Source organism: Anaeromyxobacter oryzae, from assembly GCF_023169945.1.
GTDB lineage: Bacteria > Myxococcota > Myxococcia > Myxococcales > Anaeromyxobacteraceae > Anaeromyxobacter > Anaeromyxobacter oryzae.
The window spans coordinates 3288583-3344149 of sequence record NZ_AP025591.1 but is presented as its reverse complement, the minus strand read 5'-3'; the positions used below and the strand labels follow the sequence as shown (position 1 = coordinate 3344149).

The window sequence follows — 55567 nt, the reverse complement described above, 5'->3', positions numbered from 1 at the left end:
CTCCGGGTCGACCCTGCGGCGGTACAACGCGAGCGCGCTCGGCGGCCTCGCCACCGACCTGCTCCCGGTGCTCCGGCTCGAGCTGCTCGGCGAGGTGGGCGCCGCGAACCTCCGCTCCACCTCGGAGCTCCGGCAGGCCGCGAGCGGCGGCTGGAACCGGTTCTACGGGTTCCGCCCCGGCCTCTCGGTGAAGCTCCCCGTCCTGCCGTTCCGCGTCGGCGCGTGGGGCCTCGCCCGCTGGGGGCTGCCCGGCGCGACCAGGTCCCCCGAGCTCGGGTTGCTCGGCCGGATCGGGTTCGAGTTCTAGGGACGCACCAGCGCTTCCACCGCGCCCGCCGGCAGCACCGCGGGCGCGGTTCCGATCTTCCCGAGCGAGAACCCGGACACGAGCGCGCGCGGCGTCACGCGCGCGCCCGCCGGCGCGAGGCCCGAGAGCGCCGCGAGGAGCCCCGTCACCGCCGCCGGATCCGCGCCCGCGTCGCGCAGCTCGCCGAGTGATCGCGCGCCGTGGCGCTTCGCGAGGCGCGCGCCGTCCTCCCCGACCACGAGCGGCACGTGTCCGAACCGGGGCGGCGCGAGGCCGAGGGCGGCGTAGAGCAGGAGCTGCCGGGCCGTGGACGGGAGGAGATCGTCCCCGCGGACGACCTCGGTCACGCCCATCGCCGCGTCGTCGACCACGACCGCGAGCTGGTAGGCGGGGATCCCGTCGGCGCGGGCCACGACGAAGTCGCCGGTCTCGGCGAGGACTTCGTGGACGCGCCGCCCGTGCACGGCGTCGTCGAAGGCGACCGTCCCCTCGGGGACGCGGAAGCGCCACGCGGGCCGGCGCTCGGCGGACCGGCGCGCCACCTCGGCGGCAGGAAGGTCGCGGCACGTGCCCGGATAGCGCGGCCCCTCGTCCCCGGGGCCGTGCGGCGCCTGCGACGCCGCCGCGATCTCCGCGCGCGAGCAGAAGCAGGGGTACACGGCGCCTGCAGCGCGGAGCGCCTCGAGCGCGGCGGCGTAGCGCGGGAGCCGCTCCGACTGGCGGTAGGGGCCGGCCGGGCCGCCGACGTCCGGCCCCTCGTCCCAGTCGAGACCGAGCCAGCGCAGCTCGTCGAGGATGCGCGCCTCGAGCCCCGGGCGCACCCGGGGCCCGTCGAGATCCTCGACGCGCATGAGGTACGCACCGCCGGCCGACCGCGCGGCGAGCCAGGAGAGGAGCGCCGTCCGCGCGTTGCCGAGGTGGAGCGGACCGGTCGGTGAGGGCGCGAAGCGGCCGCGGATGAGCAAGGGAGGCCCCGGAGGGACGATGCCGGATGGGCGCTCGTCTGATATCCCGGTGCCCCGTCGCGTCACAAGCCGAAAACTTGTAGCTGCGGCGGAACCACCTCACCGTGCGCGCATCCATGTCCCGCCAGGCAGGCGTCCTCCTCCCGCTCTTCTCGCTGCGCTCCGCCTCGGACTGGGGCGTCGGCGAGATCCCGGACCTCGTCCCGTTCACGCGCTGGGCCCGCGACGCCGGGTTCTCGATCGTCCAGATCCTCCCGGTGAACGAGGCCTCGCGCGGCCAGAACAGCCCTTACGGCGCGCTCTCCGCCTTCGCGCTCGACCCGGTGTACATCGCGCCCTCCACCCTCGAGGACTTCGAGGCGGCGGGCGGCGAGGGCGCGCTCCCCGACGAGACGCGCCGCCGGCTCGACGCCGTCCGCGCCGCGCCGAGCGTGCGCTGGGACGAGGTGCGGGCCCTGAAGCGCGTCGCGTTCGACCTCGCGTTCGAGCGCTTCGTGCGCGACGAGTGGAACCGGCGCACCGGGCGGGCGCGCGCCCTCGAGGCGTTCGCGCGAGAGGAGGCGGACTGGCTCGACGAGTACACGCTCTTCGTCGCGCTCCACGATCGGGAGATGGGCGGACGCGGGTGGACGGACTGGCCCGCCCCCCTCGCGAACCGCGACCCCGCCGCCCTCGCCGACGCGCGGGCGCGCCTCTCCCGGGAGATCCTGTTCCACACGTGGCTGCAGTGGCAGGGCGAGGAGCAGTGGCACGCCGCGCGCCACGACGCGAACGCGGGCGGCGTCCTGCTCGGCGGCGACCTGCCGTTCATGGTCGCGACCGACTCCGCCGACGTCTGGTCGCGCCGCGGCGACTTCCGGCTCGACGCCCGCGTCGGCGTCCCGCCGGACGCGTTCAGCGCCACGGGCCAGGACTGGGGCCTCCCGGTGTACCGCTGGGACGTCATGGAGCGCGAGGGTCACGTGTGGCTCCGCGCGCGCGCCCGGCGCATGGCCGACCTGTACGATCTGTACCGCGTCGACCACGTCGTCGGCGTCTACCGCACCTACTTCTTCCCGAACGACGGCGGGAAGGCCGCCTTCGTCCCGGACGTCGAGGCCGCGCAGACGCACAACGGCGAGACCGTCCTCGGGCTGCTCGGCCAGGACGCGCGCGTGATCGCCGAGGACCTCGGCGTGGTGCCGGACTTCGTCCGCGCGTCGCTCCAGCGGCTCGAGATCCCGGGATACCGGGTGCAGCGCTGGGAGAAGGAGTGGAAGGCGCCGGGGGAGCCGTTCCGCGACCCGGCGCGCTGGCCGGCGCTGTCCGTCGCGACGACCGGCACGCACGACACCGAGTCGGTCGCGGACTGGTACGAGGCGATGTCGCCGCAGGAGCGCGCGCAGCTCCTCGAGATCCCGGCCCTCGCGCCGCTCCGGGCCGAGCCGCCGGCGCGGTTCGACGACCGCGTGCGCGACGCGCTGCTCGGGATGATCTACGGCTCGGGCTCGGACCTGCTGCTGCTCCCGTTCCAGGACGTGTTCGGGTTGCGCGAGCGGGTGAACGTGCCGGGCACGGTCACCGACGCGAACTGGACGTACCGGATCCCGATGGACCTCGCCGCCCTCGCGGCGGACCGGGCGGCACGGGAGCGGCTCCGCGGCCTCGCCGTCGCGTCCGGGAGGGCCGCCGGCTAGCGGCCGCGGGGCGCCGCGCGGCCCCTCGAACGTCGCGCGGGGAGCTGTGAGGGAGCGTGGGGGCGTCCGCGAAGGTCGAGCTGGTCGAGGCGCTGGTCCAGGCGCTCGCCACCGCGCTCGCGGGCGGCGAGGGGATCACCCGCCGGCCGGCGTCGACGTATCGGCTGCAGCTCCACGCGAAGTTCGGCTTCGAGGCCGCCGCGGACCTCGTGCCGTACCTCGCGGAGCTCGGCATCTCCGACCTCTACCTGTCGCCGATCCTCGCCGCCGCCCCGGGCTCGACGCACGGCTACGACGTCGTGGACCACGCGCGTCTCAACCCCGAGCTCGGCGGGGACGAGGGCTTCGCCCGGCTCGCCGCGGCGGCGGCCGCGAACGGGATGGGCATCCTCCTCGACTTCGTCCCGAACCACATGGGGATCGGGAAGGAGAACGCGTGGTGGATGGACGTCCTGGAGAACGGGCCGTCTTCGGTGCACGCGCCCGCGTTCGACGTCGACTGGACGCCGCTCAAGGCGGAGCTCGGGCACAAGGTGCTCGTCCCCATCCTCGGCGACCAGTTCGGCCGCGTGCTCGAGCGCGGCGAGCTCACGCTCGTCCGCGAGGGAGGGAGCTTCTTCATCCGCTACTTCGAGCACGTGTTCCCGGTGGCGCCGCGCTCCGTCCCGCAGGTGCTCCGGTTCAGGCTCGACGCCCTCAAGGAGGAGCTCGGCGCGAGCGACCCCGGCGTGCAGGACCTCGAGTCGATCTGCACGGCGCTCGAGAAGCTCGCGCCGCGCACCGAGACGTCGCCGGAGGCCGTGGCGGAGCGCGCCCGCGAGAAGGAGGTCGCGAAGCGGCGCCTCGGCGCGCTCTGCGACTCGAGCGAGCGGGTCCGCGCCTTCGTGGACGAGAACGTCCGGATCTTCAACGGGACGCCGGGCGACGCGCGCAGCTTCGACCTCCTGCACCGGCTCCTGGACGGCCAGGCGTACCGGCTCGCCTTCTGGCGCGTCGCGGGCGAGGAGATCAACTACCGCCGCTTCTTCGACGTGAACGGCCTCGCCGCCATCCGGATGGAGGACCCGCGCGTCTTCACCGAGGCGCACCGGCTCGTGCTCGGCCTCGTCCGCGACGGGAAGGCGTCCGGGCTCCGCATCGACCACCCGGACGGCCTCCACGCGCCCACCGCGTACTTCCGGCGCCTCCAGGCGGCGTACCTCGTCGAGCGGGGGCGGCTCCTGGCGCAGCAGCGCGGGGAGCCGCTCGACGCCGCGACGGAGGCGCTCCTCCTCGAGCGGCTCACCGCCGAGCTCGAGGCGGGCCGACTCCCGCGGCGGCCGCTGTACGTGGTCGTCGAGAAGGTCCTCGTCGCGCCGGAGAAGATGCCGGACGGGTGGGACGTGGACGGCACGACGGGCTACGAGTTCCTCGCCGCCCTGAACGGCGTCTTCGTCGATCCCGCCGCCGAGCGCGCCTTCGACACGCTGTACTCGCGCATCGCCGGCGCGCGCGAGGACTTCCGCGAGGTGATGATCGCGCGGAAGCGGCTCGTCATGGAGTCGTCGATGGCGAGCGAGATCAACATGCTCGCTCACCGCCTCGCGCGGATCAGCGAGATGGACCGGCGCACCCGCGACTTCACGCAGCGCGAGCTCACCCGGACGCTCGTCGAGTACGTGTCGCTCTTCCCGGTCTACCGGACGTACGTGAGCCCGCGCGGCGAGGTGCACGACCGCGATCGGCGCTACGTCGAGGAGACCATCGCGCGCGCCCGGCGGCGGAGCCCGGTGGTGGATCCGTCGATCTACGACTTCCTCCGCGACGTCATCCTCCAGCGGTACGCGGACGGCCTCTCCGACGCGGACCGGCGCGAGTGGCTCGAGCTCGCGCTGAAGCTGCAGCAGGTGACGGGTCCCGTCACCGCGAAGGCCGTGGAGGACACCGCCTTCTACGCCTACGTGCGGCTCGCGTCGCTGAACGAGGTCGGCGGCGAGCCGCGCCGGTTCGGGACGACGCCGGAGGACCTGCACGCGCTCCTCGCCGAGCGGCAGGCCCGCTACCCCGGCTCGCTCTCCGCGACGTCCACGCACGACACGAAGCGAAGCGAGGACGTCCGCGTCCGCATCGACGCGCTCTCGGAGATCCCGGGCGACGCGCGCGCCGCGTGGACGCGCTTCACGCGGATGAACCGGTCGCACCTCACCCGCATCGAGGGGCGGACCGCGCCGGACCGCCGCGACGAGTGGCTCGTCTACCAGACGCTCCTCGGGACCTGGCCCGACGGCGGGCTCGCGCCCGGCTCTCCCGCCCTCGAGGCCTACGAGGCGCGGATCCACGCGTACGTCGAGAAGGCGCTCCGGGAGGCGAAGGTCCACACGAGCTGGACGAACCCCGACGCCGAGTACGAGCAAGGCGTGCACCGGTTCGTGCAGCGCGTCCTCGCGTCGCCGCCCTTCGTCGCCGAGCTCGCCGCGCTCGCCGCGCGGCTGGCGAGGGCGGGCCGGGTGTCGTCGCTCGCGCAGGTGGCGGTGAAGTGCTTCGCGCCGGGCGTGCCGGACGTCTACCAGGGGACGGAGCTCTGGGACCTCTCGCTCGTCGATCCCGACAACCGCCGGCCCGTGGACTACGAGGTGCGGCGGCGCGTGCTGGCCGAGGTCCGCGCGGAGCGCGCGCGGGGCGGCGACGCGGTCCGCGCGCTCGCGCGGCGCCTCTCGACGCCCGACGCGCTCGTCGAGGGCCGGGCGAAGCTCCTCCTGCTGCACGCCGCGCTCGCCTTCAGGCGCGAGCGGCTCGGGTTCTTCCTCCAGGCCGAGCACCGGCCGCTCGCCGCGAACGGCCCGCACGCGGCGCACGTCCTCGCGTTCGCGCGGAGCCACGGTGGGCGCGCGGTCGTGTGCGCCGTTCCCCGCCTCGTGCTCCGCCTCCTCGAGGAGGGCGAGGGGCAGATCCGCTGGGAGGGCGCGCTCCCGCTGCCCGAGGGGCTCCCGCGCCGGTGGCGCGACGTCGTGACGGGCGCGGTCCACGACGCCGACGCCCCCTCGCTCGGCGCCCTCTTCGCCGACTTCCCCGTCGCCCTCCTCGCCTCGGAGTGAACATGCCCGCGACCCGCGTCTACCTGGTGCGTCACGCGAAGGCCGAGCCGCAGGGCGGCGACGACGCGGCCCGGCGGCTCACGCCGGAGGGGCGCGCCCGCTTCGACGCCCACGTGAAGGCCCTCGCCCCGCGCCTCCGCGTCGCGCGGATCGTCACGAGCCCGTTCGCGCGCGCGCGGCAGACCGCCGAGCTCCTCGCGGCGCGGACGGGCGCGACCGTGGAGACGGACGACGCGCTCGCCTCCGGGGCGTCCGACGGCCGCGAGGTCCTCGCGCTCGCGCGGAAGGCGGCGGACGGCACCGCGCTCGTCGGCCACAACCCCGAGCTCGCCCAGGCGGTCGCGACCGCCGCCGGCAAGGACGTCGAGGTGAAGCCCGGCGCCGTCGCCGCGCTGGACGTGGACGGCGGCGACGTCCGGCTCGCCTGGCTCGAGGCGCCCTGAACGACGGAATCGCGCTCCATGGCTCGGGCGCCGGCCGCCGGGCTGATACACTCGCCGGATGGCCGCTCCCGGCGACCCGGCACCCGCCGAGCCCTCCCGCACCCCGCCGCGCTTCGTCCGCGAGCTGGACACGCTCGTCCGCGCCCGCTACCCCCTCGTCTACCTCGTCACCTCCGAGGAGCTGCGCGTCGAGGCGATCCTCGCCGATCTCGCCCAGAGCCACGGCAAGGCGCTCCTCGGCTGGTCGGCGACGAAGGGCTTCCGGCGCCTCGGCGGCGCGAAGGGGCCCGCGCCCGAGGCCCAGGCGCCCCTCGACGCGCTCGCCGCGGTCGAGAAGCTCCCCGAGCCGTCCCTCGTGGTCCTGAAGGACTTCCACCCCTACCTCCAGGATCCGCAGGTCGTCCGCGGGCTGCGCGAGCTCGCCCACGCGCTCAAGTCCACCTACACCACGGTCATCCTGCTCTCGCCGACGCTCGTCATCCCGCCGGAGATCGAGAAGGAGGTCTCCGTCCTCGACGTCCCGCTCCCGACCTACCGCGACCTCCTGGAGCTCCTGAAGGAGATCGTCGGCGTCGTGCGCCGGAGCAACCGCGCCAAGGTGGAGCTCACGAAGGACGACGCGGACCAGCTCATCCAGGCGGCGCTCGGGCTCACGCTCTCGGAGGCGGAGAGCGCCTTCGCGAAGGCGATCGCCACCGACGGCCGGCTCTCCCGCGACGACGTCCCGCTCGTCCTCGAGGAGAAGCGGCAGGTGATCCGCAAGAGCGGGCTCCTCGAGTACTTCGCCCCCGACGCGCGGCTCGCCGACGTGGGCGGGCTCGCCGCGCTCAAGACCTGGCTCGAGCGGCGCGGCGCCGCCTTCTCCGAGGCCGCGCGCCGCTTCGGCCTGCCCGAGCCGAAGGGCCTCCTCCTCCTCGGCGTCCAGGGCTGCGGGAAGAGCCTCACGGCGAAGGCCGTCGCCGCGCAGTGGAACCTCCCGCTCCTCCGCCTCGACATGGGCCGCATCTTCAGCGGCCTCGTCGGCTCGTCGGAGGAGAACCTCCGGAAGGCGATCCGGGTCGCCGAGAGCGTCGCCCCCGTCGTCCTCTGGGTGGACGAGATCGAGAAGGGGCTCTCCGGGTCCCAGTCCTCCGGCACGGTGGACGGTGGCGTGTCCGCCCGCGTCTTCGGATCGCTGCTCACCTGGCTGCAGGAGAAGACCGCGCCGGTGTTCGTCGTCGCGACCGCGAACCGCATCGAGGGGCTCCCGCCCGAGCTGCTGCGGAAGGGACGCTTCGACGAGATCTTCTTCATCGACCTCCCCGCGGCGCCGGAGCGGCGCGAGATCTTCGACATCCACCTCGCCAAGCGCCGGCGCGAGCCGGCGGGCTTCGACACCGGCGCGCTCGCCGAGCGGGCGCACGGGTTCAGCGGCGCCGAGATCGAGCAGGCCGTCGTGGCCGCGCTCTACGACGCGTTCGCCGAGCGGACGGAGCTCTCGCAAGCGCACCTGGAGCGCTCGGTGGCGGAGTCGCTGCCGCTCTCCACGACGATGCGCGAGGACATCGAGCGGCTCCGCGACTGGGCCCGGACCCGCACCCGGCCCGCGTCGACGCCGGCGCCGGCGGACGGGAGCTCCCGGCCATGAACGATCGCCTGGGACGGTTCCGCCACCTCGAGGGGCCGCGCACGGAGCGCGACGATCCGGCCACGCCCGCCCCGACCGCGAGCGCCGAGCGGTTCGAGGGCGTCGAGCGCCCCGCGGGCGGCGCGCCCGTCGCGGCGCCCCGCACCGGGGCGCGGCTCGATCGGTTCGGCCCCGAGCCGGACCCGGTGATCGAGCTCGTGGACACCGAGGGCCAGCGGCCCTTCACGCGCTGCATCCGCTGCGGGATGGATTCGAACGTCTTCGCGACGACGTGCCCCGGCTGCGGCGCGAGCCTCGACACCGAGGAGCAGCGCAGCTTCAACGAGCGGCTCTGGGCCTCGCGGCAGGCCGAGGCCGCGCGGGAGGCGGCCGCGAGCGCCGAGCGCCAGGCGCTCCAGGCGGCGGAGGCGGAGGAGGACGCGCGCACCCGGCGCGCGATGGCGGAGTCGATGGCGCGCGAGGTCGGCGATCTCGAGCGCCGCCGCCTCGACGCGGAGGAGGGGCGCTGGAGCGGCGGTCGGTGGGGCGGAGGCTGGGGCCGCGGCGGCTGGGCGGGCGAGTACGATCCGACGCCGCTCGGCCTGAAGCTCCTGCGCCTGCTCCCCGGTCCCGGATGGCAGCTCGCCGCCGCAGCGGTCGCGGTGCTGGTCGTGGGCGGCCTCGTGATCTCCGGCCTCTCCGGCACGCTCCACGGCCGGCGCGGGCCGCTCGTCGGCCTCGGCATCTTCCTCGCCGTCGTGCTGCTCACGCCGCCGGGCCGGCGGTGGCGGCGGTGGTGGTGGTAGCGGCGGACGCGCGCCGCTTCGGAGCTCCCATGCGCCGCCTCCTCCTCGTCCTCCTCGCCGCCACCGGCGCCGCGTGCTTCTCGCACGATCGCGCCGAGCTGTACCGCGGCGCCGCGCTCTCGCTGTCGCGGCGGCCGACCGCCGCCTCTCCGGCGGCGGTCGCGCCGGGCGACTCGGTCGTCCTCCGGATGCAGCGCGAGGGCGGCTCGCTCCTCGAGGACGCCACGACCGGCCAGGGGCTCTACGTCGAGCTCGATCCCGCCCGCCTCCGCCCGGGCGCGACGCTCGCGCTCCCCGCGGACGCGCGGCGCATGCTCGCGTGGACCGCCGGCGCGGCCGGGGCCCGCGCCGCCGAGGACGCCGACGGCACCCTCGCGCTCGAGGACGTCTCCGCCGGCGAGGTGCGCGGTCGGCTCCGCCTCCGCTCCGCGGCGCTCGGGCTCCTCGTCGACCGCGAGGTCACGTTCCGCGCCGAGCCGCTTCCGCCGTCGCCGGCGGCGGTGGCGGTGCCGGACACGGCGCGCCAGCTCCTCGTCGTCGTCGCCGACGCGTGGGAGACGGCGGACGCCCGGGCCTACCGCTTCGAGCGCGACGCCGGCGGCCCCTGGCGGCTCGCCGGCCGTCCCGTCCGCGCGATGATCGGCCGGGGCGGCCTCGCGTGGGGGCTCGGGCTCCACCCCGACCCGCCGCCGCCCGGCCCGGTGAAGCACGAGGGCGACGGCCGCGCGCCGGCGGGCGCCTTCTCCATCGGCATCGCGTTCGGCGACGGCACGGTGCCCGAGCCGGAGGGCCGCCCGTTCCTGCTCACACGGCCGGAGTCGGTCTGCGTCGACGACCCCGCCTCGCCCCGGTACAACACCATCGGCCGCGAGGACCGCGAGCACCCGCCGCGGAGCGCGGAGCGGATGCTGCGCGACGACGGCCTCTACCGGATCGGCGTCGTCGTCGAGCACAACCACGCGCCCGCCGTCGCCGGCCGGGGCTCCTGCGTCTTCCTCCACGTCTGGCGCCGCCCCGGCGAGCCCACCTCGGGCAGCACCACGTTCGGTCCCGGAGACGCCGAGGTCATCGTCCCGTGGCTCGGCCCGGGCGCGGTCCTCGTGCAGCTCCCGCGCGCCGAGTACGAGGCGCTCGCCGGCGGGTGGCGGCTCCCGCCGTTGCCGTGAGGCGGACGGTCAGCCCCGCGCGTGGTCCCGCAGCCCGCGCGCGCGCACCGAGAGCGCGTCGGCGGGGTGCGCCGCGATCGCCGCCCGGGCGTCGTCGTCGAGCGCCGCGCCCGCGGCGCCCGCCTCGAGCCAGAGCTCCACGGCGCGCCGCCGCCACGCGAGGTCGCCTGCGGCGTCCCCCAGGTCACGGGCGATCTCGGCGCGCTCGAGCATGACGCGCGCGAGCACCGCCATCCGGACGGGCTCGCGCACGAGTCCGGCGAGGGTCGCCGCGTCGACCGACGCCGCCATGTGGAGATCGATGCCCGCGAGCCCGGACGCCGCGCCCGCGAGCTCCTTCACGGCGTCCTCGGTGCGCGCCTGCTTGCGGAGACCGGCCACGCGGGCGAGGGCCTGCGCCAGCTGCTCGACGATTCGGAGGATCCAGTCGCGTTGGAGGGACACGCCGTTATTCTACCGCCCCACGGGGTCGCGGACGCGCCACCGGACGCTCGGTCCGGGTCGCCCCACGCCCTGGCGGACGACGCCTTGCCCCCTTGTCATCCGAGGTCGGCTGGGCGATGTTCCGCATTTCTTCAGCCCTGAGGAGCATTCCTTGCCGAACGCGCGCCCCGAGCTCGTCGAGAAGGCGGTGAACACCATCCGCATGCTGGCCGCCGATGCGGTCCAGCAGGCGAACAGCGGCCACCCCGGCATGCCGATGGGCGCCGCGGACATGGCGTACGTGCTCTGGACGAAGCACCTCCGCTTCGATCCGAAGGAGCCGCGCTGGCTCGGGCGCGACCGGTTCATCCTGTCCGCCGGCCACGGCTCGATGCTGCTGTACTCGCTCCTCCACCTCTCGGGCTTCGACACGACGATCGAGGACCTGAAGAAGTTCCGCCAGCTCCACTCGCGGACCCCGGGCCACCCGGAGTTCGGGATGCTCCCCGGCGTCGAGGTGACGAGCGGCCCGCTCGGCCAGGGCTTCGCGAACGGCGTCGGCTTCGCGCTCGGCCAGGCGATGCTCTCCGCACAGCTCGGCCCGGGGAACCCGGTCGCCGACCACTTCGTCTACGCCATCTGCTCCGACGGCGACCTCATGGAGGGCGTCTCCTCCGAGGCGGCCAGCTTCGCCGGCCACCACAAGCTCGGGCGCCTCGTCTACCTCTACGACGACAACGGCATCACCATCGACGGCAAGACCTCCATCACGTTCGACGAGGACGTGACGAAGCGGTTCGAGGCCTATGGCTGGCAGGTCCAGCAGGTCGACGGGCACGACCGCGACGGCATCGACCGCGCCATCACGGCCGCGAAGGCGGAGCTCTCGCGCCCGAGCCTGATCCGCGTGAAGACGGTCATCGGCTGGGGCTCGCCGAACAAGGCCGGCAAGTCCTCCGCCCACGGCGCGCCGCTCGGGGTCGAGGAGGTCGAGGCCACGAAGAAGGCGCTCGGATGGCCGCTCGAGCCGAAGTTCCTCGTGCCCGACGACGTCCGCGCGCTCTGGGCCGAGGTCCAGGCGGAGAAGGCGACGCAGAAGGCGGCCTGGACGAAGGGCTTCGAGGCGTGGAAGGCCACGAACCCGCAGCAGGCGGCGCTCCTCGACGCGCACGTCGAGCGGTGGGTGCCGGAGCGGATCGTCGACCGGCTCACCGCCGACCTCCCCCTGCCCGACGCGACCCGGAAGCTCTCGCAGGCGATCCTCCAGAAGGCGGCGCCCATCGTCCCCGCGCTCGCCGGCGGGTCCGCCGACCTCGCCGAGTCGAACCTCACCGAGGTGAAGGGCGCGGGCTCCTTCGCGCCCGGAAGCTACGGCGGCCGCAACATCCACTTCGGCATCCGCGAGCACGCGATGGGCGCCATCGTGAACGGGATGGCCTACGACGGCCTCTTCATCCCGTACGCGGCGACGTTCCTCCAGTTCTCGGACTACATGCGGCCGGCGGTGCGCCTCGCGGCGCTCTCGAAGCTCCAGGTCATCTACCTCTGGACGCACGACTCGATCTTCCTCGGCGAGGACGGCCCGACGCACCAGCCCATCGAGCACCTCTCGGCGCTCCGCGCGATCCCGAACCTGCACGTGGTCCGCCCGGCGGACCCCGAGGAGACCGCGCTCGGCTGGGCGCACGCGCTCACGCGCCGCACCGGACCGACCGCGCTCGTCCTCACGCGGCAGAAGCTCGCGCCGGTGAGGCGCGCCGCCGGCGTCGACCGCGAGGCGATCCTGAGGGGCGGCTACGTCGTCGAGGCGCCCGCGAACGCCGGCTTCACGATCGTGGCGACCGGCTCCGAGGTCCCGCTCGCCCAGGCCGCGCTCGAGCTGCTCGCGAAGAAGGGCGTCCCCGGCCGGCTCGTGTCGGTGCCGTGCCTCGACTGCTTCCTCGAGCAGCCGCAGGCGTGGCGCGACCAGGTGCTGCCCCCGGCGCAGAAGGTGGTCGCGCTCGAGGCGGCGCGCGGCATCGAGTGGTGGCGGCTCGCCGGCAAGGACGGCCTCGTGATCGGAATCGATCGCTTCGGCGAGAGCGCGCCGGACAAGGCGCTCGCGGAGGAGTTCGGGTTCACGCCCGTGAAGGTCGCCGACCGCGTCGAGCGCTGGCTCGGCGGCGTGCGTTAGCGGTTCGGGGGAGGGAGCGCGCGCCGCGGCGGACCGACGCTGGGCGCTGCTGCTCGGATCTGTCGACTGCGCCCCCCCGGGCGGCGACCCCACGAGCCGATCGGCGGACCTTTCACGGTCCGTCGATCGGCATCCAGGGAAGTCCGTCGACTACCGGGCGACCACCGCGCTGGCGCTCGTCGCCGGCTGCGGCTGCGCCGGGGTCACCGGGCGCGGCTCGATGCGCTCGCCCTTCGCGAGCATCTTGAGCGAGAGCGACAGGAGGCTCGCGAGGAGCTCGCCGGAGCCCGGGACGTCGAGCTTGCGGTAGATCCGCTTGCGACGGGCGCGGATGGTCTCCGGCGAGACGCCGGCGGCGGCCGCGGAGTCCTTGCACGCGAACCCCTGGGCGATGCGGAGGACCTCGGCGCGCTCGGCCGGCGTGAGGCTCGTGCCCTCCATGAACTTCGCAGCGAACGGCGTCAGGATCTCGATATCGATCTGGGCCATCGTCTTTCCTTCCCCGGAAGGGCCCCGCTGAAGGGGGCTCGGCGCCGGTTCTTTCACGCGAACGCCCAAGCTGAAGCTGCCTTGTCGCACCCCTGCTTGGTCGGCCGTCACCGGCGATGGGGACGATAATAACGGCCCATCCGGTTGCCACCCCCCGCGCTCGAATTTTCGGGAAGCGACGACCATGACAGGAGAATTCCCCCCGTGATCCCAGGTGGGTACACGACTGAAGGACCCTGATGGGGCGTCCCACTCGGATTCAGTCCGACCCGCGAGGGCGACCGCCCCTGGCGCCGCTGGGTCGACCGCTTCCCACGCCCTCTACGGGGTAGAGCCGGACGCCTCGGCGCCCTTTCCAGAGCCTCCCGCGTGGGTTGTCGCGGAAGCGTCGGCGAGCCCCGGCGCGCCCGCATCGAGGGCGGCGAGGAGATCCGACTGTTCCTCCTGCCGTTCCCGGATGCGCACGGCGAGCCGCTCGAGCGTCCCGCGCGCGCCGCCCGCGGGCAGCTGCGCCTCCGCCGCTCGGTACGCGAGCACGAGCGCGAGCTGGGTCCGGAGCGCGGCACGGAGGTCGGCCGCGGCGCCGGTCGCGGCGTCGCCGCGCTCGCCGTCGAGCACGGTGGCGTGGATCCGGCCGGACAGAGGGAAGCCGGGATCGAGCAGCTCGTAGCGGAGCCCGTCGCCGGTCCGCGCGACCCGGACGACGCGCCCACCGAACGGGAACGCGATGGGCCCGGCCGCGAGCGCGGCCCGCAGCGCGGCGGGATCTGCCGCCGGCTCCGGCGCGACGGCGCGGGCCGCGGGCGCGACGCGGAGCTCGTCGAGCATGCGGCGGAGCTGATCCACCGCCACCACGACGTTCAGCCCCTGCGCGCCGCGGTAGCCGGCGTGGTACACGCCGACCAGCTCGGGCTCGCCGTTCTCGCACGACACCGCGAAGACCGGGCTGCCGGAGCTGCCGAGGTTGAGCAGCGCGTCGACCGCGAAGTCCTCGTGATCCCAGCCGCGCTCGAGGTCTCGCTGCCCGACCCCGATGACCTTGCCCGAGTTCGCCGCCGGGAACGCGCCGAGCGGATAGCCGCGGGCGAGGACGGCGTTCCCGACGCGCAGCTCCGCCGAACGCCCGAACGCGTACGGCATGAGGTGGAGCGGCCGCGAGGAGGCGAGCACGGCGAGGTCGAGGCGCTCGTCGGCGACGACGGGCGCGAGCACCGGCTGGTCCGGGCCGTCCGGCTCCGCCTCCGACGACACGATCCGGACCTCCTCCCGGACCTTCCGCGCGCCGGGCGGGACGCCGTCCAGGTCGACCCCCTCGCCGGTCACCTCGGGGAACTCGGTGACGTGGTCGTTCGTCGCGACGAGCCAGCGCGCGCCGTCCTTCCGGTACGCGAAGCCGGTGCCGTGGCGGACCTTGCGGTGGTAGAGGCGGCGGAGGCGGCCGCCCTTCCCGTACGACAGCTGCTCGTAGACCGCGGTGGCGCGGAGGCAGTAGACCCAGTCGGCGGCGGGGCGGGCCTCGCGCGTCCGGGCGTCCGCCCTCATCACCGCGAGCGTGTCGGCGTAGCGCCCCGCGCAGAGCGCCGCGCGCGGCCGATCGCCGGCGCGGGCGGACTGGACGTCGGGCGCGAGGACGAGCAGCGCGAGCAGCGCACGCGCTGCGGAGGCGGGTTGCATCGGCGGTGAAGCTAGGGGCGCGCGGCGGGCGGGGCGACGCCCGGAGCGTCCTCGAACCCCTCCGGCCACCTCTCCAGGGACGACCGGAGCCGCTGCACCTCGTCCGCGAGCGCCTCCCAGTCGAGGGGCAGCGCCACGAGGTTCGTCGCGGGCTCGACCCCCACGGGGACCGGCACGCCGCCCCGCAGCGGCAGGAGCCCCGGCGCGCGCGCCACGAGCACCGCCTCGGCGCGCTCGCTCGCGAGCCACGCGAGGAGCGCCGCCGCGCCGGGGCCGGCGCCCGCGAGCGCCGCCGCGGCGGTCGGGAGCACGACCGCGCCCCGGCCGCCCTGGTCCGGATAGACCACCTGGAGCGCCGCCGCGCTCGCCGCCCCGGCGGCGCCGTCCTGCGACCCGGCCAGCCCGACGCCGGCGCGGCCGGTCGCGACCGCGACGCGCACCTCCGCATCGGAGCCGACCACGAGCGGCTCGTTCCGGGCGAGGAGGCGCAGGAGCCTCCGCGCGCTCGGCTCGCCGTACGTGAGCGCGAGGGCGGCGACCGTCACCGGGCCGGCGCCGCGGCCGGGATGCGCGAGCACGATGCGGCCTCGGAGCCGGCGGTCGGCGAGGTCGCGGTAGCTCCGGGGCTGCTCGGGCAGCGGGCCGCGCGCGAGGAGGAGCACGCGGGCGCGGGCGCCGACCGGGACGAACCGGCGCGCCGGATCCCCGAACCGCGCGTCCACACCGGCGGAGTCGGGCGCGCTCCCCGGCACGAGGCGCGACTCGAGGGCGAGGAGCGCGGCAGGATCCGACGCCCACACGACCTCGGCGTCCTCGGCGCGCGCGACGAGCGTCACGCGGGCGATCCCGAAGCGCGCGGCGGCATCGCGGAGCACGTCGGCCGGGAGGTCCGGGGCGACGTGGACCTTCACCTCCGGAAGCGCGGGCGCGGAGCGGGCGCACCCCGCCGCGAGCGCGCAGGCGAGGGCGGCGGTCTGGAGCCGGCCCATCGTCACCCGAGCACGATCCGGTCGCGGCGGGGCGGCGGCTCGGCGGGGACGGCGCGGTCGCCTCCCTCGGCCCGCGCCCGCGTGAGGGCCTCGGCCGCGCGCTTCACGAGCATGCCGAAGGAGACCGTCCCGCCGCCCTCGTGCCCCGCGACGCCGGCGCTCGCCGTGACCGCGACGTCCGCCTTGCGGTCGCGGATCTTCGCGCAGAGGCGTCTCGACACCTGCAGCGCACCCTCTGCCTTGGTGTGCGGCATGAGCACGACGAAGCGCTCCTCGGCGAACGGCGCGACGAGATCGATGTCCCGCACCGACGCCGTGAGCAGCCCGAGCACGTCGGCGAGGAGCGCGGCGCGCCCCGCCCTGTCGACCTTGGCGAGCACGTCGGGCCACCGGTCCACCGCGACGAGCGCGAGCGCGACGGGGTAGCCGTAGCGCTTCGAGCGCTTCACCTCGAGGAGGAGGAGCTTCTTCAGGAAGTCGAGGCCGGCCTCGCCGCCGCGCGCGCGCTCCGCGGCCGTGGCCTCGAGGGCCTGCGCCCGGCGCGCCTCGGTCCGGAGCTTCTCCGCGAGCCGGCAGGTGCCGGCGACCGACGCGGCCGTGAGCGGCCCGACGAGCACGCCGTCCGCGCCGAACGCCCCGGGGTGCCGGCGGGCCTCGTCCTCGTCGAAGAAGAGCGCGATGACGGGGAGGAGCGGATCGGCGGCGCGGAGCGCGTCCACCACCGCGGGGGCGCCGTCGTTTCCGCGGACGATCGCGGCGAAGTGGCGGTCGGCATCGAGCCGCGCCGCCGCCTCCGCGGGCGCCACCGGATCGACGACGAAGCCGGTCCCCTCGAGATCGCGGCGGAGCGCGGTCACCACGTGCTTCGACTGTTCCGCGACGAGGATGCGGCGCGCCATGCGGGCGCTAATGTAACATCCTCTCCGCATGGCTCCATCGGCCCGCATCGCGCTCGCGCAGGTGAACACGACGGTGGGCGACTTCGCCGGCAACGCCGCGAAGATCCGCGCCGCCACCGAGCGGTCCCGGGCGGCCGGGGCCTCGCTCGTCGTCTTCCCGGAGCTGGCGCTGTCGGGGTATCCGCCGCGCGACTTCCTCGATCTCCCCGAGTTCCTGGACCGCGCCCGCCGGACGCTCGCGGAGCTCGCCGAGCCCGCCGCGTGGTCGCACGGCGTCGCGGTGGTCGTCGGGTTCCCGGAGGCGCCGGAGGGGGCGCCGCCGCCGGGGGTGTACAACGCGGCCGCGCTGATCTCCGGGGGCCGCGTCGCCGCCATCGGGCGGAAGTCGCTCCTCCCCACCTACGACGTCTTCGACGAGACCCGCTACTTCCTGCCGTCGACCTCGACCACGGCCGCCGAGCCGCCCGAGGGGCTCGCGCTGAAGCTCGGGCTCTCGATCTGCGAGGACGTCTGGAACGACAAGCGGTTCTGGGTCCGGCCGCGGTACGCGCGGGACCCCATCGCCGAGCTCGTGACGGCCGGCGCCGGGCTCGTCGTGAACGTCTCCGCGTCCCCCTACAGCATCGGCAAGCCCGCCCTGCGCGAGCGGATGCTCGGCGCGTCGGCGCGGAGCCACGCGGCCCCCATCGCCTACGTGAACCAGGTCGGCGGCAACGACGCGCTCCTCTTCGACGGCGGCTCGATGCTGGTGGGGAAGGACGGCGCGGTCGTCGCCCGGGCGCCCCTGTTCGTCGAGGCGCTCGTCGTCGTCGACCTGCGCACCGGCGCCTCCGAGGTGCTCGGCCTCGACGGCGCGCCGCTCCCGCCCGCCGGCCCGCCGCCGGCCGACGTCGTGGCGGACGAGGTCTTCCAGGCGCTCGTGCTCGGCGTCCGCGACTACGTGCGGAAGTGCGGCTTCCGCACGACCGTCGTCGGGCTCTCCGGCGGCATCGACTCCGCGCTCACCGCCTGCATCGCGGCGGCCGCCGTCGGGCCGGAGAACGTGCTCGGGGTCGCCATGCCCTCGCGCTACAGCTCGGATCACTCCCGCGAGGACGCGGCGGCGCTCGCGGCGAACCTCGGGATCCGCTTCCAGGAGATCTCCATCGAGCCGATGCACGCGGCGTTCATGGGCCAGCTCGAGCGCGCCGAGGGGCGCCCCCTCGGCGACCTCGCGGAGCAGAACGTGCAGGCCCGCATCCGCGGGCAGATCCTGATGGCCCTCTCCAACGACACCGGCGGGCTCGTCCTCTCGACGGGCAACAAGAGCGAGCTCGCGGTCGGGTACTGCACCCTCTACGGCGACATGGCGGGCGGCCTCGCGGTGATCGGCGACGTCCCGAAGACGCTCGTGTACCGCGTCTCGCGCGCGGCGAACGGCCGCGCCGGACGGACGCTCATCCCGGAGCGCACGTTCACGAAGCCGCCCTCGGCGGAGCTGAAGCCCGGCCAGGTGGACCAGGACTCGCTGCCGCCGTACGAGGTCCTCGACGACATCCTGCAGGCGTACGTCGAGGAGCGGCTCCCGCTCACGGCCATCGTCGCGCGCGGCCACGACGAGGCGACGGTCCGGCGCGTGCTCCGGATGGTCGTCGCGAGCGAGTACAAGCGCCGGCAGGCGGCGCCGGTGCTGAAGGTCTCGGAGAAGGCGTTCGGCGAGGGGCGGCGGTTCCCGATCGCCCACGGGTACCGGTACTAGCGACCCCCGCCCTGGAACCGGACCGCGCGGAAGTACGCTGCGGCCTCCTCGGGGGCGACGGTCCCGGGCGGCCCCAGCAGCTGGAGCACCAGCGGCCCCTGGTCGAGGATCACGACACGCATGAACGCGTCGAGGCCGGCGACCTGCGTCCGGAACTCGCGGGCGGGGTGGCCGCCCACCTGCACGTCACGGCCATCGGAGAGCGCGCCCGCCTTCCGCTCGATCCCCGTCACGACGGCGTCGAGCATCGCCTTGCGGTCCTTCAACGTGGTCGCGCGGAACGAGTGGAACGTGGCGATCTCGACGCGGAGGCCACCGTGCGAGCGCGCCGCGACGAGCCGTCCCGCCGGAGCGCCCTCGCCCCCCGCGATCTCCGACCGCTCCGGCTCGCCGTGCATCTCCAGCGTGACGTGGGCCTCCGGAAAGCTCACCCGCTGCGCGGCCGCCGCCCGCGGCGGATCCGGGATGCCGGGGCCGACGAGCCCGAAGCTCTCGAAGAACGGCTCCGCCTCGAGCTCCACCTTCTCGGCGGGCCCCGTGGCGAGCAGCATGTAGAAGCGCGCGTCGCGGAGGAACATGCGGCCTTCCACGACGCGGCCGTCCTGCCGGACGATGTGGAACGCGCGCCCGGGCAGGCCGGCGAAGCGCAGCGGCTCCTGCTTCAGGCCCCGATCGTCCGCCTTCCCCATGCCCCTCAGCTCGTCGTCGAACACCCGGTCCGGCGCGACCTTCGCCTCGGCGAAGTGATCGCACCAGCCCACCACCGCGCCGACCGACTTGTCCGGCGTCGGTGCCGCGGCGAAGTGCAGCCGAACGCCGCTCTTGCCGGCGTCGAGGCTCTCGGACGGCTTGCCGGGGAACCGGACCTCGTACCCGCCGGCGTCGGAGCGGAAGGCCACTCCCGGAGAGCTCGCGGCGCGCGGAGCCCCGCCGGCGTGGCCGGCGGCGCAGTGGACGAGGAACGGCGCGAGCACCAGGAGGGCGCGCACGATCGAGCGGGCGGACATCCCGTGATAGTACCACCCGGCGGTCCCCCGGACGGCCGGGACCGGACATGTCGCATGGTGTGCTGAGGTGCGCCCGCATCGCGACCACCTGAGATCACGCTGGGTGAATCCAGGAACCCGGCTGGATACTCGTCTGGGAGCGGCCTCGCCGCGGGTGCGGTGCTAGGCTCATCGCGTCATGGCCGCCGATCGCGGCGCCCTCGTCCCGGGCGCGCTCACGTTCGAACTCCATCCACCGGGCACGATCTCGCTCGAGGACGTCGATCTGTCCGAGAAGATCGACGAGCAGGAGTACGAGAAGCGCGTCGTGAAGCTGCAGGAGCGCGCCTACGCGCTGCAGGTGAAGAACTTCCTCGACGGCGGGCGCGCGATCGTCGTGTTCGAGGGCTGGGACGCCGCCGGGAAGGGCGGGGCCATCAAGCGGCTCACGACGCTCATGGACCCGCGCGGCTACAAGGTCTGGCCCATCGGCGCGCCGAACGAGGCGGAGCGGGAGCACCACTGGCTGTGGCGCTTCTGGACGCGGCTCCCGGGCACCGGCGAGCTCGCCGTCTTCGATCGGAGCTGGTACGGCCGCGTCCTCGTCGAGCGCGTCGAGAAGATCGCCGCGAAGGCGGCGTGGAGGCGCGCGTACGACGAGATCAACGCCTTCGAGCGCACGCTCACGGCCGACGGCGTGCGGATGGTGAAGTTCTTCCTCCACATCGACCGGAAGACCCAGCTGAAGCGGTTCGAGGAGCGGGAGACCGATCCCGTGAAGCGCTACAAGCTCGGGCCGGAGGACTGGCGGAACCGGAAGAAAGCGCCCGCCTACGAGAAGGCCATCATCGACATGCTGGACCGGACGCACCGCCCCGACGCGCCGTGGGTCGTCGTGCCGTCGAACGACAAGCACGCGTCCCGGCTGCAGGTGCTGCAGACCGTCATCGACCTCCTCGAGGGCAAGCTCCCGTGAGAACTCCGCTCCTGTCGGCGCTCCTGTTCCTGCACGTGCTCTTCGCCGCCGCGTGGCTCGGCGCAGCCCTCTGGATGCCGGGCGACGTCCGCCGGACGCTCGCGCGGGGCCGGCCCTGGGTGGACGCGCTCGCGGCGCGCGCCGCCCCCGCGCTCGGGCTCGACCTCGGCGCCGGCGTCGGCACCATCGTGACGGGGCTCGCGGTCTGGGGCGTCGAGGGCTTCGGCCACCGCACGGGCATCGAGCTCGGGCTCGCGGCGTCCCTCGCCCGCGTGATCCTGACCGTCGTCGCGATCCGCCCCGCGTGGGCGGCGGTGCAGGCCGCCGTCGCGGGGACCGGCGACCTCGTCGCGGCCGATGGGCCGGCGCGGCGCCTCGGCATGCTCGCCGGCATCGCGCACACGCTCTGGCTCGTGGCGCTCGCCGGGATGATCTTCGGGTAGCGTGCGTCGGGGCGCGCCTCCCGCCCCGGTCGCCGGCGCGCGCCTCCCGCCCCGGTCGCCAGCGCGCGCCTCCCGCCCCGGTCGCCAGCGCGCGTCGCCCTCACCGGTCGCCCTGAGCGTAGCGCCCGCGCAGCGGGCGCGGAGTCGAAGGGCGTCTCGGCTCAGCCGATGCGGAGCACGGCCGCGAGCACGAGCCAGAGCGGCACGCCGACGAGGAGCAGCGCGACCCAGGTCGCCTGGAGCGTGCGGCGGCGGCGGTCCGGCAGGTCGGCGCGGTGCGCCACGACGCGGATGGCGCCGGCGGCGTACGCGATGAGGAGGACGGGCCCGTAGATTGCGAGGGCCTTCCCGAGCGGCGGGAGGGAGAACACCGGCAGGTCCTCAGACCTGCATCACGTCCTTCTCCTTCGCGGCGACGATCTCGTCGATCTTCTTCACGCCGTCATCGGTCGCCTTCTGCATCTTCTCGAGCGCCTTCTTCGCGTCGTCGGCGGCGATGTCGCCGTCCTTCTCCGACGCCTCGATGAGCTCCTTCGCGTCGCGGCGCTCGTTCCGGATGGCGATCTTGTGCTCCTCGCCCTTGTGCTTCACCTGCTTCACGATCTCCTTGCGGCGCTCCTCGGTGAGCGGCGGGATCGGGACCCGCACGAGGTCCTTGTCGCTCATCGGGTTCACGCCGAGGTTCGCGTCCCGGATCGCCTTCTCGATCACCGGGATCATGTTCTTCTCCCAGGGCTTCACCATGATGAGGCGGGCCTCGGGGACGGAGAGCGTCGCGACCTGGTTCAGCGGCGTCGGCGTGCCGTAGTAGTCGACCTTCACGTTGTCGAGCAGGTGCAGCGACGCGCGGCCGGTGCGGACGGCGGAGAGGTCGTGCCGGAGCTGATCGAGGGTCTTCGCGATCCGGTCGTTCAGGTCCTTCAGGATGTCGTCGGCGACGCTCATGAGCGGCTCCTTCGCGCCTACGCGCTCTTCGCGTTCGGGCGCCCCACGGTGGTCCCGATCTCCTCGCCGAGCACGACCTTCCGAACGTTGCCGCGCTGGGTGAGGTCGAACACGATGATGGGGAGGTCGTTGTCCATGCAGAGGGAGATGGCGGTCGAGTCCATCACCTTGAGGTTCTTCTTCAGCACGTCGATGTAGCTGAGCTGCTTGAACTTCACCGCGGTCGGGTTCTTCTTCGGGTCGTCGCTGTAGACGCCGTCGACCTTCGTCGCCTTGAGGAGCACGTCCGCGTGGATCTCCATGGCGCGGAGCGAGGCGGCGGTGTCGGTGGTGAAGTAGGGGTTGCCGGTGCCGGCGGCGAAGATGACGACGCGGCCCTTCTCGAGGTGGCGGATCGCGCGCCGGCGGATGTACGGCTCCGCGACCTGGTGCATCTCGATGGCGGACTGGACCCGGGTCGGGACCCCGATCTTCTCCATCGCGTCCTGGAGCGCCATCGAGTTGATGACGGTGGCGAGCATCCCCATGTAGTCGGCCGAGGAGCGGTCCATCCCCTCCGTGGCGCCGGAGACGCCGCGGAAGATGTTTCCGCCGCCGATCGTGAGGGCGACCTGGACGCCCAGGTCCACGATGTCCTTCACGTCCTGGGCGATGCTGGCGAGCGTCTTCGGCGAGATCCCGTACTTCCCGTCCCCCATCAGCGCCTCGCCCGAGAGCTTGAGGAGGATTCGCTCGTAGCGCGGCTTCGAATGCGGGACTTTGTCGCTCGCCATGGTCGGCGGGTTGTACCGGGCGCGGTGGGGGCGGTCAAGGCGCCGCTGTTCCCGGGCTTTCCCCGACCGCCCGGCCGGCCCGTCATTCCCCGCCGGCGGCCACCGGAGGCGGAGCGCCCCCTTCAGGATTCTCCGCGGTGACGCCGCGACGGCGACGGCGACGGCCGCCGCGGCGGCGACGCCTGCGCCGGCCACCCGGGTGCGCGCCCTCGCCGCCGGCCGCGCCGTCCGGCCCGGGCCGTCCGGCGGCGCCGGTCCCGGCCTCGAGCTCGGCCGCGACCTCGACGACGCCCTCTTCGGCCTCGTCGCCGGCCTCGTGCTCGCCGGCGGCCGCGTCGCCCTCCAGCAGCTCGGCGACCTCGGCCTGCGCCTCGGCCTCCACCGCGACGGCGTCCCGCGGCGGGCGGGTCCCGGTACGGCCCTCGCGACCGGCCTCGCCGCGGTGCGCGCCGCGGCCCTGGCCGTGGCGCGGGTGCTCGCCGGGCTCGCCGGCGTGCGGCGTCTCGTCGTCGGACCCGCGGAACCGCTCGAGGATCTCCGCCCCCTCTCCGGTGGCGCCGACGCTGATCTCGAGGAGCTGGAGCGCGTCCTGGAAGTACACCTGGCCCGCGAGGCCGCGGCCCCGGCGGCGCTTCTTCTTCGGCGGCTCCCGGAACATGCGCTGCCCGTTGAGCGCGAGCCGCGTCCGCTCCGCGATCTTCCGCGGCAGCCGCGACGTCTGCACGAGCGAAGCGAGGAACGCCTCCGCCTCCGCGAAGCGGGGCGCGTGCGGGTTCGCGGGGCGCGCGCCCGGCTCCGCCGGCGCGTCCTCGCGCGGCGCGGGGGCGAGGTGCATGAGGAGCGCGCCCAGGAGGACCGCCTCCGAGACGTCCTCGCTGGAGCGCACGAGCCGATCGAGCGCGGCGAGGTGGGCGAAGAAGCCCTTCCGGCGGGGCTCGCTCCAGGAGTCGAGCGCCATCCCGACCGCGGGGAGGATCACCTGGAGCGCGCCGCACGCCCGCATGAGCTCGAAGGCGCGAGCGGAGCCGCCGCAGCGGAGTACCTTGAAGATCTCCTCGAGCACGCGCGCCGGCGCGCAGCGAGCGAGCTCGCCGGCGTGGCGCCGCATCGCCTCGAACGTGTCCGGCGCGATAGTGAAGCCGAGCCGGGACGCGAAGCGGATGGCACGGAGCGACCGGACGGGATCCTCGCGGATGCGGATCTCGGGGTCGCCGATGGTCGCGATGCGGTGCGCCTCGAGATCGGCGCGCCCGCCCACGTAGTCGATCACCTCGCCGGTGGCGACCTCGTAGAAGAGCCCGTTCACCGTGAAGTCGCGGCGGACCGCGTCCTCCTCGGCGGTGCCGAAGACGTTGTCCCGGGTGATGAGCAGGTCGCCCGCCGCGTCGCCGCCCTCGGCGATGTCCTCCGCGAGGTCGGTCGGGTTCTTCCGGAAGGTCGCGACCTCGATGACCTTGCCGCCGCGGAAGTAGACGTGGGCGAGCCGGAAGCGCCGGCCGATGAGGCGGCAATTCCGGAAGATCGCGCGGACCTCGCCGGGATGCGCGTCGGTGGCGACGTCGAAGTCCTTCGGCTTCGCGCCGAGGAGCAGGTCGCGTACGCAGCCGCCCACGAAGTACGCCTTGTGGCGCATGTGGCGGAGGCGCGCGATGACCTTCAGCGCGTCCTGGTCGAGCCGGTCCACCGGGATCTCCGGCGGGTGCTCGGGAGGGGGATCGTCGGGGGGATCCAGCGCCAGGCCCGGTGGAGGGCGGCGCTCGCGGGTCTCTTCGTCGAGGTCTGCTGCGGAGAAGGCCTGGTCGCGGAGGTCGGAAGGGGATCGCTCGTGCATGTCGTCGCCGGATCGGGGGGCGCCCTCGCCGGGGGAGATCCTCGGAGGAGGGAACGCGCCTGCACCGTCGGGCTCGTCCTTCCGGTCGTTCTAGCGACTGAGCGCCTCTGCGTCAAATGCCGTGCCGAGATCCGGCTGCGTCATTCGACCTCGTCCTCGACGATCTCGACCGGGACGGCGGGCGCTCCGAAGAGGTCCCCCTGCACCGGCTCGAGGCCGAGCGCCTGCCGCACCGGGGCGAAGGAGCGGCGATGGATGGGGCACGCCCCGAGCCTCCGCAGCGCGTCGAAGTGCTCGGCGGTCGGGTAGCCCTTGTGACGGGCGAAGCCGTACCCGGGGTGAATTCCGTCGAGCTCGCGCATGAGGGCGTCGCGGGTGGTCTTCGCGAGGATCGAGGCGGCCGCGATCGTGAGCGACAGCGCGTCGCCGTGGACGATCGGCGTCTGCGGGAGCGGCAGCTCCGCGAGCTTTCGCGCGTCGACGAGGACGTGCTCGGGGCAGGTCGCGAGCCCCCGCACCGCGCGCGTGAGCGCGAGGAGCCCGGCCCGGTAGATGTTCAGGCGATCGATCTCGTCCACCTCGGCGCGCGCCGTCGCCCAGCAGATCGCGTTCCGGCGGATGTCCTCCGCGAGCCGCTCGCGCTCGCAGCGGTCGAGCTGCTTCGAGTCGTCGATCCCCCGGGGACGGTAGTCGTGCGGCAGGATGCAGGCGCCTGCCACGACCGGGCCGGCGAGCGGCGCCATGCCCGCCTCGTCCACGCCCGCCACGTGGACGACGCCCCGCTCCCAGAGCTCGGTCTCGAACCGGAGCAGGTGCCGGAGCCGCTGCCCCTCCGCGCGGTTCTCGTGCCGGCGCTTCAGGACGAGGCGGAGGATCTCGCGGGCGCCCGCCCGCGGATCGACCGCGAGCGCCGCCTCGCACGCCTCGCCGAGCGGCTCGCCGCGATCCAGGAGCCGGACGCGGAGCTCGGTCACGGACAGGCGGGCGAGGTCCTCGGGACGCATCCCGCGCGAGTCTACCGTCGGGAGCGTGGGCGGAGGCAAGTGCCGCGCTACTTCTGGCAGCGCGGGCAGAAGAACGTCGACCGCTGCGCCTGCACCACCCGGACGATCCTCCCCTTCTTGCACCGCGGGCAGGGCTCGCCCTCACGCGCGTAGACGAGGAACGGGTTCTCGCCCCCCTCCTCGACGTAGGTGATCTCCGGGCCCTCCTGCCGCGCGATGCCCTCGCGCATCGCCTCGATGACGGTTCCGGCGAGCCGCCTCGCCTCGGCACGGGAGAGGTCGTTCGCCTTGCGGCGCGGGTCGATCTTCGCGCGGAAGAGCGCCTCGCTCGCGTAGATGTTGCCGACGCCGGGGAGGATCGCCTGGTCCATGATCCGGACCTTCACCGGCAGCCGCGAGCGCCCGAGCGCCTCGGCGAGGACGTCGACGTCGATCCCGTGCTCGAGCGGATCGCGGCCGAGCTTGGCCACCTCCGGGACCTCGTGGAAGCGCGCCGCGGGGACGACGCGCAGGCGCCCGAACAGGCGCAGGTCGTCGAAGTGCAGCACGGAGCCGTCGTCGAGGTGCAGCCGCGCGCGGGAGAAGCGCGTGGGCGGGTCGCCCTCCTCGCGCCGGAGCCACTTCCCGGTCATCCCGAGGTGGACGAGGAGCCCCACCGGCGCCGCGTCCTTCTCGAGCGCGACGAGGAGGTGCTTCCCGATGCGGCGGACCTCGCCGAACCGCGCGCCCGCCACCGCGGCGGCGAAGGACGCCGGTGTCGCGGGCCGGAAGATCCGCTTCGCCTTCGCATCCGGATCGGCGCGTACGAGGGTCCGCCCCTCCGTCCAGCCGCGGAGGTTCCGCGCGGCGATCTCGACCTCGGGGAGCTCGGGCACGCTCGCTTCCTCTCGCCCCGCTACTTCGGCCGCGTGAACGCCGCCATGAAGAACCCGTCCGTCCCGTGCTTGTGCGGGAAGAGCTCGAGCCGGTTCCCCTCCACGCCGAGCGCGGCGGCCCGCTCCGCGCCGAGGAGCGGCGCGAGCGGTGCCGGGAGGAGCCCGAGCACCTTCTCCGCGTGCTCCGCGACGTCCGCGTTCTCGGTCCGGCCCATGGCGCAGGTCGCGTAGACGAGCCGGCCGCCCGGCTTGACCAGCGCCGCGAACCGGCCGAGCAGCTCCTTCTGCAGCACCGCGAAGCGCTCGGGATCGTCCGGCTTGAGGCGCCAGCGCGCGTCGGGCTTCCGGCGGAGGGTGCCGAGGCCGCTGCACGGCGCGTCGACGAGCACGACGTCGGCCCGGCCCTCGAGGTCGGCGATCGCGGCGGCCGCCTCCGGACCGGCCGGCACGGGCCGGGTGCGGAGGTTGTGCACGTGGGCGCGGCGCGCGCGGCGCTTCCCCTCGTCGAGCCGCCCCGGATCCGAGTCGAGGGCGAAGAGATCGCCCTTGTTGTGCATCTCCGCGGCGAGCGCGAGCGCCTTGCCCCCCGCGCCGGAGCAGGCGTCCACGACGAGCTTGCCCGGCCGCGCCCCGCAGGCGAGCGCGATGAGCTGGCTGCCCTCGTCCTGGATCTCGAAGCCGCCGTCCTGGAAGGACGCCAGGGCGAACGCGTTCTGGTGGCCGTCGAGGACGAGCCCCCACGGCGAGAAGCGGGTCGGCTCGGCGCCGACGCCCTCCTCGGCGAGGCGCGCCCGGAGCTTCTCCCGATCGTTCACGAGGAGGTTCGCCCGGACCGTGAGCGGAGCCCGCGCGTTCACCACCTTCGCGAGCGCCCGCGCCTCCTCCTCGCCCCGCTCCGCCACGAGGCGCTCGACGATCCAGCGCGGGAGCGACGCCTCCACCGCGAGCTTCTCCATGGGATCGGCGATGGCCGCGATCCGCGCGTCGCCGCCCTCGAGCCCGGCGAGCGCGCTCGCCTGGACCGCCACGCGGCGCGCCGCCTCGGGGACCGTCGCGCCGCCGGTGCGGACGAGCCACGCGGCGTAGCGCGTGGCGAGGTCGGGCTTGCCGCCGAGGAGCCAGTCGAGCTGCCCCTGGGAGCGGAGGATCCCGTAGACGGCCTCCGCCACGGTGCGACGCTCGTTCGCCCAGAGCTTGCGCTCGCGCCGCAGGACGCGCTCGAGCGCGCGGTCGGCGAGCCAGCCCTGGTCGTGGACGAGGCCGTGCACCTCGAGGACGAGGGCGTCGACGAGGTCGTTGCGGGGCGGGCGGAGGCGGTGCGGCTTGGACATGGAGCCGCGGTTCTACAGGCTCCCGAGCACGTCCGCCACGTGGCCGTCCACCTTCACCTTCGGAAAGACCTTCTCCACCTTGCCGTCGGGGCCGACGAGGACGGTGGTCCGGATCGTCCCCTCGACGGTCTTCCCGTACATGTTCTTCTCGCCCCAGGCGCCCCACGCCTTCTGCACCTTCGCGTCGGGATCGGAGAGGAGCGGGAACGGCAGCTCGAGCTTCTCCTTCCACTTCCGCTGCGCGTCGGGGGAGTCCTTCGAGATGCCCAGCACCGCCACGTCGTGCTTCTCGAACGCGTCGACTTCGTCACGGAAGTCGCTGGCCTCCTGCGTTCAACCCGAGGTGTTCGCCTTCGGGTAGAAGAAGACCACCACGCGCTTGCCCTTGAAGTGCGAGAGCTTCACGACCTCCCCGTTCTCGTCGGGGAGCGCGAAGTCCGGCGCCTTCTTGCCGACCTCGAGTGCCATCGAATCCTCCTCGTCGGAATCACCTACCCCGCCGCGCCGGGGACCGCAGGAGCCCGGGAGGGGAGCGTGGCGGCGCTCATCGGCTAGACTCCCGCCGATGCCGCGCCGGCGCACCCCCGTGAAGCATCCCGCCGTCGCGGCCGCCGGCGGCCCGATCCGCGCGCCGGTGCGCTCCGGGCTCCCCTTCGACTCCGCGCACGCTCCGCGTGCGCTACGCTCAGGGTGGTCGGATTCGGTGCAGCTCGCCTGGGCCCGCGATCGCGACGGGAACAAGCTCCACGTCGCCCGGGTGGATCCGAAGGACCGGCGCGCGCGCGGGCCCTTCACGTGCCTCGGCTGCGGCGAGCCCCTCGTGCCGCACCTCGGCGAGGTCCGCGCCCGGCACTTCGCGCACCTGCCCGGCTCCACCTGCCCGCTCACCGCGCCCGAGACCGCGCTCCACCTCGACGCGAAGGAGCGGCTCCTCGCGCTCTGCGCCGACGCGTTCGGCGGCGTCCGGCGCGTGACCGTGCTCGCCCGCTGCCCCTCGTGCCGGCGCCTCGCCCCGCGCGACCTCGCGGAGGAGGGCGACCGCGCGGAGCCGGAGGGCGCGGTCGGCCTGCTCCGCGCCGACGTGCTCGTCTCCCGCGGCGGTGCCCCGCGGCTCGCGCTCGAGGTGCTGGTCACGCACGCCGTCGAGCCGGAGAAGGAGGCCGCCCTGGCCGCCGCCGGCGTGCCCGCCGTCGAGGTCGACGCGACGGAGGAGTGGGAGCAGGACGGCTCGGAGGGCGTGTCCATCGTGGTCGCCCGGAGCCTCGGCTTCCCGCCCTGCCCGACGTGCGCCGCCCAGGCCCGCGCCGACGCCGACCGGGACCTCGGCGGCGAGGCGGCCGAGATCGCCGAGCTCGAGGCCTACCGGGCGCGCGGCCTCTTCGGCCCGGCCCCGCGGCAGACTGCCGCGTCCGCCCCGACCCAGAGTAGCTCGGGCACGAGCCCAGGCGACCAGCCACTCGCCCCCGGGGACCGCGCCGGCCTCGAGGCCCGGTTCACCTGCCCCGAATGCGGAGGGCGCGCGATCGGCTACGGAGCGCGGATCGCCCGGCATGCCTGTGAGGGGAAGGCCGCCCGCCCCATCGCCTGGCGCGGGTACGATGGCACGGTCGTCGAGCTGTCCTGGTGGCGCCGGCGACGGCCGTGACGCGTGCCGGCGCGTCGGCGCGCTAACCGGGCGTCGCGAGAGCAGAATTTCGGGTCTCGCCGACCCGCTTCCGGCCTTGCTGCGGACGCCCGTCTGTGTTAGATGACCGCCCTCCCGCGCGCCAGGGTGGCCGCGGGCCGCCGGCAGCATCGGCGGACGAAGCAAATACACACACTCCCGAGCAACGGCGCGCTCCGGTGCTCTCCGGTGGAACGGCTCTTCGAAGCGTTCTCCGGGTGTCGAGCGCGCCCGTGGAGTGGCGGACAACAACCGGAGAGAACCATGGAGACGCAGCAGCAGGACCCGACGACTCAGCCGCAGCAGCCCGCCCCCGAGGCGGCCCCTGTCGCCGCCGAGACGACCACGATGGCCGGCGCCCTGAGCCAGGGCGGGACCGCCATCACGATGAAGCAGCTCCTCGAGGCGGGCGTCCACTTCGGCCACCAGACGAAGCGCTGGAACCCGAAGATGAAGCCGTACATCTTCGGCGCCCGCAACGGCATCTACATCATCGACCTGCAGAAGACGGTCGGCCTCGCCCGCAACGCGCTCCGCTTCGTGTCGGACGCGGTCGCGAAGGGCGGCACCGTCCTCTTCATCGGCACGAAGAAGCAGGCCCAGGACGCCATCCGCGAGGAGGCCTCCCGCGCCGGCCAGTTCTTCGTCACGAACCGCTGGCTGGGCGGCACGCTGACGAACTTCAAGACCGTGAAGCAGGGCATCGACCGCCTGAAGACCATCGAGAAGATGGCGGGTGACGGCACCTACGAGCGCCTCCCGAAGAAGGAGGTCGCCCAGCTCGAGCGCGAGCGCGAGAAGCTCGAGAAGAACCTCGGCGGCGTGAAGGAGCTCTCCCGGCTCCCCTCCGCCCTCTTCGTCATCGACACGAAGAAGGAGCACATCGCGGTGCACGAGGCGAACCGCCTCGGCATCCCGGTGGTCGCGGTCGTCGACACGAACTGCGATCCCGAGGGCATCGACTACGTGATCCCCGGGAACGACGACGCGATCCGGTCGATCCGGCTCTTCACTGGCAAGGTCGCCGAGGCGTGCATCGAGGGCAAGGCGCGCTACGGCGCGTGGGTCGCCGAGCACGGCGGCCGCGACGAGCGGCGCGAGGGCGAGGAGGACCGCGACGCGGCCAGCGAGCGCGGCCAGAAGGATCGGCGTGATCGCCGCGATCGCCGTGGCGGCCCGCGCCGCGACCGCGAGCCGCGCGAGGACCGCGCCGCCGCCAGCGCCAACGTCGAGGTGGTCCGCAAGGGCGAGGTGACCGCCGCCCCCGCGGAGGGCGGCGAGGCGGCGAAGCAGTAGGACCGCTCACGGTTTCTAGGATGGAACCGGGGGCGGGCCCGCGTGGCCCGCCCCCATCATTTTACGGAAGAGAACGAAGGGAGCAGAGGACGTGGCCGAGATCAGCGCGAAGATGGTGTCGGAGCTCCGGGAGAAGACCGGCGCCGGGATGATGGACTGCAAGAAGGCGCTCACGGAGGCGGGCGGCGATCCCGCGAAGGCCGAGGAGGTGCTCCGGAAGAAGGGCCTCTCCGCCGCCGCGAAGAAGACCGGCCGCGCCGCCACCGAGGGCGCCGTCGCGAGCTACATCCACATGGGCGGCAAGATCGGCGTCCTCGTGGAGGTGAACTGCGAGACCGACTTCGTCGCGCGCACCGAGGGCTTCCAGGCGCTCGTGAAGGACATCGCGATGCAGATCGCCGCCGCCGCGCCGCTCTACGTCCGCCGCGAGGAGGTCCCGCCCGAGCTCGTCTCGAAGGAGCTCGAGATCGCGAAGGCGCAGATGCGCGAGCAGAAGAAGCCCGAGGCGATCCTCGAGAAGATCGCGCAGGGCAAGCTCGAGAAGTTCTACTCGGAGGTCTGCCTCCTCGAGCAGCTCTTCGTGAAGGACGACAAGAAGAAGATCCAGGACGTCGTGACCGAGGCGGTCGCGAAGATCGGCGAGAACATCCAGGTCCGCCGCTTCGCCCGCTTCGTCCTCGGCGAGGGCCTCGAGAAGAAGCAGGAGAACCTGGCCGAGGAGGTCGCCAAGACCGCCGCGGCGGCGCAGAAGTAACGCCTCGCTTCGCCAGCAGCCAGAAGCCCCGGTCCGCGCACGGCGGGCCGGGGCTTCGTCGTCTTCAGCGTCGCTTCACGCGCCACGTGCCCAGGCGCCCGCGCAGGCTCCCCGCCGCGACGTCGTTTCAGACCGAGAGTTCTACGACTCGGACCGGGCGACCGTTTCGCGACCGGTCACCGCCGGGCAAGTGCCGGATTCAACTGCGCTGTGCCCGGGCACGCTCGGTGCCTCGGCACGCCGCATGACTTCGCCACGCCAGGTGCTCCCGGGGACGACGTACCTCGTCACCCGCCGCTGTGCTCAGCGGCAGTTCCTCCTGAGGCCCTCCAGGGCGACCAACCAGCTCTTCCTGTATCTGCTTGTGGTCGCGGCGCGCCGGTTCGGGATCCAGGTCCACGCATTCTGCGTGCTATCGAACCACTTCCACCTCGTCGTGACCGACCTCGACGCGCGGCTTCCGGCGTTCCACCAGTTCCTCGATGCCCTCGTCGCTCGCGCGGTCAACGCGGCGCTCAGCCGTTGGGAGGCGTTCTGGGCACCGAACAGCTACAGCGCGGTGAAGCTCGTCTCGCCGAGCGACATCGTCGACAAGATCGCGTACGTGCTCGCGAACCCCGTGGCCGCGGGCCTGGTCGGATCCGGCAGCGCGTGGCCCGGCCTCTGGTCCGCACCAGAGTGCATCGGCGGCGATCCGCTCGCGGCGACGCGCCCGAAGCACTTCTTCGACCCGAAGGGCGTGATGCCGGACCAGGTGACGCTCCCGCTCACGACACCGCCCGGGTTCGCTTCCGCCGAGCAGTTCAGGACGGAGCTGCTGCACGCACTCGAGGAGCGGGAGGCGGAAGCGCGGTCCCTTCACTGCGTACGTCGAGGGTTCCTCGGCGTCGCCCGCGTGCTCGCGCAGAAGCCGACGGCTCGTCCTGCGCCGGGCGAGCCCCGCCGGACCCTCAACCCGCGGGTCGCCGGGCGAGACAAGTGGAAGCGGATCGAGGCGCTCGGCCGGCTCGTGGAGTTCGTGAAATCGTACCGCGACGCGTGGGCAGCGCGGCGCGCCGGGGAGGAAGAGGTCGTGTTCCCCGCTGGCACGTACCTGCTGCGCGTTATGCACGGCGTGGCGTGCGCAGCGTACGGTTAGTGCGCCATCGGCATCGCTTCCGGACCTCCCCCACGACAAACACGATCGCGCGCCGGCTCCGCCGTGCTGGGCATCGGTGCGCCTTCGCTCACGGGCACGACTGACGGGTGCCGGGACCCACCTGCTGCGCCACTTACGAATATCGGGGAACTCTCGGTCCGGGCCTCCCACGACACGCCGTGCTGGGCATCGGTGCGCCTTCGCTCACGGGCACGACTGACGGGTGCCGGGACCCACCTGCTGCGCCACTTACGAATATCGGGGAACTCTCGGTCCGGCCTCGGAACTCTCGGTCCGGGCCTCCCGAGTCCCGGGGGGCCATGGCGTGATGGTCTGCGTCGCCTGGTTCCTGAGCCTCGACCTGCGGCGCGTGCCCGAGGCGCCCGCGCAGCCACCCCGCCAACTCCCGGTCCGGGTCTTGAAAAGCAGGAGGGGAGCCGGTCGGAACCGGCTCCCCTCCGTGTCTTCACGATCCCTTCAGCCGACTAGTTCGTCGTGAGGCTGACCGGGATCTCGAGGGCGTTGCCCTGCTTGTCCTTGATGGACCCGCTGAACGTGTACGTCGTGCCCGCCGTGAGGGGCTCCGCGTCGCCCCAGCCCGTGGAGTCCGGGACGCAGGAACGGTAGATGACGATCGACGCGCCCTGCTTCGTCCCGTCCGGCGAGGCCGGGTCGTAGCAGGCGTACCAGGTCGGCGTCTCACCCACGTTCGCGCAGGGCGCGGCGGGCTTCGACTCCGCAACCGTGAGCCAGTTGTTGGCCGGGACGCAGCTCGCCGTGGACTGCTGCACGGTCGCACCGTCCATCAGCTTGTTCAGGATGACGAACACGAGGTAGTTCGCGCTCGCGTCCACCCCGGTCAACGTCCACGGCCCGCCCGGCGTGGCGGGCGCCGTCGCCGTGTTCGGTGGGGCACCGAGGGCCGCGTTCGCCGGGTCGGGGGTGACGACCTGCTGGATCGCGGGCGTGCCGCCGTTCAGGTCGCTGCCGTACGGGTCACACGCGAGCCCCGTCGCGGCCGCGATCGCCAGGACTGCCAGAATGCGCTTGGTCATTGTCGTTCCTCCTGGGGTCGCGCCTAGAAGGACAGGGCGAGGGACAGGCGCAGAGAGAGCGGAGCCTGGATCGCCGTGGTGGCGCGGTCGGTCTTGCCCCAGTTCGGGTTGAGGGTGACGGCGCGGCCGTCGATCGTCTTCAGGTAGGCGAGGTCCGGACAGGCGCCCTTGAGCGACTGGATGGGGTTCGCCGTGCCCGCCGCGCTGTTCTTGCAGTTCGCCGGGATCGTGTGGACGGTATCGAACGTGTAGTCCTGATCGTACGTCAGCGTCTCCTGCGAGTTGAAGACGTTGAAGACGTCGACCCGGAACGCGAGCGCGACCGGCGGACGGATGACGTAGGACACGGCGCCGCCGAGGTCGATGGTGTTGGTCCACGGCGTGCGGCCGGCCTGGCCGCGCGGGATGATGAACGCCTGGCTGGGGCCGTAGTCGTTCACGCCGGCGCCGAGGGCGTTCACCGGCGTACCGGACAGGCCGGTGTACGCGCCGGAGGCCGTCACGTTGAACCGCGGGTTGAGGGTGAAGGTGTACGCGCCGTAGAGCTTGATCTGGTGGGTCTGGTCACCCGGCAGGTAGCCCTTCTTGTTCGCCATGAGCGCGGCGAGGTCGTACTCGGAGGTGATGCCCGGGTCGAGCTGGCCGTCCTCCGGGCGGTACGGACCCGGGTAGTTACCGCGGAGCACCGAGTACGTGTAGCTGGCCTGCGCGAGCCAGCTCTTCGAGAACGACTTGGTCGCCTTGAAGGTCAGGCCGTCGTAGGACCGCTCGGGCGTCGGGAACGTGATCTGGATCGACCGGCCGGTCTGGGGGTCCACCGTGGTCACGAACTTGGAGTTGGAGGTGCGAAGGCCGGTGACCGGATCCACTGGAGCGTTCGGATCGGGGATCGTGCGGTCGCGGCCGGGGTTGCCGATGAAGTACGAGCCGCCGTCGTTCGAGGACATGTCCTCGATGACGTTGCCCTGCCGGCGGGCCTGCCACTCGACGCCGAGCGAGAGGTCCGAGAGGATCTCGTACTCCGCCTGCGCGCCGAACTGGTCGACGAACGCACCCTTCAGCCCGGGGTCGGCGGGGGTGAGCGGCGCGCCCGTGAGCCGGTAGTCGTTGTTCGGGCCGGAGGTGGGCACGATCTGGCAGGTCGAGGCCGTCGGGCCGCCCGGGAAGTTCAGGCCGCGCGGATCGAAGGCACCAGCGGCGCCGTTCGAGAGGTCCGCAGGGAGGCCGCAGCTCTGGCCGTTGAGGGTGTAGCGGAGGCTGATCTCGGAGCCGAAGGCGCGGTCACCCATGTCGAGCGGCATCGCGTAGTAGAAGCGGCCCCACGAGGCGGCGGCCTTGCCGCGGCCGTTGCCCGTGAAGTCCCAGATCGCCTGGACGCGCGGCGACCAGTTGTCCTTGATGTCGAAGCCCGTCGAGTTCGTGAAGGTCAGGTTCTTCATCGACTGGGTCTCGAGGCGGAGACCGTAGTTCAGCGTGACGTTCGGCAGGAAGCTGAACTGCCAGCTGTCCTGCAGGAAGTAGCCGAAGCTGTCGCTCTCGGACTTGTTGGTCGGGTTCGTGCGGGACACCAGCGTCGCGTCGTCGGTGCCGATCACGCCCGTCGTCGGATCCGGCGGGGCGTTGATGATGCCGTACCCGCGGTACGCCGCGAAGTTGCCCGAAGCGCTGGCGCGGTAGTACGCGCCGCCCGAGTACCGCTTCGAGATGTCGTAGTCGAGCCGCTCGAGGTCGATGCCGCCCTTCACGTTGTGCTGGCCGAGGCCGTCGAAGAGGTACGAGGCGGTCGCCTTGCCGTTGTAGCGGTTCGTCGTCCAGTCGAAGATGCCGCCGGAGCCGCCGGTCTGGTAACCGAACACCGGGCAGTCCGCCGCGCCGCAGCCCGGCGCGCTCTCGAACTGGGTGAGCGGCCGCTCCGAGGTCCACTCGATCGTCGGCGTCTGCTGGAGCGGGAGGCCGTCGACCGTCTTCGCCTGCGGCGTGTTGTACGTACCGTACCAGCCGAGCTGGACCTCACCGATGAGCCGCTTGTCGAGGAACTTGCCGGCCCACCGGCCGAGGACGCCGGTCTGGCCGTCGTCCACGTACGCGAAGCGCGCGGACGGCGAGTTGTACATCGCGCCCGCGAAGAAGCCCTGGCGGAGCGAGGTGCGGGAGGACGGCGCGCCCCAGCCGGACACCGTGATCGAGTTCGTCTCGTTGAGGAGGTACGTCAGCTTGCCGACCCACTGGTAGGTCGTGCGCTGGATGGAGTTGTTGTTCGCCAGGCCGGGCAGCTGCTCCTGCAGCGAGTCGCCCGTCGACGTGTTCACGCACTCGCCGTTGTTGCCGGTCGCCGCCGAGCCCGCCGGGCAGTTGCCGGAGGCGTCGGGCAGGATGTTCCGGCGGACGAACCGCTCGTAGTAGGTGCGCTGGATGACCGGCGCGAAGCCGGCGTAGAACCACAGCTTGTCCTTGAGGACCGGGCCGCCGAGCTCGAAGCCCATGTCGAGGCCGAAGGTGCCGGCGCTCGGGTTGGTGCGGTACGCGAGCGCCTCGCCGGACGCGCCGACCGCCTTGCCCTTCGGCTCCACGAGCATGCTCGGCGTGAACGCCGAGAACACCGATCCGTGGAACTCGTTCGAGCCGGACTTGAGGACGGCGTTCAGGATGCCGCCCGTCGCGCGGCCGTACTCGGCCGAGAACGAGCCGGTCTTGACGTCGATCTCCTCGAGGAAGTTGGTGCGGAGCGCCGGCGGGCCGTTCAGCGTGGTGCGCGTGCCGAAGGTCGGGTCGGTCGTGTTGAGGCCATCGACGATGTACTGGTTCTCAGGCGACTGCGCGCCCGCGAAGGAGATGCCGTAGAGGTCGTTGCGCGCGGTCGGGGCGACGACGGCGACCTGCTCGAAGCCGCGGGCCACCGGGATCGACGAGATGAACTCCTTCGAGACGACGGCGCCCGCCTCGGCGGAGCCGACGTTCACGACCGGTGCCGTGCCGGTCTTCACGACCTGCTCCTCCATCTGCACGGCCTCGGGGACCACCGCCATGTTGGCGCGGATGGTCTTGTCCTGGCTCAGGCGGATGTCGGAGCGCGACGCGTCCTTGTAGCCGCCGAGCTGGACCGTGAGGGCGTACTCGCCGGGAGGGAGCAGCGTGATGCGGTAGTTACCGCCGTTGTCCGTCACCGCCGTCTGCTGGCCCTGAAGGCTCGAGCTCGTGGCGATGACGACGGCGCCGGCAACCGGCTTGCCGGTCGAGGCGTCGGTCACGACGCCGATGATCGTACCGGTGGTTTGAGCAGAAGCGACGCCCGCGAACAGGAGCGCGAGCGGCGCGATCCGCAGGAGGCGCAGCAACTTCTTCCTCATGACTTCCTCCAGGGAGAGAGGCACTCAGCCGCAGCCAGAAGGGCAGACGCCCTCGCGGGGGGACTCCGCTCGGACGACCGACCGACGGGTCAATTGGTCGACGGTATTAGGCCCCTGCTGTCAGGAATGTCAAGCCATCGTCAGCTGTTATCGGAGGCCGGCCTTCATATCCCCAGAAGGGTAGAAAACACTCGGAGTCATTGCCGTTTTCCAAAAGGGACTACAGTACGCCGCTTTAGAGTGATGCCAGCGCGCTGGACGGCGCGCGTCAATCCGCGACATGGACGCGAACTCGGCGATGGAGCGACGCCAGATCTTCCGTTCTGGCGCCGCGCGCCGGGCGATCACGGACGCTCCGTGCGCGCGCCGCGCCAGAACGATGGTCAAGTATTGACAAGGGGATGGGGGAACGACTAGGAAGCGAGGCTTCTTTTTCCCTGCTGATTCTGCCGTCAATTCCCGAGCGAGCCGCGATGTTCGACGAGGTCACGAAGCAAGAGGGCGGGAAGCAGGCTGCGAAGCGGGCCGGGTACGTCCTCGGCTCGACCGTGTTCCAGGTCGCCCTGGTCGTCGGGATCATCGCCGCCTCAGCCGCCATCAAGGCGAAGGTGATCGACGAGCCGGTCGTCCCGGTGACGATCGTCCGTCAGGCCGTGCCCCCGCCTCCCCCGCCACCGCCCGCGCCGCCTCCCGCCGCCCGGAAGCGCCCGCCCTCGGACAAGCCGAAGACGGACCTCCCGAAGCCGCCGCCGCCGCAGGCCCTCCTGCAGCCGAAGGAGGTCCAGGAGCAGATGAAGGCGCCGGATCCGAACGAGCCGCCCGAGCCGGAGTACGACTACGGCGACGCGGCGTCGGGCGAAGGCGTCGTCGGCGGCGTCGTCGGTGCCGCTCCGGCGCAGCAGAACCAGATCGAGGACGCGCCGGCGTTCGCCACCGCCGGCTACAAGAAGCCGCAGATGGCGCAGCCGGGCTGCGTCCAGAGCTCCGTCCGCGTGCCGCGCGAGCTCGCCGGGTTCGTCTCCGGACCGGTCCAGGTGAAGTTCGCGGTCGGCAAGGACGGCCAGCCGAGCCGGTTCGAGACGCTCACCTCCGTGCCGGACAAGCGCATCGCCGACGAGATCTGGAAGGCCGTCCAGTCGTGCAAGTGGGTCCCCGGCGCCGACGCCCAGGGCCGGCCCACGTCGATCTGGGTGATCCTCCCCATCCGCTTCACCGGCGGCTAGCCGCCGCGCAAAGGATCCGCAGCTCCCGTCTTTCGTTTCCCCAAGGAGATTCTCGATGTCGCTCCCCCTCGTAGACGTGATCCACCAGCTGGCGCTGACGCAGAACGCGCCCGAGGCCGTGTCGTTCGACCTCGTGCACATGTGGAAGACGATGGGCCCGTTCGCGAAGTTCATCGCGGGCGTCCTCGCCGTCATGAGCATCTACTCGCTCGGCGTCATGGCGGAGCGGCTCGTCACGTTCGCGCGCGCGCAGAAGGCGTCCCGCCAGTACGCGGCGGCGCTCCGCGACCTGCTCCCCTCCGCGAAGTTCGCGGACGCCGTCGAGCTCTCCCGCAAGCTGAAGCGCGGCCACCTGCCGAAGGTGCTCGGCCTCGCGATCGAGGAGTACAGCCGCGGCGTCGAGGCGCTGAAGCACGCCGGCCCGCGCGACGTCGGCAACTTCGACGTGATCGCCGCGGTGAACCGCGCCGTGGAGCGCAGCTCGCTCCGCACCGTGAACGATCTCCGCCGCGGCCTGGGCGCGCTCGCCACCGTCGGCTCGACGGCGCCGTTCGTCGGCCTCCTCGGCACCGTCGCCGGCATCATCACCGCGTTCCAGGCGATGGCCGCCACCGGCTCCGGCGGCCTCGGCTCCGTCTCGGCCGGTATCGCCGAGGCGCTCGTGACGACGGCGTTCGGCCTCCTCGTCGCGATCCCCGCCGTGATGATGTTCAACTACCTCACGAACCGGGTCGAGGACATGCAGGTCGACATCACCGACTCCGCCACCGAGCTCCTCGACTTCTTCATGAAGGAAGGCCGCGAAGGGTCGAAGTAGCGCCGCTGCCGGTACGGCCCGAGCGAGGAGACCTGAGCGATGTCCATGGACGTTGGTGGCAAGGGGGTGAAGAGCGAGATCAACGTGACGCCGCTCGTCGACGTCGTGCTGGTCCTGCTCATCATCTTCATGGTCATCACGCCGATGCTCCAGCGCGGGAAGCCGGTCGTCCTCCCGGACGCGCGGCACGTCTCGGCGCTGAAGCAGGGCGGTGACCCGATCCTCGTGTCGGTGACCCGCGACGGGAAGATCTGGATCGACAAGGACGAGGTCTCGAAGGAAGACCTCGCGAACATGCTCGGCATCCAGATGCAGGTGCACCCCGGCGCGCCGGTGCTCGTGAAGGGCGACCGCGACGTCGAGTACAAGACGATCCGCGAGATGGTCCTCGAGATCTCGAAGACCCACCTCCTCGGCGTCTCCCTCGCCGCCACGCAGATCAAGGAGAAGTAGCCATGGCGATGGGGCTCGGGTCCAAGCGACCCGTCACCGACATCAACGTCACGCCGCTCATCGACGTGGTGCTCGTGCTGCTCATCATCTTCATGGTGCTGACGCCGCTCGCGGAGAAGCAGAAGTTCCTCCGCGTCCCGGACTTCCAGCCCGACGTGCAGCCGGTGCCGCCGGACGCGGTCCCGCCGGATCAGACCGTCCTCACCGTCCTCAAGAACGGCCACGTCCTCCTGAACAAGCAGGAGATGACGGTCGAGGACGCGATGCAGCGGCTCCACGTCGCGTACGATGGGCGGCCCTCGAAGGTCCTCTTCTTCAACGCCGAGGACGCGGTGAAGTACGACCAGGCCGTGCGCGTGCTCGACGCGGCGCACGGCTCCGGCGTGAACACCATCGGCATGATGACGGACGCGCCGATCACGGCGGCGGCCGGCGTGCCGGCAGAGCCGCAGTAGCCGCGCGCCCAGGAGCGCGAGGCACCGGGGCCGGCTCGCGAGAGCCGGCCCTTCGTGTTTCTACCCCGGCGGCAGCCGCGCGAGCACGGCCTCGAGCTCGCGCGGGAGCGGGCTCTCCGCGGCGACGCGCCCGCCCTCGGGCGCGTCGAACGCGAGCCGCGCCGCGTGCAGGAAGTGGCGCTCGAGGCCAGGGAGCGCCGCCGCCGGGCCACCGTAGAGCACGTCGCCCGCCACCGGGTGCCCGAGCAGCGCGAGGTGGGCGCGGATCTGGTGCATGACCCCGGTGGTGATCCGGACGCGCAGCAGCGTGTGCGCCGCGAACCGGCGCTCGGGCTCGTAGAAGGTCTCCGCGGGCCGCGGCTTGAGCCCCTTCGCGAGCAGCCGGTCCTCGGCCTCCGCGTCCGGCGCCGCGACGACTCGGCCGCCGCGCTGCGCGAGCGGCGCGGAGGAGACCCCCCCCGCGGCGAGCCGGCCGGCGACGAGGGCGCGGTACACCTTCTCGACCGTGCGCGCCCGGAGCTGCGCGTGCAGCGCCTCCCAGGCCTCGGGATCGCGCGCGAACAGGACACACCCGCTCGTCTCGAGATCGAGCCGCTGGACGGCGCCCCCCTCCCGCGGATCCGGCGAGGCCGCGGCGCACTCCGGGTACCGGGCCGCCACCGCGTTCGCGAGCGTGCCGCCCTCCCCGGGCGCGAGCGGGTGGACCGCGATCCCGGCCGGCTTGTCGACGACCACGAAGCGGGGCGCCTCGAGGACGACCGCGAGCGGCGCGTCCGGCTCGGGCGCGGGCGGGCCGGCGGGCTCCTCCACGTCGAGCTCCACGAGCGCGCCGGGAGCGGCGGGATCGCTCGCCCGCGCGCGCCGGCCGCGGACGCGCACCTCTCCCAGGGCGAAGGCGCGCTTCACCGCGGCGCGGCCGAGGCCGAGCGCGTCGGCGAGGGCGCGGTCGAGCCGCCCCTGCGCGGTGAGCGGCAGCCGGATCTCGCGTTTCACGCTCCGTCCTCTCTCCCGCGCCCCATGGCACGGGCGCTCCCGGCGGCCCGGGCAGTGCCCGGTGACCGTCGCCGTCGCCACTCTTGGACCGTGGTGCGGCCGTTCCGCGGAGCCCCAACTGGAGATAGACGACCCGATCGGCCGACCGCAAGGGCCAACTGGGAGCGCACGGATTACATGAAGCTGGAAGGATCTGCGGCGCTTCACGTCGCGTGAGGAGCACCATGCCGAGGACGCTCGAGCTGCCCGTGACCGCCGAGGCGATCCGCGAGCTCCGCGTGGGGGACGAGGTCCGCGTGCACGGGCGGATCATCACCGCCCGCGAGGCGGCGCACCGGTGGCTCGCCCGCACCGACGAGCCGATGGTCCGCGCCTGGGCGGACGGTGGCCTCGTCTACCACTGCGGGCCGGTGGTGGCGCGCGATCCCGCGACCGGCGCCTGGCGCTTCGTCGCGGCCGGGCCGAGCGCCTCGCTGCGCATGGAGCCCTGGGAGGCGGACGTCCTCGCGCGCTACGGGCTCCGCGCCGTGCTCGGCAAGGGTGGCATGGGCCCGCGCACGCGGGACGCGCTGCAGAGGCACGGCGCCGTGTACCTCCACGCCGTCGGCGGCCTCGCGGTGACGCTCGCGCGTCACGTGACGCGCGTCCTCGGCGTGCACCTCCTCGACGAGCTCGGGATCACCGAGGCGGTCTGGCACGTCGAGGTCGCGGACCTCCCCGCCGTCGTCACGATGGACGCGCACGGCGACGACCTCCATGCGCCGCGCGAGGCCGCGGCGCCGGCGGAGCCGGCGTAGGGTCTCAGGGTCGCGCCGCCCGCCGCGTCCGCATGCGCGCGAGCCCGTAGAAGAGCTGCTTCTCCGTGTAGACCTTCCGCGCCCCCTCATTCGCGGCGCGCGACGAGCCGGGCCGCTCGAGCCACATCCGCGCGCGCACGACGCCCTCGTGGCCGAAGGGCGCGAGGATCTCGGCGGGCGCGACCGCCAGGTACCGCCGCAGGAGTGCGCGGATCTTCCGGTTGTACCGGGAGCGAGGCAGCCGCGCGTGGCGGCGGCCGCGGTGGAGCGTGCCGTCGAAGCGGTTCGACGCGTGGTAGAGCTCGTGGAGGATGGTCGCGATCCGCTCCTCCGGCGTCGACGCGAGGAACCAGAGCGGACGGAGCGTGACGACGTAGAGGATCCGGCGACCCTTCACGCGGATGACCGGTCGCCCGGTCTGCGAGCGGCCCGTCCCGTGCGCCGGCCGGATCGTCGCGCGCGAGCTCCGCCGCGCCTCCCCGGCGACGACGAGCACGCGAGACGCGCGGACGTGCTCGAGCTCCGGCACGCGCGCCGCGACGTCGCGGACGAGCCGCTTCACCGCCAGCGTGACGTTCAGGCGCTGGGCCATCGCGGCGAGCATCGCCCGGGATCGCCACTGCCACAAGAACGTACCTGCCGAGTCGAGCTAGCACCTTGGGGGCGGCTTGAACGCCCCGCGGGGGGCCGCTAGCATGCCGGGCCGTGTCCATCCTCGTCGCGCTCGCCGTCGCGGTCCTGACCATCAACTTCGTCCGGTGCCAGAAGACCGAGCGAGCGCTCGCCGCGGAGGTCGCGGCGCTCGGAGAGCGCGTCCGCGAGCTGCAGACGCGCGTCGACGCCGCCGAGGCGGACGTCGCGCACGCCGTCACGCAGGGTGACATCGCGGAGAGCCTCCTCCTCGAGAAGGGCATCGCCGACGAGGAGGACATCGAGGCCGTGCGGCGCCGGTTCGGCGACGCCGACGCGACGGCGACGGCGGACGCCGGCGGCCGGGACGGCGAGCTGCACTAAGGGCGGCGCTTCGGGGGCGCGCGCCTGGCGCCCGCCGAGGCACGACGGCCGGTCGCTGCTGCGCCCCTCCCCCGCTTCGCGGGGGCCCGCGTGCTGCCGCCCCGCCCCTTCGGCGCGCGCCGCGGCTTCTCGCGCTCGACCACCTCCGCCGCGGCGCCTGGCGCGCGCGGCTCGAACCGCGGCTTCTCGGGGTGCTTCCGGTAGACGAGGACCGTCCGGCCGAGGATCTGCGCCACCTGCGCGCTGGACTCCTCGCCGAGGCGATCGGCGACCTCGAACCGATCCTCCGGGCTCTCGGTCCCGATCTTCACCTTCACGAGCTCGTGCGCGAGCAGCGCCTCGTCGAGCTGGCGGAGGACGGGCTCGGTGAGACCTTCCTTGCCGACCTGCACGATCGCGGAGAGGTGGTGGCCCGCCGCCCGCAGCGTCTTGCGGAGCTTGGACGACGGCATGAGGGCACGCTTCTTCGGGTTCGTCGGTGCGGGCATGGGCTCCTGCGGGGAGGTCACTTCTTCAGATACTTGAGCTCGCGAAGCAGCTCGGCGTGATCCGGGGCCACGTGGAGCCCGCGGCGGAGGTGCCGCTCGGCGCCGGCCGCGTCCCCGGCGAGCTTCGCCATCTGGGCGAGGAACAGATAGCCCGGCACGCACATCATGTTCTTCCGGAGGGCCGCCTCGATGGCGGCCGCGCTCTCGGCGTGCTGCCGCTTCTTGTCGGACGCGAGCAGGAAGTGGCACCACGCGAGCCAGATCCCGAACTCGGCCTCGTCGGGGTTCAGCTTCAGCGCCTCCTCGAGCTTCGCCCGCGCCTCCTCGTAGCGGCGCCCCTTCACGAGGAGCGTGGCCGTCTGGAACACGTTCTCCGCGTGGAGGATGTTCATCACGTCGACGTTGGCGGCGCCGCCGGAGGCGAGCTCCTGGACGTAAGCGGCGCGTCGTCCATCGTCGGAGAGGACGCTCCACGCGTCGCTCACCCTCGCGAACACGTCCGCGCAGAGGTTCCTCACCTCGGGCGAGGCGGTGCCCGGCACCGCGTCGGGGTGGTACAGCTTCGCGAGCTGGAAGTAGGCGATCTTCACCTGCGCCGGCTGGGTGTCGCGCTTCACCCCGAGCACCTCGAAGTGGTCCTTGCCGGCGAGCTTCGCGATCATCGCCTGCAGCGCGGCGGGGTCGAGCGACGGCGGGGTCGCCGGCCTCGGCGCGGGGGTCACGGTCGGCCTCGGCGCGGGCGTGACGGCCGGCCTCGGCGGCGCGGGCGTGACGGCAGGCCTCGGAGCGGGCGTGGCGGCAGACGTGGGCGCGGAAGCGACCGCGGGCCGCGGCGGTGCCGGCTCCGCTGCGTGCGCGGCGGCCTTCGCGGGAGCTGCGGCGGGCGCGGCCGGCGGAGGGGGCCCGCTCGGAGCCGTCGGGGGCGGCGGCATGGCGGCGGCCGGCGGCGGCGCGACGCCCTTCCGGACCGCGCCGAACGCCGCGAGGTCGAGCTCGGCGAGGAGGAGCGCCACCCTCAGGATGGTCGCGGCCTCGGCGGGATGGCCGGTGGCGATCTCGGCGGGGCTCCGCGCGCCGTCGAACAGCGCGGCGGCGCGGGCCTCCTGTGGCGTGAGCCGGAGGTCCTCGATCAGGACGCGCCCTGCGACCCTCGAGATCGCCCGCGCCTCGCGCTCGCCGAGGCGCCGCTTCACCGCCCCAACGTCGAGGCTGCGCACCGCGGCGCCGAGCGCCGCGAACGGAGCGCCGAGCGAGAACCCGGAGGGCGGCGGCGGGATCCCGGGCTCCCAGGAGAACGCCCCCGCCTCCGCCGCGAGCGCGCGGGCGACGAGCGCCGCCCGGTGCTCGTGGAGCAGCCCGGCGACGTCGCCGGGGGGCACGAGGCCGGCGGCGATGAGGGCGCCGGCGAGATCGCCGCCCGCCGCGGGACGCGCGCCCTCCGCCTGCACGAGCTTCTCCGGCGTGAGGACGCCCTTCCGGACGAGGAAGCGGCCCAGATCCTCCGCGGGATCGGACGACGCGACGTGCACGACGGCGCCCTTCTTGAAGACGAGCGCGTACGACCGCCCCTCCGGCGCAACGGTCAGGCGGCCGCTCGCGACGGTCGCGGCGGCGAGCCCGAAGAGCCGGAGCGCCGAGTCGGTCTCGAGGCGTCCCTGCAGCGAGAGCCCGGCCGCGATCGCCGCGTCCGCGCCGACCTGGCGCGCGGCCATGCCGTACGACGCGACGGGTGCGGCGGGCGGCGGCGGGGGCCGCGGCTCCGGCGGCGGCCGGACCTGCGCCGGCGGCCTGTAGCCCTCCGGGACGCGGTCGAGCTTCGGCGGCGCCGCCGGCGCCGCCGCCGGACGGGGCCGGGGCGGCGTCGGCGCGGGGGGCTTTCCGGCGGAGTCGCTCAAGCGACGGCTACAGTACCACCGTCTCCCGGTACTCGCCGTAGACCTCGCGCAGCGCGTCGGAGATCTCGCCGAGCGTCGCCTCGGCCTTCACCGCGGCGAGGAAGAGGGGCATCAGGTTCTCGCTCCCCTTCGCGCCGGCGCGCACGGCGTCGAGCGCGGACTTCACGCCCGCCTGGTTCCGCGACTTCCGGAACGCCTGCAGCCGCTCCACCTGGCGCGTCTCGAGGGCCGGGTCGACCTTCATGACCGGGACCGGCGGGTCGTCGGACTTGAAGGCGTTGACCCCCACCACCACCTGCTCCTTCGCCTCCACCTGGCGCTGCCAGGCGTACGCGGCCTCCTGGATCTCGCGCTGCACGTAGCCCTTCGAGATCGCGTGGACCATGCCGCCCATCTCGTCGATCTTCCGGATGTACGCCTCCGCGCGGCCCTCGATCTCGTCGGTCATCGCCTCGATGGCCCACGAGCCGCCGAGCGGGTCGATGACGTCGGCGACGCCGGACTCGTTCGCGATGATCTGCTGCGTCCGGAGCGCGATCCGCACCGAGTCCTCGGTGGGGAGCCCGAGCGCCTCGTCGCGGGAGTTGGTGTGGAGGGACTGCGTGCCGCCGAGCACCGCCGCGAGCGCCTGGATGGTGACGCGGACGATGTTGTTGTCCGGCTGCTGCGCGGTCAGCATCGAGCCCGCGGTCTGCGTGTGGAACCGCAGCATCATGGAGCGCGGGTCCTTCGCCTTGAAGCGCTCCTTCATGATGCGCGCCCAGATCCGGCGCGCCGCGCGGAACTTCGCGACCTCCTCGAGGAGGTTGTTGTGCGCGTTGAAGAAGAAGCTGAGCCGGCCCGCGAAGGCGTCGACGTCGAGGCCCGCCTTCACCGCGGCGTCGACGTACTGGATGCCGTCGGCGAGCGTGAACGCCACCTCCTGCACCGCCGTCGAGCCCGCCTCGCGGATGTGGTACCCGGAGATCGAGATCGGGTTCCACTTCGGCATCACCTTCGCCGTGTACGCGAAGATGTCGGTGATGATCCGGAGCGACGGCTCGGGCGGGTAGATGTACGTGCCGCGCGCCGCGTACTCCTTCAGGAGATCGTTCTGGATCGTGCCCTGGAGGTCGGCCGGCGCCGCGCCCTGCTTCTCCCCCACCGCCTGGTAGAGGGCGAGGAGGATGCCCGCGGTCGAGTTGATGGTCATCGACGTCGAGACCTCGCCGAGCGGGATCCGATCGAAGAGGACCTCCATGTCGCGGATCGAATCGATCGCGACGCCGACCTTGCCGACCTCGCCGCGGGCGCGCGGGTGGTCGGAGTCGCGCCCCATCTGCGTCGGCAGGTCGAACGCGACGGAGAGGCCGGTCTGGCCCGCCTGGAGCAGGTAGCGGTAGCGCTTGTTGGACTCCTCCGCGCTGCCGAAGCCCGCGTACTGGCGCATCGTCCAGAAGCGGCCGCGGTACATCGTGGACTGCACGCCGCGCGTGAAGGGGTACTCGCCCGGCAGGCCGAGGCGATCCTCGAGGCCGGGCTTCACGTCGTGCGCGTCGTAGACGGGCTCCTCGCGAATGCCGCTCGTCGTCTCGAACTTCGCCCGCCGTTCGGGGGCCTTCTTCACGGCCTTCCCGTAGGTCCCCTCGAGCCAGCGCTGCTTCTTCTCGTCGGCCATGTGCCTCTCCCGTCACCGTGGTGAGCGCCGCCGCCTCGCGCGTCGCGGGGGTCGCTCCCGAAAGAACTTCGTCGCTACTCGACCGCGCAGAGCTTCGCGTTGCCCTCCACGGTCTGGCCCTCCTGGACGTGCACCTCGACCACCTTGCCGTCCTTCGGGCTCTTCATCTCGTTCTCCATCTTCATGGCCTCGACGACCACGAGCCCCTGCCCCTGCCTCACGTCGTCGCCCGGCCTCACCAGCACCTTCACGATGCGTCCCGGCATCGGAGAGGTGACCGTCTGCTTCCCCGCGATGGTGAACCGCGCGGAGGCGCGGCGCATCCTGAGCTTCCGCTCGTCGAGGATCTCGAGCGGGAACACCGAGTCGTTCACGCGGACGTGCACCTTCGCCCCGCGCTCGTCGAGCGTCGCGGTGTAGCTCTGGGTGTCGACGATGAGCGAGAGGGTGCCGTAGTCGTGCTTGAACGCGTCGACGACGTGCACCCGGTCGCCGATCCGGACCTCGTAGAGGCCCGGGCCCTGCTGCGTCACCTGGACGGTCGCCTCGCGGCGCCCGCCGTCGAGGAGCGCGACGTACGTGGTCATCCCGTCCCTCCGCGGAGGCTGCGGAAGCGCCCGAGGCGCGCCCACGCCGAGCGCGCCGCCGTCGCCTCGCCGCCGCGCGCGGCGGACGCCTCGGCCTCGTCGTGGTCCCGCTTGTAGGCGGACACCGCGGCCGCGATGAGCGCGACCTGCTCGAAGCGCGGGTCGGGCGGAGACACGAGGTCCTTCTCGTACGTCGCGCAGAAACCGGTGTCGTAGTCGCCGGACCGGAACGCGGGGTGCTCGAGGGCGGCCATGAGGTACGGGATGTTCGTGGTGATGCCGTGGACCGTGTACTCGCCGAGCGCGCGGAGCAGCCGGTCGATGGCCTGCGGGCGCGTCGGCGCCCACGCGATCACCTTCGAGATCATCGGGTCGTAGTACGGGGGCACCACCCAGCCCCCGTAGACGCCGGAGTCGTCGCGGACGCCGGGCCCGCCGGGCACGCGCAGGTAGGTGATCTTGCCCGGGCTCGGCATGAACCGGCGCGCCGGGTCCTCGGCGTAGACGCGCGCCTCGATGGCGTGGCCGCGGCGGACGACCTCCTCCTGCGGGAGGATCCGCTCGCCCTGCGCGACCTCGATCTGCATCCGGACGAGATCGAGCCCGGTGAGCATCTCCGTCACCGGGTGCTCCACCTGGATCCGGGTGTTCATCTCGAGGAAGTAGAAGCTCCGGGTCGCGTCGACGAGGAACTCCACGGTGCCGGCGCCGCGGTACCCGACCGCCTTCGCGGCCTTCACCGCGACCTCGCCCATCGCCTGCCGCATCCGCTCGTCCAGGATGCAGCTCGGGCTCTCCTCGATGACCTTCTGGTGCCGCCGCTGGACCGAGCACTCGCGCTCGCCGAGCGAGACGCCGTTCCCGTGGTCGTCGCAGAAGACCTGGATCTCCACGTGCCGCGGGCGCTCCAGGAACTTCTCGACGTACAGGCGGTCGTCCCCGAACGCGCCCGCCGCCTCGCGGCGCGCCGACTGCCAGAGCGAGGCGAGGTCCTCGGCGCGGTCGCACCGCTTCATGCCCTTGCCGCCGCCGCCGGCGGCCGCCTTGATCATCACCGGGTAGCCGATGCGATCGCAGAACGCCCGCGCCTCGGCCTCGTCGGCGATGGGCCCCGGCGATCCCGGCACGATCGGCACGCCGGCCGCCTCCACGTTCCGGCGGGCGGTGGTCTTCTCGCCCATGGCGTCCATCGACGCCGGGGGCGGGCCGATGAACGTGATGCCGGCCCGCTCGAGGGCGCGGGCGAGGTCCGCCTTCTCGGAGAGGAACCCGTATCCGGGATGAACGGCGTCCGCGCCGGTCCGCCGGGCCGCGGCGACGATCCGGTCCACGACGAGGTAGCTCTCCCGCGCCGGCGACGGCCCGATGTGCACCGCCTCGTCCGCCTTCCGGACGTGGAGCGCGCCGCGATCCGCCTCGGAGTAGACCGCAACGGTGGAGAGCCCCATCTCGCGACACGTGCGAAGGACGCGGACCGCGATCTCGCCGCGGTTCGCCACCAGCACCTTCCTGATCGGCCTCTTGGAGCTCATCCTGGATCGCGCTGGAACCGCCGAGGGCCCGCCACGATACCCGCGGCCCTGGGCTCGGTAAAGCGGATCTCCCACATCGACCCCACCAGTCGCCGACGGGTCGGACGCGTCGAGCAGAGCGCTGACGCGCGGCGTCGCGAGCGCCCGATCGCGGGCATCGCGCAGGTGCATCGACCGGCGAATCGGCCGTGGCGCCCCCGGGCAGGCCGGGGGGTTCCACGCGGGCTCCCTCGCCCCCACGATCCCGGGGCATGTCCGAGGAGGATCTGGTCCGTCACGAGCCCGCGCGCAGCGAGGGCGAGGGTGAGGTCGCGCCGCGCGCCGGGATCGCGGACGCGGTCGAGCGCCTCCTGTCCGTCGAGCCCGAGGAGCGCGCCCTCCGGCGGCTCGTGTCGACGCTCGCGGACGCGGTGCCGGTGGCGGACTCGGCGCTGCTGCTCCTCAGGCACGGCGAGCGGCTCGAGATCGCCGCCTCCGTCGGCCTGGACGAAGCGACGCCCGAGGTGGTCGTGGAGGGCTTCGGACGTCGCGCCGCCGAGGGCGAGGCGGTCGTGATCTCGGCCGATCCGGGGGCGCCCTTCCCGCCCGGGACCCGCTGCGGCGCCGGCGCGCGCATCGCGACGGCGGAAGGACCGGCGGCGCTCCTCCTCGGGAGCCGCAGCGCGTCCGCCTTCGAGGCCGAGGCGCTCGCGCTGCTCCGGATCGCGGCGGACCGAGCCGCGCTCTCCCTCGAGCGCAGCCGGCTCGAGCGCGAGCGCGCCGCTGCCGCGGAGGAGGCGAGCCGTGCGCGGGAGGAGATGGACTCGCGCCGGAAGGCGGTGGACTTCATCCTCGGGATCGTCGGGCACGACCTCCGCAACCCGCTCGGCGCGATCCACATGTCCGCGGCGCTCATGCAGAAGCGTGGCGCGCTCGAGGGCTGGCAGGCGCGCGCCATCGAGCGGATGCGCTCGTCCGCCGGGCGCATGGGCCGGATCATCGCGGACCTGCTCTCGTACACGCGCACGCGGCTCGGGAACGGGATCCCCATCGATCGCCGCCCCGCGCGCCTCGACGACATCGCGAAGCGGCCCGTCGACGAGCTCCAGGCCGGGAACCCGGACCGCGCCATCGCGCTCGAGGTCCAGGGCGACCTCTCGGGCGAGTGGGATCCCGATCGCCTCGAGCAGGTGGTCTCGAACCTGGTCTCGAACGCCATCGACCACGGCGACGCCCAGACGCCGGTCCGGGTCGAGCTCGCCGGCGACGGCGAGGCGTGCCTGCTCCGCGTCGCGAACCGCGGTCCGCCGGTCCCGCCCGAGGTGCTGTCGCACCTCTTCGAGCCCTTCTCGCGGCCGCCCGAGGAGAAGAGCCGGAAGGGCTCCGGCCTCGGCCTCGGCCTCTACATCTCCCGCGAGATCGTCCGCGGGCACGGCGGCGAGATCAGCGTCGCGTCCGGCGAGGAGACCGTGATCACCGTCCGCCTGCCGCGCCGGGCGCCGTCGCCCGCGCCGACACCGGCCTGATCGCGCGCGGGACGCGCCTCGCTCACCGCGCCGAGCGGAAGAGCTCGCCGAGGTCCCCGGGGAGCCGCGCCGCGACGGCCTCGGCCTCCTCGGGCGCGAGCACCGCGCGCGCCGCGGCGAAGACCGCGCGCACGTACAGCGCTGCGGCCCGCGGCGGGTGCTGCAGCAGCCTGGAGACCTCGAGGACGTACTCGGCGGCGCTGGCCGGAGCCCGGACGTGCGCGTTCAGGTTGAGCTCACCCTCGCGGATCTCGGTGGGTAGCGGGAAGGGCAGGCGGGCGAGCAGGACCTCGAGCGGGGGTCCGTCGAGGGCGCCGCGAAGCGGGCAGAGCACCGCGAGCAGCACCTTCTGGAGATCGACCTCGGAGCCGAGCCGGGCCTCGAGCGTGTCGACCAGGCTCGCGTGCGGCCGGACCGGAACCCACTCCGCGCGGGCATCGAGCTCGGCGGGGCCGAGCGCGCCGGGGGCGCTGCCGACGGCACCGTCGACGGCGTACGTGTGCGTGATGGGCATGCCCGCAAGGTGGGGCGCCGGCGGGCGCGCGGCACGGACCGCGCGGGCCCCTCGACGCCTCCGGCCGCCGCGTCAGGCGCGGGCGGTCGCGGGCGCGCGGGGTGCCGGCCGGTGCTCCTCGGGCAGCGCGGCCGTGATCGCGGCGCGGGCGGCCTCCCGGAGGTCGTCGACCGACGGGTGCGCCGCGGGGTCGATGGGATCGAGCACCGTCACTCGCGCGTCCATGCGCTGCCGCAGCACGAGCCCGTGCTTCGGGAGCGCCTCGGACGTCCCGGTGACCACGACCGGGATCACCGGGACGTTCGCCTCGAGCGCGAGGCGGAACGCGCCGTCCTTGAACGCCTGGAGCCGTCCGTCCTTCGAGCGGGTGCCCTCGGGGAAGAGGAGCACCGGCGTGCCGCGGGCGAGGTGCGCGCGGCAGTGCTGCATCATCTTCCGGATCGACTCCCGGTCGCCGCGCCAGATCGGCACGTAGTCGTTGATCCACATGTTCCAGCCGACGAACGGGATCCGGAACAGCTCCGCCTTCGCCACCCACTTGAACGGCCGGAAGAGCGCGTAGAGGACGAGGATGTCGAGCAGCGAGAGGTGGTTCGCGACGAGCACCGCCGGCCCGTTCCACGGCAGCTTCTCGCGCCCGGAGACCCGCACGCGCCAGAGCGGGTTCGCGACGACGTAGAAGCTCCCCCACGCGCAGGACCAGAGGTGCGACGCGATCCGGCGCCGGTCGAACGCGACCGTGACGAGCCACACGACGAGCGCGACCGCGAACAGGAGCGGCAGGGTGAGGATGAAGAAGGCCCAGTAGACGACGGAGAACGCCCGGAGCACGGGCGCATCCTCCCGCCGAGCCGCCCATCCCGCAAGGGGACGGCGCCCCGGCGCCGGGCGGAGGTTGACGACGGAAACCCGACGGTTACAGATGGTGCGATGGCGTCCGGCCGCTTCGCGATGGCGGTGCACGCGCTCGCGGTGCTCGCGCAGTCCGACGAGGGCTTCCCGTCGGCGTTCGTCGCGTCCTCGGTGAACACGCACGCGGTGTTCCTCCGCCGGATCCTGCGGGACCTCGTGAGCGCCGGGCTCGTCACCGCGCGCGAGGGGCGGACGGGCGGCTACCGGCTCGCCCGGCCGGCGCGCGCGATCACGCTGGCGGACGTGTACGCCGCCGTCGAGCCCGAAGGTCCGCTCGCGCCCTCGCCCGCCGAGCCGAACGCGCGCTGCCCGGTCGGCGCCGGCATGCGGAGGGCGTTCGCGGCGACCGCCGCCGAGGCGAAGAACGGGCTCCTCGCCGCGCTCGCGGCGCGGACGGTCGAGGACGTGTCGCGGCGGGCGCTCCGCGCGGGGCGGAAGAAGGAGCCGGCCCGGCGCGCCAGGCGGGCCTGACGCCCTTCGACTCCGCGGCGCTGCGCGCCGCTACGCTCAGGGCGAACGGGAGAAGACCGGGCGCCTCGGGGCGAACGGGATCAGCCGGGCGGGCGCCTCGGGGCGAACGGGATCAGCCGGGCGGGCGCCTCGGGGCGAACGGGATCAGCCGGGCGGGCGCCTCACGGCGCGACGCGCGCCTCGGGCGCCTGCGCGACCGCCTCCAGGATCCGGTAGAGGCCGAACTTCGGCAGGTGCATGTAGCCCGCCCAGGCCGCGCCGGCGAGGAGCCCGTCCGCGAGCCAGTCGGCGAGCCACTCCGAGGCGAAGCGGGCCTCGCGCTGCTTCAGGCCCGCGCCGCCCTCGCGCGCCCAGCGCCGGTTGTACCGTTCGTGAACGCCGACCGGCGGCGCGAGCACGAGCGGGATCCCGAGCGCGCCGTAGAACGTGAGCTCGGACGGCTTCGTCCAGAGGACGTCGGTGCGGGCGAGGAGCGCGTTGAAGCGGGCGTAGTAGTCGGGGAAGCCGCGCGCGGCGAGGATCTCGACCCCCGCCCCGACGAGCGCCTCCATCCCGGCGCGGTGGAGCGCCTCGCGGAACCGGGCCTCCACCTCGGGCCGGACGCCGGCGACGAGCGCGATGCGCAGCCGGCCCGCCTCGACGGCGCCCCGGAACCCCGGCAGGAACGCCTCGGCCATGCCGGCCTGGGCGCCGGCGCCGCCCACGGCGAAGGTGAGCAGGGCGGGCCGACCCTCCTCCTCGCGCGGGAGCGCGCCGAGGAAGTGCGCGAGCTCCTCGGGGACGGAGCGGCGGAACTCGCCGGAGGGATCGAGCCGGACGAGGCGCGCGGCGAGGTTCCGCTTCAGCGTCGGAAGCCCGGGCCCGCCGACGAGCGCGTCGGGGAGCGGGAAGCCGGTGAAGGTGATCCGCTCCGGCGGGACGCCGTACGCCTGGAGCCGCCGCGCCGCGCGGCGGGTCGGGACGAGGTACCGGATCCGCGTGCGCGACGGCTCGAGCGGCGCCCAGATCCGGTTGATGTCCGAGTCCGTCACGACGCAGAACACGCGGTCGAGGCCGGCGCGGTCGGCGACGATCGCCGGCGAGTAGAAGGTCGTGAGGAGCGGCGCGCCCGTCTCGCGGAGGCGCGCGACGAGCCCCTCCCCGAGCCGCTTCCGGGCGAGCCGCTCGAGCGCGCGGACCCCGTGGGTGGGGGCGGAGAGGTCGCGGAGCGGGTACAGCCGCGGGATGTCGGTCAAGGAGTCGAGGACCCACCCGAGCGGACGCCCCACCACCGGGATCTGCGAAAGGCGCGAGATCGCCTCGTACCCGCGGCGAACCCGCGCCCACAGGCGCTCCTCGCCGGCCGCGACGAGCGGCGGCTCGTCGACCTTCAGCACCTCGGTGCCGAGCGCGTCGGCGAGGGGCGTCGCGGCGCGGAGATGGCCGTAGCCCATCTCCACGGCGACGACGAGCGGGGTCTCTTTCGTCCGATCCGGCATGGCGTCTTCGCGGGCGCGGAGCGTATCCCACCCCCGCGCCGCGGCCCACCTTCCGCCGCGACCCGCCGATCCGCCTCCATCGGTGTCCGATTCACGAATCGGCGCACCGTGCCCCTTCGTGCCGCGCCGCGTCGCAGGTGCCGTGACATGAGGGTGACACGGCTCCCGTACCGTCTCGCCCGTCGCGCCGGCTTTCCCATCCCCACGGCGCCCTGGAGACTCCATGATCGGCGACCCCACCGTCCTCGCGACGGAGACCCTTCCGCCTGCGCCGCGGCTCGACCGCGCGGCGATCGAGGGGATCGTCGGCTCCGGCCGGCGCCTGCTCGTCCAGGGCGGGATGGGGATCCACGCCTCGGACGGGCTCGCCGGCAAGGTCGCCGCCCACCGCGGCGCGCGCCTCGTGGGCGTCGGCACGATCTCGGCCGTCGTGAAGACCGACGCGCAGCTCCGGGGCGAGATCCGGCGCGCGAAGCGCGAAGCGCCCGGCGGCTACTTCGGCCTGAACCTCATGGCCGCCATCAACAAGGGCGACTTCGAGCGGAACGCGAGGATCGCGATCGAGGAGAAGGTCTCCTTCATCGTGCAGGGCGCCGGCATCTCTCGCGAGATCGTCCGCTGGTGCAAGGAGGGCGGCGTGCCGTTCGTCGGTATCGTCTCCTCCGGCCGCCTCGCGGCGATGTACGAGAAGTGGGGCGCGGACTGGCTCGTCGCCGAGGGCGCCGAGGCCGGCGGCCACATCGGCGACATCGGCCACCCGCTGCCGTCGCTCGTCGAGGAGGTCGTCGCCGCGACGTCGCTCCCGGTCGTGGCCGCGGGCGGCGTCGACGCGTCCGACGTCTCGAGGTTCCTCGCCCAGGGCGCCGCGGGCGTCCAGATGGCGACGCGGTTCCTCGCCTGCTCCGACGGCGACGTCCACCCCGCGTTCAAGGACATGCACCTCGGCAAGACGGCCGAGGACGTCGTCATCATCACGAGCTGCGTGAAGGGGATGAAGGCGCGCGCGGTCCGCAACGCGTTCACCGAGAAGCTCGCGCGCGGTGAGGTGGTGCCCCCGAAGTCGAAGCGCTGGTACTTCGGCCCGGACGGCTTCCAGGGCCGCAAGAGCTCCTGCATCGAGTGCCTCGGCGAGGGGCTCTGCAAGTGCCGGGCGTCGAACTTCAAGGAGAGCTTCTGCATCGCCGACGCGCTGCTCGCCGCGGCGGTGAACGGCGACACCGAGAACGGCCTCTTCTACACCGGCCAGAGCCTCGTCCGGATCGGCGAGCGCGACGTGGAGCAGCTGCCCTCCGCCGCGGAGATCCTGGGCGATCTCGAGAACCGGCTCGCCGCCGAGGCCGACGCCCAGCCGGCCGACACGCGGCGCGGGCCGGCCGCCGCCGCGGGGCGCGAGGCGGCGGCGTAACGCACCGCGGCCGAACGCCCGACCCCGGTCAGGGACCCGCCCTCGACGCTTTCGTTATTTTCGGATACACGAATTTGGTCCACCGATTGTTCGGTTGGACCGAACGTCATCTCGGCGGATCGTCACGACGAAAAGAGTTTGTGAATGGCCACCGGCACCGTGAAGTGGTTCAACGACGCGAAGGGGTTCGGCTTCATCACGCAGGACAACGGTGGTGAGGACGTCTTCTGCCACTACAGCGCGATCCAGGGCGACGGGTTCAAGAGCCTCGCCGAGGGGCAGAAGGTGGAGTTCGACGTGGTGAAGGGGCCGAAGGGCCTCCAGGCCGCGAACGTCCGCAAGGCCTAGCACCTCGCGCCCAGCAGCGCGCGTTCGAGCCCGGTTCCTCGTACGAGGGGCCGGGCTCTCGTGTCTCCGGTGCTCCGCCTCAGCGGAGCAGGAGCATCGCCGCGACGAGGGCCGCCACGAGCGCGACGCCCGCGGCCGCGAGCGCCGGACCGCGCCGCCGCGGACGGACGAAGCGCTC

53 protein-coding genes (2 of these 53 running past the window's edge) are annotated in these 55567 nt (G+C 73.5%); 25 read left to right on the top strand and 28 right to left on the bottom strand.

Annotated features, from left to right (window positions below):
- Positions 1-307: the 3' portion of a hypothetical protein gene (locus tag AMOR_RS14490; protein WP_248362435.1), read on the top strand. Its footprint begins 221 nt before the window's first position; the window shows 307 of its 528 coding nt (coding positions 222-528); its start codon lies off the left edge, out of view; the stop codon is at positions 305-307.
- Here AMOR_RS14490 and gluQRS read toward each other — a convergent pair.
- On the bottom strand, positions 304-1272 hold the full coding sequence (gene gluQRS, locus AMOR_RS14485) for a tRNA glutamyl-Q(34) synthetase GluQRS (protein WP_248362433.1): 969 nt from the start codon (positions 1270-1272) through the stop codon (positions 304-306). The two genes, AMOR_RS14490 and gluQRS, sit on opposite strands and share 4 nt — an antisense overlap.
- A 116-nt stretch (positions 1273-1388) precedes the next feature.
- On the opposite strand from gluQRS, the gene AMOR_RS14480 reads away from it, so the two are divergent.
- From AMOR_RS14480 to AMOR_RS14455, 6 genes are read left to right on the top strand one after another with little or no spacing between them, the layout of a single operon-like run.
- Positions 1389-2948 (top strand): 4-alpha-glucanotransferase, encoded by a 1560-nt coding sequence (locus AMOR_RS14480; protein ID WP_248362430.1) that lies wholly within the window; start codon positions 1389-1391, stop codon positions 2946-2948.
- Between the two features lie 56 nt (positions 2949-3004).
- Complete coding sequence (gene treY / locus AMOR_RS14475) at positions 3005-6022, top strand: malto-oligosyltrehalose synthase (protein WP_248362428.1); 3018 nt, start codon at positions 3005-3007, stop codon at positions 6020-6022.
- Positions 6023-6024: 2 nt separating this feature from the next.
- Positions 6025-6465: a SixA phosphatase family protein gene (locus tag AMOR_RS14470; protein WP_248362426.1), complete on the top strand. Its 441-nt coding sequence runs from the start codon at positions 6025-6027 to the stop codon at positions 6463-6465.
- A 58-nt stretch (positions 6466-6523) separates the two neighbouring features.
- Positions 6524-8092, top strand: coding sequence for an AAA family ATPase (locus tag AMOR_RS14465; protein WP_248362424.1), 1569 nt, complete (start codon positions 6524-6526; stop codon positions 8090-8092).
- Positions 8089-8877: a hypothetical protein gene (locus AMOR_RS14460; protein WP_248362422.1), complete on the top strand. Its 789-nt coding sequence runs from the start codon at positions 8089-8091 to the stop codon at positions 8875-8877. The genes AMOR_RS14465 and AMOR_RS14460 overlap by 4 nt, the downstream gene beginning before the upstream one ends.
- A gap of 29 nt (positions 8878-8906) precedes the next feature.
- The gene (locus AMOR_RS14455; RefSeq protein WP_248362419.1) at positions 8907-10043 is read left to right on the top strand and encodes a L,D-transpeptidase family protein; all 1137 of its coding nucleotides are present in this window, start codon (positions 8907-8909) and stop codon (positions 10041-10043) included.
- Between the two features lie 9 nt (positions 10044-10052).
- Here AMOR_RS14455 and AMOR_RS14450 read toward each other — a convergent pair whose 3' ends face one another.
- A complete protein-coding gene (locus tag AMOR_RS14450) occupies positions 10053-10487 on the bottom strand; it encodes a hypothetical protein (protein ID WP_248362415.1) in 435 nt (144 codons plus the stop codon).
- A gap of 151 nt (positions 10488-10638) precedes the next feature.
- Here AMOR_RS14450 and tkt point away from each other — a divergent pair, with 151 nt between their 5' ends.
- Positions 10639-12639, top strand: coding sequence for a transketolase (gene tkt / locus AMOR_RS14445; RefSeq protein ID WP_248362412.1), 2001 nt, complete (start codon positions 10639-10641; stop codon positions 12637-12639).
- A gap of 150 nt (positions 12640-12789) precedes the next feature.
- Here tkt and AMOR_RS14440 read toward each other — a convergent pair whose 3' ends face one another.
- From AMOR_RS14440 to AMOR_RS14425, 4 genes are all read right to left on the bottom strand, one after another.
- The gene (locus AMOR_RS14440; protein ID WP_248362409.1) at positions 12790-13128 is read right to left on the bottom strand and encodes a LuxR C-terminal-related transcriptional regulator; all 339 of its coding nucleotides are present in this window, start codon (positions 13126-13128) and stop codon (positions 12790-12792) included.
- Between the two features lie 321 nt (positions 13129-13449).
- On the bottom strand, positions 13450-14802 hold the full coding sequence (locus AMOR_RS14435) for a S1 family peptidase (protein ID WP_248362406.1): 1353 nt from the start codon (positions 14800-14802) through the stop codon (positions 13450-13452).
- An 11-nt stretch (positions 14803-14813) separates the two neighbouring features.
- Entirely contained in the window at positions 14814-15791 is a 978-nt protein-coding gene (locus AMOR_RS14430) for an ABC transporter substrate-binding protein (protein WP_248362525.1), read from the bottom strand.
- A gap of 2 nt (positions 15792-15793) precedes the next feature.
- Positions 15794-16690, bottom strand: a complete 897-nt coding sequence (locus AMOR_RS14425) for a diguanylate cyclase (RefSeq protein WP_248362403.1) — start codon at positions 16688-16690, stop codon at positions 15794-15796.
- Between the two features lie 28 nt (positions 16691-16718).
- On the opposite strand from AMOR_RS14425, the gene AMOR_RS14420 reads away from it, so the two are divergent.
- Positions 16719-18428, top strand: a complete 1710-nt coding sequence (locus AMOR_RS14420) for an NAD+ synthase (protein ID WP_248362400.1) — start codon at positions 16719-16721, stop codon at positions 18426-18428.
- Here the strand turns inward: AMOR_RS14420 and AMOR_RS14415 are convergent.
- On the bottom strand, positions 18425-19435 hold the full coding sequence (locus AMOR_RS14415; RefSeq protein WP_248362397.1) for a hypothetical protein: 1011 nt from the start codon (positions 19433-19435) through the stop codon (positions 18425-18427). The two genes, AMOR_RS14420 and AMOR_RS14415, sit on opposite strands and share 4 nt — an antisense overlap.
- 178 nt (positions 19436-19613) lie before the next feature.
- Here AMOR_RS14415 and AMOR_RS14410 point away from each other — a divergent pair, with 178 nt between their 5' ends.
- Together AMOR_RS14410 and AMOR_RS14405 are read left to right on the top strand one after the other, a co-directional pair.
- Entirely contained in the window at positions 19614-20390 is a 777-nt protein-coding gene (locus AMOR_RS14410) for a polyphosphate kinase 2 family protein (protein WP_248362394.1), read from the top strand.
- Positions 20387-20833 carry a hypothetical protein gene (locus tag AMOR_RS14405; RefSeq protein ID WP_248362391.1) on the top strand — a complete coding sequence of 149 codons (447 nt, stop codon included), beginning with the start codon at positions 20387-20389 and terminating at the stop codon, positions 20831-20833. The genes AMOR_RS14410 and AMOR_RS14405 overlap by 4 nt, the downstream gene beginning before the upstream one ends.
- Positions 20834-20994: 161 nt before the next feature.
- Here AMOR_RS14405 and AMOR_RS14400 read toward each other — a convergent pair whose 3' ends face one another.
- From AMOR_RS14400 to bcp, 8 genes are all read right to left on the bottom strand, one after another.
- The gene (locus AMOR_RS14400) at positions 20995-21204 is read right to left on the bottom strand and encodes a hypothetical protein (RefSeq protein WP_248362388.1); all 210 of its coding nucleotides are present in this window, start codon (positions 21202-21204) and stop codon (positions 20995-20997) included.
- Between the two features lie 10 nt (positions 21205-21214).
- Positions 21215-21778: a ribosome recycling factor gene (frr, locus tag AMOR_RS14395; RefSeq protein ID WP_248362386.1), complete on the bottom strand. Its 564-nt coding sequence runs from the start codon at positions 21776-21778 to the stop codon at positions 21215-21217.
- A gap of 17 nt (positions 21779-21795) precedes the next feature.
- Positions 21796-22551 (bottom strand): UMP kinase, encoded by a 756-nt coding sequence (gene pyrH / locus AMOR_RS14390; RefSeq protein WP_248362384.1) that lies wholly within the window; start codon positions 22549-22551, stop codon positions 21796-21798.
- 82 nt (positions 22552-22633) lie between these two features.
- Positions 22634-24382: a polynucleotide adenylyltransferase PcnB gene (gene pcnB / locus AMOR_RS14385; RefSeq protein WP_248362381.1), complete on the bottom strand. Its 1749-nt coding sequence runs from the start codon at positions 24380-24382 to the stop codon at positions 22634-22636.
- Positions 24383-24522: 140 nt separating this feature from the next.
- Positions 24523-25386 (bottom strand): ribonuclease HII, encoded by an 864-nt coding sequence (locus tag AMOR_RS14380; protein ID WP_248362379.1) that lies wholly within the window; start codon positions 25384-25386, stop codon positions 24523-24525.
- Between the two features lie 47 nt (positions 25387-25433).
- The gene (gene mutM / locus AMOR_RS14375) at positions 25434-26261 is read right to left on the bottom strand and encodes a bifunctional DNA-formamidopyrimidine glycosylase/DNA-(apurinic or apyrimidinic site) lyase (RefSeq protein WP_248362375.1); all 828 of its coding nucleotides are present in this window, start codon (positions 26259-26261) and stop codon (positions 25434-25436) included.
- Positions 26262-26281: 20 nt separating this feature from the next.
- Positions 26282-27592 carry an RsmB/NOP family class I SAM-dependent RNA methyltransferase gene (locus tag AMOR_RS14370; RefSeq protein WP_248362372.1) on the bottom strand — a complete coding sequence of 437 codons (1311 nt, stop codon included), beginning with the start codon at positions 27590-27592 and terminating at the stop codon, positions 26282-26284.
- Positions 27593-27604: 12 nt separating this feature from the next.
- Entirely contained in the window at positions 27605-28060 is a 456-nt protein-coding gene (bcp, locus tag AMOR_RS14365) for a thioredoxin-dependent thiol peroxidase (protein WP_248362370.1), read from the bottom strand.
- A gap of 235 nt (positions 28061-28295) precedes the next feature.
- Here bcp and AMOR_RS14360 point away from each other — a divergent pair, with 235 nt between their 5' ends.
- The 4 genes from AMOR_RS14360 (at position 28296) to AMOR_RS14345 (ending at position 32443) form a co-directional block, all read left to right on the top strand.
- Positions 28296-29237: a competence protein CoiA family protein gene (locus AMOR_RS14360; protein WP_248362367.1), complete on the top strand. Its 942-nt coding sequence runs from the start codon at positions 28296-28298 to the stop codon at positions 29235-29237.
- A 366-nt stretch (positions 29238-29603) separates the two neighbouring features.
- Complete coding sequence (rpsB, locus tag AMOR_RS14355) at positions 29604-30551, top strand: 30S ribosomal protein S2 (protein WP_248362523.1); 948 nt, start codon at positions 29604-29606, stop codon at positions 30549-30551.
- A 91-nt stretch (positions 30552-30642) separates the two neighbouring features.
- Positions 30643-31305 carry a translation elongation factor Ts gene (gene tsf / locus AMOR_RS14350; protein ID WP_248362364.1) on the top strand — a complete coding sequence of 221 codons (663 nt, stop codon included), beginning with the start codon at positions 30643-30645 and terminating at the stop codon, positions 31303-31305.
- A 244-nt stretch (positions 31306-31549) separates the two neighbouring features.
- Positions 31550-32443, top strand: a complete 894-nt coding sequence (locus AMOR_RS14345; protein WP_248362361.1) for a hypothetical protein — start codon at positions 31550-31552, stop codon at positions 32441-32443.
- Between the two features lie 485 nt (positions 32444-32928).
- On the opposite strand, the gene AMOR_RS14340 is transcribed toward AMOR_RS14345, so the two are convergent.
- Together AMOR_RS14340 and AMOR_RS14335 are read right to left on the bottom strand one after the other, a co-directional pair.
- Positions 32929-33498 carry a hypothetical protein gene (locus tag AMOR_RS14340; protein ID WP_248362358.1) on the bottom strand — a complete coding sequence of 190 codons (570 nt, stop codon included), beginning with the start codon at positions 33496-33498 and terminating at the stop codon, positions 32929-32931.
- 23 nt (positions 33499-33521) lie between these two features.
- Positions 33522-36845 carry a TonB-dependent receptor gene (locus tag AMOR_RS14335; RefSeq protein WP_248362355.1) on the bottom strand — a complete coding sequence of 1108 codons (3324 nt, stop codon included), beginning with the start codon at positions 36843-36845 and terminating at the stop codon, positions 33522-33524.
- A 473-nt stretch (positions 36846-37318) separates the two neighbouring features.
- On the opposite strand from AMOR_RS14335, the gene AMOR_RS14330 reads away from it, so the two are divergent.
- The 4 genes from AMOR_RS14330 to AMOR_RS14315 are packed head-to-tail and all read left to right on the top strand — an operon-like array spanning position 37319 to position 39793.
- Complete coding sequence (locus AMOR_RS14330) at positions 37319-38068, top strand: energy transducer TonB (protein WP_248362352.1); 750 nt, start codon at positions 37319-37321, stop codon at positions 38066-38068.
- Between the two features lie 55 nt (positions 38069-38123).
- Entirely contained in the window at positions 38124-38885 is a 762-nt protein-coding gene (locus tag AMOR_RS14325) for a MotA/TolQ/ExbB proton channel family protein (RefSeq protein ID WP_248362349.1), read from the top strand.
- A 39-nt stretch (positions 38886-38924) separates the two neighbouring features.
- Positions 38925-39338, top strand: coding sequence for an ExbD/TolR family protein (locus tag AMOR_RS14320; RefSeq protein ID WP_248362346.1), 414 nt, complete (start codon positions 38925-38927; stop codon positions 39336-39338).
- Positions 39339-39340: 2 nt separating this feature from the next.
- The gene (locus AMOR_RS14315; RefSeq protein WP_248362343.1) at positions 39341-39793 is read left to right on the top strand and encodes an ExbD/TolR family protein; all 453 of its coding nucleotides are present in this window, start codon (positions 39341-39343) and stop codon (positions 39791-39793) included.
- Positions 39794-39853: 60 nt separating this feature from the next.
- Here the strand turns inward: AMOR_RS14315 and AMOR_RS14310 are convergent, their stop codons facing one another.
- Positions 39854-40786 carry an RluA family pseudouridine synthase gene (locus AMOR_RS14310; protein ID WP_248362340.1) on the bottom strand — a complete coding sequence of 311 codons (933 nt, stop codon included), beginning with the start codon at positions 40784-40786 and terminating at the stop codon, positions 39854-39856.
- Between the two features lie 224 nt (positions 40787-41010).
- Between AMOR_RS14310 and AMOR_RS14305 the strand changes: the two genes are divergently transcribed.
- On the top strand, positions 41011-41583 hold the full coding sequence (locus AMOR_RS14305) for a FumA C-terminus/TtdB family hydratase beta subunit (RefSeq protein ID WP_248362337.1): 573 nt from the start codon (positions 41011-41013) through the stop codon (positions 41581-41583).
- 4 nt (positions 41584-41587) lie between these two features.
- On the opposite strand, the gene AMOR_RS14300 is transcribed toward AMOR_RS14305, so the two are convergent.
- Entirely contained in the window at positions 41588-42175 is a 588-nt protein-coding gene (locus AMOR_RS14300) for a putative metallopeptidase (RefSeq protein ID WP_248362334.1), read from the bottom strand.
- Between the two features lie 113 nt (positions 42176-42288).
- Between AMOR_RS14300 and AMOR_RS14295 the strand changes: the two genes are divergently transcribed.
- Entirely contained in the window at positions 42289-42597 is a 309-nt protein-coding gene (locus AMOR_RS14295; protein ID WP_248362331.1) for a hypothetical protein, read from the top strand.
- On the opposite strand, the gene yhbY is transcribed toward AMOR_RS14295, so the two are convergent.
- The 5 genes from yhbY to accC all read right to left on the bottom strand — a co-directional run bounded on the left by yhbY (position 42594) and on the right by accC (position 48756).
- Entirely contained in the window at positions 42594-43085 is a 492-nt protein-coding gene (gene yhbY, locus AMOR_RS14290) for a ribosome assembly RNA-binding protein YhbY (RefSeq protein WP_248362329.1), read from the bottom strand. The two genes, AMOR_RS14295 and yhbY, sit on opposite strands and share 4 nt — an antisense overlap.
- Positions 43086-43102: 17 nt before the next feature.
- On the bottom strand, positions 43103-44980 hold the full coding sequence (locus AMOR_RS14285) for a DnaJ domain-containing protein (protein ID WP_248362327.1): 1878 nt from the start codon (positions 44978-44980) through the stop codon (positions 43103-43105).
- Between the two features lie 7 nt (positions 44981-44987).
- Complete coding sequence (locus AMOR_RS14280; RefSeq protein ID WP_248362324.1) at positions 44988-46637, bottom strand: acyl-CoA mutase large subunit family protein; 1650 nt, start codon at positions 46635-46637, stop codon at positions 44988-44990.
- 74 nt (positions 46638-46711) lie between these two features.
- Positions 46712-47224 (bottom strand): acetyl-CoA carboxylase biotin carboxyl carrier protein subunit, encoded by a 513-nt coding sequence (locus AMOR_RS14275; protein WP_248362321.1) that lies wholly within the window; start codon positions 47222-47224, stop codon positions 46712-46714.
- The gene (gene accC, locus AMOR_RS14270; RefSeq protein WP_248362318.1) at positions 47221-48756 is read right to left on the bottom strand and encodes an acetyl-CoA carboxylase biotin carboxylase subunit; all 1536 of its coding nucleotides are present in this window, start codon (positions 48754-48756) and stop codon (positions 47221-47223) included. Before accC ends, AMOR_RS14275 begins: the two co-directional genes overlap by 4 nt.
- Positions 48757-49007: 251 nt before the next feature.
- Here accC and AMOR_RS14265 point away from each other — a divergent pair, with 251 nt between their 5' ends.
- Positions 49008-50261 carry a GAF domain-containing sensor histidine kinase gene (locus AMOR_RS14265; RefSeq protein WP_248362292.1) on the top strand — a complete coding sequence of 418 codons (1254 nt, stop codon included), beginning with the start codon at positions 49008-49010 and terminating at the stop codon, positions 50259-50261.
- Between the two features lie 22 nt (positions 50262-50283).
- On the opposite strand, the gene AMOR_RS14260 is transcribed toward AMOR_RS14265, so the two are convergent.
- Both AMOR_RS14260 and AMOR_RS14255 read right to left on the bottom strand, forming a co-directional pair.
- Positions 50284-50775 (bottom strand): DUF2267 domain-containing protein, encoded by a 492-nt coding sequence (locus AMOR_RS14260; protein WP_248362288.1) that lies wholly within the window; start codon positions 50773-50775, stop codon positions 50284-50286.
- Positions 50776-50847: 72 nt separating this feature from the next.
- Positions 50848-51606, bottom strand: coding sequence for a lysophospholipid acyltransferase family protein (locus AMOR_RS14255; protein ID WP_248362285.1), 759 nt, complete (start codon positions 51604-51606; stop codon positions 50848-50850).
- A 99-nt stretch (positions 51607-51705) separates the two neighbouring features.
- Between AMOR_RS14255 and AMOR_RS14250 the strand changes: the two genes are divergently transcribed.
- Positions 51706-52158 carry an Rrf2 family transcriptional regulator gene (locus AMOR_RS14250; RefSeq protein WP_248362280.1) on the top strand — a complete coding sequence of 151 codons (453 nt, stop codon included), beginning with the start codon at positions 51706-51708 and terminating at the stop codon, positions 52156-52158.
- 161 nt (positions 52159-52319) lie between these two features.
- Here the strand turns inward: AMOR_RS14250 and AMOR_RS14245 are convergent, their stop codons facing one another.
- A complete protein-coding gene (locus AMOR_RS14245) occupies positions 52320-53636 on the bottom strand; it encodes a glycosyltransferase family protein (protein WP_248362277.1) in 1317 nt (438 codons plus the stop codon).
- 223 nt (positions 53637-53859) lie between these two features.
- Between AMOR_RS14245 and AMOR_RS14240 the strand changes: the two genes are divergently transcribed.
- Together AMOR_RS14240 and AMOR_RS14235 are read left to right on the top strand one after the other, a co-directional pair.
- Positions 53860-55041 (top strand): NAD(P)H-dependent flavin oxidoreductase, encoded by a 1182-nt coding sequence (locus AMOR_RS14240; protein ID WP_248362274.1) that lies wholly within the window; start codon positions 53860-53862, stop codon positions 55039-55041.
- A 144-nt stretch (positions 55042-55185) separates the two neighbouring features.
- A complete protein-coding gene (locus AMOR_RS14235) occupies positions 55186-55389 on the top strand; it encodes a cold-shock protein (RefSeq protein WP_248362271.1) in 204 nt (67 codons plus the stop codon).
- A 79-nt stretch (positions 55390-55468) separates the two neighbouring features.
- Here AMOR_RS14235 and AMOR_RS14230 read toward each other — a convergent pair whose 3' ends face one another.
- Positions 55469-55567 carry the 3' end of a hypothetical protein gene (locus AMOR_RS14230; RefSeq protein WP_248362268.1) on the bottom strand. 99 nt of this gene lie beyond the right edge of the window, so the window shows 99 of its 198 coding nt (coding positions 100-198); its start codon lies off the right edge, out of view; its stop codon occupies positions 55469-55471.

What these genes read in the sequence shown, in the direction of transcription:
- AMOR_RS14480 (WP_248362430.1), top strand. Translation starts at nt 1,389, where the DNA reads ATGTCCCGCCAGGCAGGCGTCCTCCTCCCGCTCTTCTCGCTGCGCTCC.
- AMOR_RS14470 (WP_248362426.1), top strand. Translation starts at nt 6,025, where the DNA reads ATGCCCGCGACCCGCGTCTACCTGGTGCGTCACGCGAAGGCCGAGCCG.
- AMOR_RS14465 (WP_248362424.1), top strand. Translation starts at nt 6,524, where the DNA reads ATGGCCGCTCCCGGCGACCCGGCACCCGCCGAGCCCTCCCGCACCCCG.
- AMOR_RS14460 (WP_248362422.1), top strand. Translation starts at nt 8,089, where the DNA reads ATGAACGATCGCCTGGGACGGTTCCGCCACCTCGAGGGGCCGCGCACG.
- AMOR_RS14455 (WP_248362419.1), top strand. Translation starts at nt 8,907, where the DNA reads ATGCGCCGCCTCCTCCTCGTCCTCCTCGCCGCCACCGGCGCCGCGTGC.
- AMOR_RS14440 (WP_248362409.1), bottom strand. Translation starts at nt 13,128, where the DNA reads ATGGCCCAGATCGATATCGAGATCCTGACGCCGTTCGCTGCGAAGTTC.
- AMOR_RS14435 (WP_248362406.1), bottom strand. Translation starts at nt 14,802, where the DNA reads ATGCAACCCGCCTCCGCAGCGCGTGCGCTGCTCGCGCTGCTCGTCCTC.
- AMOR_RS14430 (WP_248362525.1), bottom strand. Translation starts at nt 15,791, where the DNA reads ATGGGCCGGCTCCAGACCGCCGCCCTCGCCTGCGCGCTCGCGGCGGGG.
- AMOR_RS14425 (WP_248362403.1), bottom strand. Translation starts at nt 16,690, where the DNA reads ATGGCGCGCCGCATCCTCGTCGCGGAACAGTCGAAGCACGTGGTGACC.
- AMOR_RS14420 (WP_248362400.1), top strand. Translation starts at nt 16,719, where the DNA reads ATGGCTCCATCGGCCCGCATCGCGCTCGCGCAGGTGAACACGACGGTG.
- AMOR_RS14415 (WP_248362397.1), bottom strand. Translation starts at nt 19,435, where the DNA reads ATGTCCGCCCGCTCGATCGTGCGCGCCCTCCTGGTGCTCGCGCCGTTC.
- AMOR_RS14410 (WP_248362394.1), top strand. Translation starts at nt 19,614, where the DNA reads ATGGCCGCCGATCGCGGCGCCCTCGTCCCGGGCGCGCTCACGTTCGAA.
- frr (WP_248362386.1), bottom strand. Translation starts at nt 21,778, where the DNA reads ATGAGCGTCGCCGACGACATCCTGAAGGACCTGAACGACCGGATCGCG.
- pyrH (WP_248362384.1), bottom strand. Translation starts at nt 22,551, where the DNA reads ATGGCGAGCGACAAAGTCCCGCATTCGAAGCCGCGCTACGAGCGAATC.
- pcnB (WP_248362381.1), bottom strand. Translation starts at nt 24,382, where the DNA reads ATGCACGAGCGATCCCCTTCCGACCTCCGCGACCAGGCCTTCTCCGCA.
- AMOR_RS14380 (WP_248362379.1), bottom strand. Translation starts at nt 25,386, where the DNA reads ATGCGTCCCGAGGACCTCGCCCGCCTGTCCGTGACCGAGCTCCGCGTC.
- AMOR_RS14370 (WP_248362372.1), bottom strand. Translation starts at nt 27,592, where the DNA reads ATGTCCAAGCCGCACCGCCTCCGCCCGCCCCGCAACGACCTCGTCGAC.
- rpsB (WP_248362523.1), top strand. Translation starts at nt 29,604, where the DNA reads ATGGCCGGCGCCCTGAGCCAGGGCGGGACCGCCATCACGATGAAGCAG.
- AMOR_RS14345 (WP_248362361.1), top strand. Translation starts at nt 31,550, where the DNA reads ATGACTTCGCCACGCCAGGTGCTCCCGGGGACGACGTACCTCGTCACC.
- AMOR_RS14340 (WP_248362358.1), bottom strand. Translation starts at nt 33,498, where the DNA reads ATGACCAAGCGCATTCTGGCAGTCCTGGCGATCGCGGCCGCGACGGGG.
- AMOR_RS14335 (WP_248362355.1), bottom strand. Translation starts at nt 36,845, where the DNA reads ATGAGGAAGAAGTTGCTGCGCCTCCTGCGGATCGCGCCGCTCGCGCTC.
- AMOR_RS14330 (WP_248362352.1), top strand. Translation starts at nt 37,319, where the DNA reads ATGTTCGACGAGGTCACGAAGCAAGAGGGCGGGAAGCAGGCTGCGAAG.
- AMOR_RS14325 (WP_248362349.1), top strand. Translation starts at nt 38,124, where the DNA reads ATGTCGCTCCCCCTCGTAGACGTGATCCACCAGCTGGCGCTGACGCAG.
- AMOR_RS14320 (WP_248362346.1), top strand. Translation starts at nt 38,925, where the DNA reads ATGTCCATGGACGTTGGTGGCAAGGGGGTGAAGAGCGAGATCAACGTG.
- AMOR_RS14315 (WP_248362343.1), top strand. Translation starts at nt 39,341, where the DNA reads ATGGCGATGGGGCTCGGGTCCAAGCGACCCGTCACCGACATCAACGTC.
- AMOR_RS14305 (WP_248362337.1), top strand. Translation starts at nt 41,011, where the DNA reads ATGCCGAGGACGCTCGAGCTGCCCGTGACCGCCGAGGCGATCCGCGAG.
- AMOR_RS14300 (WP_248362334.1), bottom strand. Translation starts at nt 42,175, where the DNA reads ATGGCCCAGCGCCTGAACGTCACGCTGGCGGTGAAGCGGCTCGTCCGC.
- yhbY (WP_248362329.1), bottom strand. Translation starts at nt 43,085, where the DNA reads ATGCCCGCACCGACGAACCCGAAGAAGCGTGCCCTCATGCCGTCGTCC.
- AMOR_RS14280 (WP_248362324.1), bottom strand. Translation starts at nt 46,637, where the DNA reads ATGGCCGACGAGAAGAAGCAGCGCTGGCTCGAGGGGACCTACGGGAAG.
- AMOR_RS14275 (WP_248362321.1), bottom strand. Translation starts at nt 47,224, where the DNA reads ATGACCACGTACGTCGCGCTCCTCGACGGCGGGCGCCGCGAGGCGACC.
- accC (WP_248362318.1), bottom strand. Translation starts at nt 48,756, where the DNA reads ATGAGCTCCAAGAGGCCGATCAGGAAGGTGCTGGTGGCGAACCGCGGC.
- AMOR_RS14265 (WP_248362292.1), top strand. Translation starts at nt 49,008, where the DNA reads ATGTCCGAGGAGGATCTGGTCCGTCACGAGCCCGCGCGCAGCGAGGGC.
- AMOR_RS14260 (WP_248362288.1), bottom strand. Translation starts at nt 50,775, where the DNA reads ATGCCCATCACGCACACGTACGCCGTCGACGGTGCCGTCGGCAGCGCC.
- AMOR_RS14250 (WP_248362280.1), top strand. Translation starts at nt 51,706, where the DNA reads ATGGCGTCCGGCCGCTTCGCGATGGCGGTGCACGCGCTCGCGGTGCTC.
- AMOR_RS14245 (WP_248362277.1), bottom strand. Translation starts at nt 53,636, where the DNA reads ATGCCGGATCGGACGAAAGAGACCCCGCTCGTCGTCGCCGTGGAGATG.
- AMOR_RS14240 (WP_248362274.1), top strand. Translation starts at nt 53,860, where the DNA reads ATGATCGGCGACCCCACCGTCCTCGCGACGGAGACCCTTCCGCCTGCG.
- AMOR_RS14235 (WP_248362271.1), top strand. Translation starts at nt 55,186, where the DNA reads ATGGCCACCGGCACCGTGAAGTGGTTCAACGACGCGAAGGGGTTCGGC.